Raw genomic sequence first — 55,553 nt, forward strand, 5'->3', positions numbered from 1 at the left:
TTAATCCCTCATTTTGTAGCAGGATATTTAGTGTATTTATTTTTCTCACAAAGCGGGTTATTTTCCTCCCTTTTTTATCAACTAGGAGTGCTTGATCATCGAGCGGAGTTTCCTGTTCTCGTTCAAGAGAAGTTTGGAATAGGAATGATCTTAACTTATGTATGGAAAGAGGTTCCGTTCGTAATTCTTATGCTGTTACCAGTATATTATGAAATCGACCATCGTTATTCTGAAGTTGTAAGAACGCTTGGGGGAAATAAATGGGATGTCTTTAGGAGTGTGGAGCTTCCATGGTTACTCCCTGTTATGGTCGAGACGGGCTTAATTTTAATCGCTTTTATCGCTTCAGCATTTGAAATTCCTTATCTTTTAGGGGTTACGAGACCTGAGATGTTATCAGTTAGAGCTTATGAATGGTTTTACGATGGGGATTGGAGTAAACGCCCTCTCGCTTTTTCAGCTATGATCCTTCCAGGTGTGATGGCCCTTCTCCTAGCTATATTTTGTATTGGTGCTGTACAAAAGCATCGATTGAGAATGATAAAGGGGAGAAACCGATGAGATTCGTTTTTAACCGTTTAGGGAAAAGAGAGTTAGTTACAAGTTTGATGGTGTTGATTTTTATCGGGCTTTTTATTCTTCCATTTGTCGTTGTAACTGTAAAAAGTTTTTCGGTAGGGTGGAGGTTCCCGGAATTATTACCACAAGCTTATAGCTTAAATGGATGGCGAAACATATTTGGTGATCCTTCGTTAAAGGAGTCAATTGTTACAACGTTAAAGGTTGGTTTTTATGTCGTTCTCCTAAATTTATTGCTTTCATTACCAGCAGCTAAAGTGCTTTCAACTTATTCTTTTAAAGGAAAATCAATGATTGAAACATTTTTATTATCGCCGATTTTAATTCCAGGAATCTTACTCGCAATGGGATTGCAATTTACGATGATTCAATTTGGATTAGCAGATCAGGTTTCAGGAGTGGTACTTGTCCATTTAATCCCAACGTTACCTTATGCGATCCGAATTATGCGGGCAGGCTATGAACGTTTAGGAATTGCGTTAGGTGAGCAGGCTTCCGTATTAGGAGCAGGGCCATTTATACGTTTTTTTACGTTATCCCTTCCTTTATTACTTCCAAGTATTAGAAGTCTTATGCTTCTTACTTTTGTTATTTCATTAGGACAATATGCGCTTACAGCCATAATTGGGGGCGGTAATGTTATTACGCTACCCCTTCTATATTATCCTTATTTTTCTAGTTCGAATGAGGCAGTAGTTGCGGGGTTTTCCATACTGTTTGCTCTTCTCCCTCTCCTTTTTATTGGGGGAGTTGAAATACTATTAAGGCTGGTTATTCGAGCTGTAAATCGCGTTTGAAAGGAAGATTGATTTGAACCAGCTATTACAATGCAAGAATATGAGTAAGCATTTTTCAAAAGTACCGATTCTCCAAAACATTTCTTTTCATGTGCGAAGCGGTGAGCATTTTACCATCGTGGGACCTTCGGGGTGTGGGAAAACTACGCTACTAAGGTGTCTTGCTGGTTTAGAAGATATTAGTGGGGGAGAAATTTGGTTGAAACAAAAATCGATCGTAACGTTAAAGCCAGAGGAGCGATCGGTCGTTCTGATGTTTCAGGATTCATTGTTATTCCCGCACTTAACAGTAATTGAAAATGTAACGTATGGATTGAAAAGAAGAAAAATGAAAAAGAAGGAGCGTGTAAGTGAAGCTGAACAAATGCTGATGAAAGTGAAATTACTTCATTTGAGAAACGCCTATCCACATGAGTTATCAGGTGGTCAAAAACAGCGGGTTTCACTGGCAAGAGCGCTTGTTCTAAAGCCAGATCTTCTCCTCCTAGATGAGCCGTTTAGTTCCTTAGATGCATCGCTTAGAGAATCACTACGTGGAGAAGTTAAGGAACTATTAAGAGAAGAAAATATTACTGCATTGTTTATTACTCATGATCGAGATGAAGCAATAGAAATGGGTGATCGACTTGCTGTCATGAATAAAGGCACATTTATTCAAATTGGAGAACCGTTTGATGTTGTAACAAATCCGTCTTCAATTGAAAGTGCAAGAATTATCGGAGAGGGCCTTGCTTTAGAAGCCGGATTTATTCCACTTAATAAAGTAATCGCTATTCCAGCAGAGCAGAAGCCATCTGAGAAGGACTACGTATTTGTGCAAGGAAAAGTGAAGGCAGTAACCGTGAAAAATAATCTACCTTGTTATCGGGTTACTTTTGATCAGGGAAGTATACTAGCCGTGTCAGATCGAAACTTAGTTGTAGGTCAAAACGTGCTTTTATCTGCAAAACGTGAGGATATGAAAAAGTATAAGAATCAAGAAGAGCAATGGAGACGAGTTCAATGACGGGTAAAACAATCGCAAAGGGTTTCGGATTAACCTTACTAATCATTTTAATATACTTACTTAATCAATATGTTTTCGATTTTCGCCCATCTCATATTCGCGAATGGATTGCTTCATTTGGTATTTATGCCCCGTTAATTTTCCTGCTCATTTGTATAGGTAGACCATTCGTACTTTTTCCAACTTCGATCCTTTCAGTTAGTGGAGGCCTCGTATTTGGTCCATTGCTAGGGACTTTCCTGGCGGTTCTTGGTGGTTCGATAGGGGCTTTTCTTTTCTTTTCAATGGCTCGCAGACTTGGATTAAATATTCTACCTGAATCCTGGAAAAAGAGAGGAGAAACACTTGAAAGAAGACTTTCAGAAAAAGGTTTTCTTTATGTTTTATTGTTACGCCTAGTTCCATTTCTCCACTTTGATTTAGTTAGTTATGTTTGTGGCGTTTCTAATGTGAATCGTAGGAAATACTATTTAGCAACGTTGCTTGGAATGCTACCAGGTGCTTTTGCTTTGAATTTCTTAGGTGCAAGCTTTTTATCTAATAATTTCACTACAGTCTTAATTGCTGCTGCCATCTTGCTATTACTATTAGTGATTAGCTTATACATTCGAAGAAAAGCCTTTGGTTCAGCTGTTGAGGAGGATCTTAAATAAGGAGGTGCACATATGTTAGATACCCATGCTAGAAAATATGTCCAGCCCCTAATGGATCGAACGGCTGATTCCTTACTTCGAATAGGTCTTACTGCGAATCAAGTAACAATCCTATCATTTATCATTGGTGTTTCTTCTGGGCTTCTAGTATACTTCAATCAATTTATTTTGGCGGTCATCGTATTATGGGTGTCAGGCTATCTTGATGCAGTTGATGGAACGATGGCTCGCAAAACAAAACCTTCTGCTTTTGGAACTGTTCTAGATGTCAGTTTTGATCGAGTCGTTGAGATAAGCGTTATTCTAGGCCTTGCTTTTCGGTTTCCAGAAGCGATGTGGGCTCTCTTATTACTAAGTACCTCGATTATTTTTGCCATGACCATTTTTCTTACAGTTGGTGCCGTTTCTGAGAAAAAAGGCGTTAAATCATTTTACTATCAGGCTGGAGCAGCAGAGCGAACAGAAGGATTTATCTTATTTACGGCAATGATCTTACTTCACAATATTTTAGTGATTTTAACTCTGGTGTTTTTAGCGATCGAACTTTTTACAGCTTTTCAAAGATTATCTGAAGCAAAAAAGATTCTAGGATAGGGAGATGATACAAATGAAAGAGTATGACTTAATTGTAATTGGTGGAGGATCGGGTGGACTGACAGCAGCTGCTGGAGCAGCAAATATGGGAGCGACAGTTGCTTTGATTGATGATCAGCCTGGACTTGGAGGGGACTGCCTTCATTTTGGCTGCGTTCCGTCAAAAGCTTTTATAACTGCTGCAAAAGAAGTTCATGCTGTCTATAAGGGAGCGTCAGAGTTTGGTCTTACTGTAAGTGGAGATGTTCGGTTTAATCGCGCAATTGAGCGTGTTCAGGAAGCAATCGATGAGATTCAAGAAGTTGATAGTGACGAACGGTTTGAAAAGTTAGGAATCGAGATTTTTAGAGGAAAGGGTTCATTTAAAGATAACCATACAGTACTTATAGATGGAGAGAATCCGATAAAAGGAAAACGGATCGTCATTTCGACGGGATCAAGTCCTAAAATTCCTGCCCTCAACGGTATTGAAAACGTTTCTTTCATGACAAATGAAACAATTTTCAATTTAACCTCGCTTCCCAAAAGCACGGTATTTATAGGTGGAGGGCCAGTTGGACTAGAGCTTGCTCAATCATTATCAAGGTTTGGATCAGAAGTAACGATTCTAGAAACGTCAGAATCGATTTTTAAAAAGGAAGATCATGACATCATTCCTCTGGTTACAAAAGAATTAGAAAAAGAACTTTCATTTATTTTTAAAGCAGAAGCTAAGGAGATAAAGGAAGAAAATGGAAGTAAAGTTATTACGTATCTTCATGATGGGGAAGAAAAATCGATTAAGTCAGAAGCTGTTATGATGTCAGTTGGTAGAAAACCAAATACTGATCACTTAAACTTAGAAACGGCAGGCGTGGCGTGTAATAATGGATATATAACAGTAAATAACTCGCTGCAATCCAGTCAATCTCACATCTACGCGATAGGAGATGTAAATGGAACATTCCCATTCACTCATGGAGCTGGAATGGAAGGAAAACTCATTGTACAGAACGCCGTGTTCGGTTTGAAAAGAAAAGTAAGTTATGACAACGTTCCGTGGGTTACCTACACTGATCCAGAAGTTTTTCACCTCGGGATGACAGAAAAGGAAGCGAAGGAAAAACATGGGGATATACGCGTATTTAAAGTAGGAACTGACGATGTTGATCGGTTTATAGCAGAACGAAAGAAAAATGGACTAGTTAAAGTGATTACGGATATGAAGGGGCATATTTTAGGCGCCCATGCTGTAGGAGAAGACGCGGGAAGTTGGATGCAAGAAATCGTTTTTGCGAAAGAACATGGTCATAAAATCGGTGATATCTCCACAGTGATACACCCTTATCCAACAAAAGGGGCCATCTTAAATCAGGCCGCAGATTTATATTGGAGAGAAAAATTATTTGACGGTTGGCTTCCAAAGATGTCTGAGAAGTATATTAAATGGGTGAGGTAAGGACAAGAGGAGGGGTATTTTGAAAAAATTGTTATTGATCGGAGCGGGTCATGCGCATCTCCATCTCATGAAGAGACTTCAACAAGAGAAGCTTGATGTGGATGTCACGCTTGTTTCTCCTTCTCATTACCAGTATTATTCAGGAATGTTTTCTGGTTATTTAGAAGGCCAATATAGCGAAGAAGAAATTCGCGTACATATTCCAACATTAGCAGAGAAGAGTGGCATTCAGTTTATAACTGGCGCTGCCATTTCCATTGATGCGAAAACAAAAGTGGTCCTTACAGAAAAAGGGGATATCCTTTCTTATGATGTCTTATCTGTTGACATTGGATCGCTTACTGCGGGTATTGAAGTGCCTGGTGCAAGAAAACACGCCCTACGTATTAAGCCAAACTATCGAATAGAAGAAGTAGCGAAAAAAATGTGGGTTGCAAGAAACCCAATCGTTGTAGGTGGAGGAGCGGCCGGAGTAGAAATGGCTTTGGCTCTTACAGCGAAAAGAAAACGCGAAGGTAAGCCTCCTGTTACCTTGATTTCTAAGTCGAATTTATTGGAAAATAGTTCACCTAGGGCTCAAATTAAAATCAAACAAATCCTTAAAGAAAAAGGTTTAACTTTTTATTTGAATGAAAAAGTTTCAAATCTAACATCAAATCAGATGATTACTTCCGGAGGAAAAGAAATTAGTTATGATCAAGTCTTATGGTTAACTGGACCCAAAGCACCGGGATTATTTCAGGCTTCTAAATTACCAGTTGATGATGCTGGTTATTTACTTGTAGATGATACGCTGCAGGTAAAAGAGCACCCGGCGATTTTTGCAGCCGGAGACTGTGCTACCATTCGAAAGTATCCTGAGCTACCAAAAGCGGGAGTGGTCGCTGTTCGACAGGCAGAAATTTTATGGGGAAACATAAAAGGATATATGAAAGAGACGGACGGACATCGTTTTATACCGAAAAGTACCTATTTGTCTATTCTTTCTACAGGACAAAAGGAAGGTTTGTTGTTATATGGGAACATTCAAGTACATCATCATCTTTCCTGGTTATTAAAACACCGTATTGATCAAAAGTTTATTAAGAAATACAACTAAAACACGTCGTTCTCTTTTAAAGGGAACGGAGTGTTTTTGTGTGTTCATTAGCTATTCTAACTTTGAAGCTCAGAAGCACTAGAGACTTTTAACTTGAAGTCTTTCTATCGCTCGATATGAATTCTTCCCCCATACAAATATGGCGTATTACTACTGAAAATGTGCAAAGATCTTGTAAAGACGTTTATAATGGAGAAGAAGCAAATTGCTGAAAAGGAAATGATGTTATGGCTTTACGATATGCTCTTCTTGGATTATTGACGAAGAAACCATCGACAGGATACGAACTAACCCAACAATTTAAAGAGACGATGATCCATTTTTGGTCTGCTCATCACACACAAATTTATCGTGAACTCGGGAAAATGGAAAAAGAAAATTTAGTGAGCTTTGAAATCGTTCCACAAATTGATCTACCCGATAAAAAGATTTATTCTATTGAGGAAAAAGGATATAGAATGCTCATTGAGTGGCTTGCTCATCACACAGTGGATCCACCTAAGATGAAAAATGAACAGCTCATGCGAGTCTCCTTATTTCACCTCATTCCTAAAGATGAGGCGATTCAATTCCTTAAAGAAAGCAAAGACCATCATCAAATGGTCCTTAATCATATGAATCAATGGAAAGAAGAAAATACCGTTGATAAACGAATTGAAAAAGATCGGTTAGGTGAATATTTAACGCTTGAGTATGGAAGGCGACAAATGAAAACCTGGATCGAGTGGTGTGACTGGGCGATTGAATTTATAGACGTTATTATAGAAGAAAAGAGAGGGGAGAACTAACATGAAAATTACTTTCACAGATAAAGCGATTGAGCAACTAGAGCAGGAGCAGGAAGGGTACTTGAAGTTAGAGTATGACATAGAAGATTGTGGATGTGTCGTAAACGGGGTGACTCAATTAGTTAATGATAAGAGACAGGGTAACTACAACATGGAACTGGAATCTAATTTTCGTCCTGTGCGAATTCAAAAGCAATATGCCGTCTTTTTCGACAAAGACATGAAAATCGATTTTCTACCTAAATATCAATGCTTTATGCTTAAAAGTGACAATGAGATTATTAATCCTAGAATGCGGTATATCTCGAAAGGATAAAAAATAGGGGGCTTCACTAGCGTGACATTTTTGATGTATTTTTTTATTTTCTTTGTTGTTTTTATGGTTGTAAAAGGGGTACTCAATTTGTTTAAGGGTCAAAAAATGGACCGTATTACTCTAATTGGTGGACTTGTGCTCGCGTTGATTTATAGTATTATCTTAACGATTGTAAAAGGATAAAAAAGCACACATTGTGTGCTTTTTTATCTTAGTTTACCATAATCATTTTATGTCACTTTATGAATGTTTTATTTTCCTTCTTATACAACGTTCTGTGAGGCGTGGTAATCGGTTTTGAGAGATGGGGTTCTATATGATCAAGTGCTTTCATTATTTTTTCGAGATCAACCCCTGTTTCTATACCCATTCGCTCTAACATATAGACCACACTTTCAGTTGCCACATTTCCTGTAGCTCCATTAGCAAAGGGGCAACCACCAAGTCCACCCGCGGATGTATCAAATCGAGAAATGCCGATCTGTAAGCAAGCATAAATGTTAGCAAGGGCCATTCCACGCGTATCATGAAAGTGAGCAGTTAATAAGGTTGAAGGAAACTCTTTTAGAAGCGAACTAAAAAGAAGGTCCGCTTCTTCAGGGGTTGCCATACCGATTGTATCAGCAACACTTAGTTCATCTACACCAGCATCCACAAATTTTCGACAAACATTGATTGTATCATCCAAATTGATTTTTCCTTCGTATGGGCAATAAAATGCAGTTGAAATACAAGCTCTTACAAAATAACCCTCTGTTTTTAACTCTTGGATGATCGGAACTAATTCATTTAGCAGCTCGTTGGTTTCTTTATTGCTGTTTTTTTTATTGAAGGTGTTACTTACACCAGCGAAAAGCGCGACCGCCGTTACGTCGGTGTTTTTGACTCTTTCAATTCCTTTTCGATTAGGTGCAAGAACAAAATTTCTTTTATCATCGAGGCAATGGTTTGCAATTTCGCTCGCATCCTGCATTTGTGGCACCCATTTAGGAGATACAAATGAAGTGATTTCCATCTCTTGAATTCCAGCTAATTTTAATGCTTGAATGAAGCTTATCTTATCTGAGGTTTTAATCTGATTCGCTTCATTTTGAAGTCCATCTCTTGGTCCAACTTCAATAATCGTAACACGGTCTGGTAGCAAAACGTTCATCACCCTTCTCTTGTAAGCGCTCTCTTTCTAATTAAAACAAAGCTATGGAGTTCTTGCAAGGAAATCGTTTGAATAATGGAAATTCTTAAATGAAGAAGGAGTTTTCAGAATTAATTAAGAATAATGTAGAAGAGAGTCGTACATAAGGAGGAAATCGAAATGAGTCGAGAAGTAGTAATTGTAAGCGCTATCAGAACGCCGGTAGGATCATTCAATGGTTCGCTAAAATCTCTAGCAGCACCAGAGCTTGGTGGCATGGTCATTAAAGCAGCGGTGGAGAAAGCGGGTCTAGCAAGTGATCAAATTGAAGAAGTCATAATGGGGAATGTCCTCCAAGCAGGTCTTGGACAAAACCCGGCACGACAAGCAGCGATGAAAGCGGGTATTCCTGTCTCTACACCTGCTATGACGATAAACAAAGTATGTGGATCGGGACTTAAAACGATTCACCTTGGTGCGCAATCGATTATGCTTGGGGATCAAGATATTGTTGTAGCTGGCGGCATGGAGAATATGAGTCAGGCGCCATACTTATTACAAGGGGCTCGCGATGGCCTTAGGATGGGCGATCAAAAAATGATCGACAGTATGATTCAAGACGGGTTATGGTGTGCATTTAATGATTATCATATGGGCGTAACAGCTGAAAACTTATGTGAGCATTATAATTTAACAAGAGAAGAAATGGATGAGTTTGCTGCCTGGAGTCAGCAAAAAGCACAGGCAGCAATTGAAAAAGGATTGTTTAAAGACGAGATCCTTCCTGTCTCCATCCCTCAAAGAAAAGGCGATCCCGTTATATTCGATACAGATGAGTATGTAAAGCATGGAACGACGGTTGAAAAGCTTTCAAAGCTGCGTCCTGCCTTTAAAAAAGATGGTGGGGTTACAGCAGGAAATGCTTCTGGAATCAATGATGGAGCAGCAGCGGTGGTGTTAATGAGTAAAGAAAAAGCAGATAAGCTCGGAATTGATTATCTTGCCACTATTCGTTCGAATGCGAGCGGAGGAGTAGATCCTAGCGTTATGGGGTTAGGCCCCGTTCCTGCTACGAAAAAAGCACTTGAACGAGCTGGACTTTCAATGAAACAAATGAATCTAGTGGAAGCCAATGAGGCTTTTGCTGCGCAGTCTCTTGCCGTTGGTAGAGACCTTGATTTTAATAAAGACATTTTAAACGTTAATGGTGGGGCTATCGCTCTTGGTCACCCAATTGGCGCAAGTGGTACGCGTATTTTAGTCACACTTCTTCATGAAATGAAAAGAAGGAATGAGCGTTTTGGTTTAGCTACACTATGTATCGGTGGAGGACAGGGAGTAGCAACGATCGTTGAACGACCTTAAAAATGGTAGGAGGTAAAAGTGAATGAAACCTATACTTGAGACGTTTGAAGAAGCGGTACAAGAAGTGCAAGACGGAGCAACCATTCTAGTTGGTGGTTTTGGTTTAGTCGGAATACCAGAAAATTTAATTCTGGCATTAAAAGAGAAAGGAACTAAGGAGTTAACCGTTATTTCAAATAATTGCGGAGTGGATGACTGGGGCCTGGGGCTACTTCTTAAAAATAAACAGATTAAAAAAATGATTGGTTCCTATGTGGGAGAGAACAAAGAGTTTGAAAGACAGGTGCTTTCAGGTGAATTAGAAGTGGAACTTATACCTCAAGGAACATTGGCAGAACGAATTAGAGCAGGTGGAGCAGGGATTCCAGCTTTTTATACGCCTGCTGGTGTCGGAACTCCGATTGCAGAAGGGAAAGAAGTAAGGACATTTAATGGAAAAGAATACTTGTTGGAAGAAGCGATTCAAGCTGATTTCTCATTCGTCCGTGCTCTAAAAGGAGATATTATGGGGAATTTAGTCTACAACAAAACAGCTCGGAACTTTAACCCAATGATTGCTGCGGCAGGAAAAGTAACGGTTGCTGAAGTGGAAGAGTTAGTTGACATTGGTGAGTTAGAACCAGATCGTATCCATACTCCAAGTATTTATGTTCAGAAGGTTATTGTTGGCGAGCAGCAGAAGAAGATCGAGCGATTAACAACGCGATAGGAGGCTAATCATGGTGAAAGTAGATAAAGCAGCAGTTCGTGAAAAGATTGCAAGACGTGCTGAAAAAGAAATACTGGACGGGTCATATGTGAATCTAGGAATTGGAATGCCAACAATGGTAGCTAACTACATTCCAGATGGTAAAAAAATTGTTCTTCAGTCGGAAAATGGCCTTCTCGGTATTGGACCTTACCCGACAGAAGGAGAAGTGGATCCCGACTTAATCAATGCAGGTAAAGAGACGGTAACTGCCATGCAAGGAGCTGCTTATTTTGATAGTGCTGAATCATTTGCTATGATTCGAGGTGGGCATATTGATGTAGCAATACTAGGTGGTATGGAAGTCTCAAAGAATGGCGACCTAGCGAATTGGATGATACCTGGAAAGATGATTAAAGGGATGGGAGGAGCAATGGACCTCGTCCACGGAGCGAAACGCATTGTGGTAATTATGGATCACGTTAATAAGAACGGAGAACCTAAAATTCTAAACTCTTGCAGTCTCCCTCTCACCGGGAAAGGCGTTGTGAATCGCATAATAACAGATCGAGCAGTCTTTGATATTACAAAAGAAGGACTTGTCTTAAAAGAAGTGGCAAATGGCTATAGTATAGAGGATATCCAAGCTTCAACCGAACCAGAATTGATCATTGTGGATCCATTGCTCGAAGCTTTTTAAATTCATAAAAGTAGAAGAGCGCAGTCATATGACTGTGCTCTTCTTTTCATTAACGGTGTTTGTCGTAGACGTTCATTTTGGATACGGCTTTGATATTTTGTATTGCCTCAGATGTTAAGTCTGGAGCATTTTGGGCCGTAAGGTTTGCAAGCAGCTGCTCACTCCGACTAGCCCCCGGAATAACGGTTGCTACCGCAGGATGAGCAAGAGCATATTTTAGCGCTGTTTGAGTTAAATTACGCTGATCTCCCTTTATCTCAGAAAGCTGATTAACTGTTTCAATAACTTCGAATTTCGAATAGTCTAGAAAACCATCTTCTTTTACTTTTTCTTTGTATTGATCTGTTAACATTCCTTTAGCGAGAGGGCCTCTAGCAATAACGCTGATGTTATTGTCGTGTAATAAATCGAGCATTTCTTCTTCGGGACGACGATCAAGAATACTGTATTGCATCATCACTGAAGCAATAGAAGATTTTTTTACGTATTCTCGAATCACATTTGGACGAATGCTTGATATTCCATACTCGATAATCAGACCTTCTTCTTTTAACTCTTCAAATGCCTCGATCGTTTCATCAATTGGGTCTTCAATCGTTCCTCCGTGTAGTTGGAAAAGGTCAATGTGATCTGTTTTTAAACGTCTTAAACTATCTTTTAGGGCTGCTTTAATATGCTTTTTAGAAGGGTCCCAGTACCATCCTTCTTTTCCTACTTCAAAGTGATTGCCTGCTTTTGTTGCAAGTACTACGGCATCTCTTCGATCACGCAATGCTTCTCCTACAATTTCTTCGTTTAAGCCGAAGTCATACAAATCTGCCGTATCGATAAAGGTAACGCCATTATCGATCGCCTCGTGAATGAGTGAAATTGCTTTCGTTCGATCTGTACCTAACGACATGGTACCTAGTCCAATTTCACTTACATGAAGCTTTGAATTTCCAAGTTGATTGCTTTTCATAACGAAACATTCCTCCCCAAATTGAATCTATGTTAAGTGTATCGTGAGAGAAGATTTCGCGCCAATAATATGCTAATTAATAGTGTCTTGTCGCCTATCAAATCACCTGCTATAGTTAAGAGCAATAGGAGGGGTAGCATGATGAAAGAAGCGTTACTAATTATTGATATGAGCAATGATTTTATTCATGATGAGGGTGGACTTACTTCGGGGAAAGTAGGACAGGAGATTGTTCCAAATATTATTACGCTAGCAAATGAATTTCTTGAAGAAGGAAAAGAAGTGATCATATGTATGGACGCCCATGAAGAGAATGATGAGCACTTTGCGATTTGGCCAGTACATAATGTAATCGGAACGTGGGGTCAAGAATTGTACGGAGAATTGAAAACCTGGTTTGAAGAGAATAAAAATCATGCACAAGTAACCTATGTGCCAAAGCCTGAATATGATGCTTTCTACAACACAAACTTAGAAGAGATCTTAACTTCTAAAAATGTAGACACAGTTCATCTTTCGGGGGTATGTACTGATATATGTGATTTTCTAACCGCATATGGCGCCTATGCAAGAGGGTTCCATACCGTTGCTCAAAGTTCTTGTATGGCAACATTTACTGAACATCATGATGTTTTTCTTCAACAAATGAAAAATATTTTTAAAACAGAAATTCGGTAAATGAAAACGCTGCCTTCTACCTGGCAGCGTTTTTGGTTTATTGAATTAATCTAAGGTGAGATTTGGTACGGACTGCAGGTGCGTGAATCCATTCTTCAATCGTTTCATAGTGATTCATATAGTGTCTAATCATTAATTGAATCTGCTTTGGTTTTCCAACCATTGTTACACCATTGGGCTGAATATAAACCTTCATAACCAGAACCTCCTAAATAGTTCGATACTGCCTTTCACTATTATTTGTCTTATGTGATAGACTTTATGTATCGATTCGAATTTTTAGAACCAGGAGATGATGAACGAATGGACCATTTATATGAAAAGACCTTGCACTCAGAAACCATTTATGAAGGTCGAATTATAGACGTAAGAGTAGAGGATGTTCAGTTACCGAATGGAAAACAAAGCAAGCGCGAATTAATTGAACATCCTGGAGCAGTTGCTATTATTGCCCAAACACCTGATGAAAAAATATTAGCTGTTAGGCAATACCGCAAAGCTCTTGGTAAAGCAATAGTAGAAATTCCAGCCGGTAAACTTGAACAGGGTGAAGAGCCTGAAGTAACGGCTGTTCGTGAGTTAGAAGAAGAAACGGGTTATACATGTGAGAAGCTGGAAAAAGTGATCTCATTTTATACGTCCCCGGGATTTGCAAATGAACTTGTTCATTTGTACGTTGCAAAAGGGTTATCGAAAAAGGGAGATCAGTCCGCTGATGAAGATGAGTTTCTTGATTTGCTCCATTTATCACTAGAAGAAATGGAAGAAATGCTAGTCACCCAGGAAATCCATGATGCAAAAACGGCATACGCACTCATGTATTTAAACATGAAGCGATTGAAATGAGTTCATGTTACGCTGACTTCCATATTCATATCGGGAGAACTGCGTCCAATAAATCAGAGAAAATAACAGGGTTTGAGTCTTTAACCCCTTTTTCTAATTTAAAAGAAGTAGGAACAAGAAAAGGTCTGGATATGATTGGCGTGATCGATTGACACGTTCCTGAAGGAATAGCCGAATTAGAAGAGTCCATAGTTAGTGGGTTGGGTTACGAATTGAGAGAGGGTGGAATTCGCTTTAATTCACTTACTCTCATTTTGGGAACCGAAATTGAAATCTATGATGAAAATTGTCATGGTCCTCTTCACGTACTAGTGTATTTGCCGCATTTAGCAAAAATGAAACATTTTTCAGTGTGGCTAAAGCATCGCATGAAAAACGTTACGCTTAGCTCTCAGCGAATTTATGAAAAAGCAGCAGTTATTCAAGAGAAAACAAGAGAACTTGCTTTATACCTGCTCATGTATTTACTCCCTTTAAGAGTATTTATGGTAAGGGGATTCATCGGTCTATAAGCGAAGTGCTTGATCTAAATAAAGTTGACGAGACCGAACTCGGGCTTTCTTCAGACACGAAAATGGCAGACCAAATCCATGAACTTCACCCTTTTCCTATTAACGATATTTGGTACCGAAATGGATATTCTCCATCACGTTTTGGAAAGTGATTTGGCAAAAGTAGTAGGGAAGAAGCTTGCTCAACTCATTGTCCTTTCTAGGAGTGGTGAACTTGAAATAAAGCTAGGCGATGGGGTTCTTACGGAAAGGTGATCTATTAAAAGAGATAATCTATCGATCAGTCATACGCTTCACTCTTATTTCATAGACTTTATCAAAGGTGGTATGAAGGGGGAGACGTATGAATCGGAGTAGACGTTTAAAGCAAATGATATCCGCTCACTTATCAGATCAGTTATCACTCTACACATTTATCGCTGTTTTATTTCTGATGGGAATCGTGTTTGGAGCTGTTATCGTAAATAGTTTAAGCTTTACTCAAAAAGAAGACCTCGCCGTTTATTTAAGTCGATTTTTTGGACAAGTATCCGACGGTCAATTTGCAACATCTTCTGAAATGTTTCAGCAGAGTCTCACTCATTATGCGAAGTATATCGGTTTAATGTGGCTTCTTGGTCTTACCATTATTGGTCTTCCTATTGTACTAGTTATGCTTTTTTTGAAAGGAATCGTGGTGGGATTTACGGTCGGTTTTCTAGTTAACCAAATGAGCTGGAAAGGTTTTTTGTTAGCTTTCGTTTCTGTGTTCCCTCAAAATATCCTAGCAGTGCCGATCATGATTGTTGTAGCGACTGCTTCCTTAACATTCTCACTTAGACTTATGAAGCAATTATTTATGAAAAGACGGGTAGAACCTATTCTTCCTCCATTTATAAGGTTTTCAGGAATTATCCTTTGTGCATTAGGGGTTTTATGTGTAGCCGCCTGGTTTGAAGCTTACCTCTCACCTGGATTAATAAAAGCAGTTGTGGATATGAAATAAAACCAAAATGACTACTATATAATAATAATTCCAATTTCGGGTTGATAATGATTTTAATTTGACACCCTTTTCCCTACTGCTTATAATGAAAATGGCATCGATCGAGGGAGGGAAATGGGACATGGAAAGCAGAATCGATCGAATTAAAAAACATCTTCATTCTCAAAGCTATAAATTAACACCGCAACGGGAAGCAACCGTACGTGTTCTTCTTGAGAACGAAGAAGACCATTTAAGTGCAGAAGATGTGTATTTACTTGTAAAAGAGAAATCTCCTGAAATTGGCTTAGCGACAGTCTATCGGACGCTTGAATTACTAGCTGAATTGAAAATTGTTGATAAAATCAACTTTGGCGATGGTGTGTCAAGGTTTGATCTAAGACAAGAGGGCGCGGCCCATTTTCATCATCACCTTGTTTGCATTGAGTGTGGTGCAGTGGACGAAATTCAGGAAGATTTACTTGGAGATGTAGAAAAAGTAGTTGAAAACGATTGGAACTTTAAGATTAAAGATCATCGACTAACGTTTCATGGAATCTGTTATCGCTGTCAAAAGCAGGAAGATAAAGAGCCTACCGAACAAGCAATAAACCATACTTAATAGTTTTAAACACTTTTATGACCCTATAAATCCTAACGATGTATAAAAATCTCCATCTCTGGCATATCTTTTACTAGAGATGGAGGTGCGTTAGATTGAAACAGGGTCTATTGCTTGTTTTAGATACAATGAAAGTTTTCTTGCTCTTTACTGGATGTACTTTACTATTTTACTTTGGCATTCTCTGGGTAAATCAAGAATACCAGAATTACCATCGATATGATGTGCCACAAGGAAAAGCGGTGAAAGTCGTTCAGATGGAATCGAATACTCAGCACACTTTCCTTGAAAGGCTCAATTTGTTTTACCAGATTGGTGAATAAAGGAGCGTTTGCAATGGAAGATCAGGTAAAGGATTTTTTGCATTATTTAATTGTGGAACGGAGCCTGTCCAAAAATACGCTCGATGCATACAGGCGAGACCTCGCTCAATATTTAAAGCATTTAAAAGAAAATGAGAAGATATCTTCTTTTAATGACGTCAGGCGCATGCATATTGTGAACTATCTTTATGCACTTAGAGATAGTGGGAAAGCATCAACAACAGTTGCTCGAAACATTGCCTCGATACGAGCGTTTCATCAATTTCTACTGAGAGAAAAGGCTGTTGAACAAGATCCTTCTGTACATATAGAAACACCAAAGACAGAGCGGAAATTGCCTAAAATCCTTTCAACTGTAGAAGTAGAACAATTATTGGAGGCGCCAGATTATTCGACCCCATTCGGTAAACGTGATCGTGCCATGCTAGAGGTTTTGTATGCAACTGGTTTACGTGTTAGTGAACTGATTGATCTAAGAATGGAAGATATCCATTTATCAATGGGCTTTATTCGAACGATCGGGAAGGGAAATAAAGAACGAATCGTTCCTTTAGGTAAAATGGCAAGAGATGCACTTACAACATATCTTGAAGAGGGTAGAAGCCAATTAATGAAGAAGAATCGAACAGATATGTTGTTTTTGAATCATCGAGGTGAAAGTTTATCAAGACAAGGTTTCTGGAAAATTCTTAAGAAACTTGCCATAAAAGCAAACATTACAAAGCCTCTTACTCCACATACGTTAAGGCACTCTTTTGCTACTCATTTATTAGAAAATGGTGCTGATTTGAGAGCGGTCCAAGAACTTCTTGGACATGCAGATATTTCTACAACACAGATCTATACACATGTTACAAAAGCAAGGCTGAAGGATATCTATTCCACCTATCATCCTCGCGCTTAATAACGGCACTCCCCAGAAAAAGTCTGGTCTCTGGCCAGGTTTTTCTTTTTTCTGCTTTCGTAAACGCATTCACATATGTGTTTTTTGTTTTTTCGAGGGAATAATAAACTTGAATGGATCATGAACGAGGAGGATAAATATGACAAAACGTTTTAAAAGAGTGTTTTTAGTAGTAATGGATTCAGTGGGAATCGGTGAAGCTCCGGATGCTGATCAATTTGATGATGTAGGAGCAGACACTTTAGGTCATATTGCTGACCATATGAATGGACTAAAAATGCCGAATATGGAAAAGTTAGGCCTTGGTAATATCCGTGAACTTAATGGCATCTCGAAAGCTAATCAGCCTATGGCACACTATACGAAAATGATGGAAGCTTCTAACGGAAAAGATACGATGACTGGTCATTGGGAAATTATGGGGCTCCATATTGAGCAACCGTTTCGAACGTTCCCGGAAGGTTTTCCTGATAAGCTCATTTCCGAACTTGAAAATAGAACTGGAAGAAAGATTATTGGAAATAAACCTGCTTCCGGTACTGAAATTCTAGTCGAGCTTGGTGAAGAACACGTTAAAACAGGCGCACTTATTGTATATACTTCAGCAGATTCTGTTTTGCAAATTGCTGCACACGAAGATGTCGTACCACTTGATGAACTGTATCACATTTGTGAGATTGCAAGAGAAATGACGAAAGCGGAAGAATATATGGTAGGGAGAGTCATTGCAAGGCCGTTCATCGGTGAAGCGGGCAATTTTAAACGAACATCCAATCGTCACGACTATGCACTAAAACCTTTTGGGCATACAGTAATGAATGAACTAAAGGATAATGGGAAAGATGTCATTGCGATTGGGAAAATTTCTGATATTTATGATGAAGAAGGTGTTACGAAGTCGCTTCGTACAAAGTCTAATATGGACGGTATGGATAAGCTTATTGAAACACAACAAATGCAATTTGAAGGAATCAGTTTCCTTAACCTTGTTGACTTTGATGCACTATTTGGCCACAGAAGAGATCCGCAGGGTTATGGCGAAGCTTTAGAAGAGTATGATGAGAGACTATCGGAAGTTCTTGAACGGATGGAAGAAGATGATTTGCTTCTGATTACGGCAGATCATGGAAATGACCCTATCCACCATGGAACAGACCATACGCGTGAATATGTCCCGTTACTTGCCTATCATAAAGGGATTAAAGAAGCAGTAGACCTTGGTATCCGTCAAACGTTCGCTGATGTGGGAGCAACTATCGCGGAAAATTTTGAGGTAACGTTACCAGAAAACGGGACTAGCTTTCTTGAGAAGCTTTGAGAATTAAGAGGAGGAACGGAAATGACGATTAAACAAGAAATTCAAGATGCATCATCCTATATACAAGATCAAGTAGGGGAATTTCGTCCAGAAATCGGTCTTATATTAGGCTCTGGATTAGGTGTTCTTGCTGAAGAAATTGAAAATCCTGTACAAATTCCATATAGCGATATTCCGAATTTCCCCGTGTCAACAGTAGAAGGGCATGCTGGACAATTTGTATTTGGAACATTAAATGGTAAAACAGTGGCAGCCATGCAAGGGCGCTTTCATTTCTATGAAGGGTACTCAATGGACAAAGTAACATTCCCAGTTCGTGTGATGAAAGAACTTGGCATTCATAATGTGATTGTAACGAATGCAGCAGGTGGAATAAATGAAGATTTCCAACCTGGTGATCTAATGGTTATTGCTGATCATATTAACAACTTCGGCACAAATCCCTTAATTGGACCGAATAGCAATGAGTTTGGTCCTCGTTTTCCAGATATGTCTACAGCATACTCTCTAGATCTCCAACATTTAGCACAGGATACTGCGAAAGAGCTTGGAATGAAGCTTCAATCTGGCGTTTATGTCGGAAATACCGGACCAACTTATGAGACGCCAGCAGAAGTTCGTATGCTACGCACATTAGGTGGGGATGCAGTGGGAATGTCAACTGTACCAGAAGTGATTATTGCAAGACATGCCGGCATGGATGTACTCGGAATTTCTTGTATTTCAAATATGGCTGCTGGAATCCTCGATCAGCCACTTCACCATGATGAAGTGATTGAAACAACGGAGAAGGTGAAGGCTAACTTCTTGCTTTTAGTGAAAACAATTGTAAGCAAAATGGGTTAAGTTAGAAGGGAGAGCGATTCAATGAGAATGGTAGACGTCATTCAGAAAAAACGAAATGGTAAAGAATTAACGAAAGAAGAAATCAATTTCTTTATTGATGGGTATACAAAAGGCGACATTCCTGATTACCAGGCATCCGCTTTAATGATGGCGATTTATTTCAACGGAATGAAGTCAAATGAAACAGCGATGCTTACTCAAGCTATGGTGGAGTCGGGTGAAACAATTGATTTGTCTGCTATTGAAGGTCATAAAGTGGACAAGCACTCAACAGGCGGCGTAGGTGATAAAACAACGTTTATTGTTGGTCCACTGGTAGCTTCTGTTGGTGTACCGGTAGCTAAAATGTCAGGAAGAGGTTTGGGTCACACGGGCGGCACATTAGACAAACTTGAATCCATTGAAGGCTTCCATATTGAAATGACGAAGGAAGAGTTTGTTAATAACGTGAATACACATAAATTATCTGTAGCAGGACAAACAGGCAACCTGGCTCCTGCAGACAAGAAACTGTATGCCCTCCGCGATGTTACAGCTACTGTTGATTCGATTCCTCTGATTGCAGGATCAATAATGAGTAAAAAACTTGCTTCAGGAGCAGATGGAATCGTTCTAGATGTGAAAACTGGCTCTGGCGCATTTATGAAGAAACTTGAAGATTCAGAAGCACTTGCTAGGGAAATGGTTAACATCGGAAAGAATCTGGGACGAAACACCGTTGCGGTAATTAGTGACATGAGCCAGCCGCTTGGTTTTGAAGTAGGAAATGCGAATGAAGTACGTGAAGCTTGTCAGGTGCTTCAGGGTGAGAATATAGAGGATCTACGTCTTCTATCGCTCGAACTCGCTTCTCATATGACAGTGATTGCTGGTGCATTTGATGATTTTGATACTGCTTATAGAACCCTAGAAGAAAATCTGCAAAATGGAAAAGCATTTGAATCATTTAGAACGCTCGTTCAAGCTCAAGGTGGCGATGTAAGCGTCATTGACGATCTTTCAAAATTACCGAAAGCTAAGCATGAAATCGAAGTAACTGCACAACAAGATGGATACGTAACGGAAATAGACGCTGAGTCCGTTGGCGTCGCGGCTATGTATCTAGGGGCAGGAAGAGCAACTAAGGACGACCTCATTAACCATGGTGTAGGAATTACGCTTAAGAAAAAAGTTGGTGACAAAGTAGAGAAAGGCGAAGCATTAGTTGTTCTTCACAGCGATAAAGAAGATGCCGAAGACTCTATCAATAAAATTAATGAAGCGTACACGCTTTCTAAAGAAGCTACTGAAAAGCCTCAACTCATCTATAAAGTGATTAACTAAGTGATGGAATATGTGAGAAGTCTCTACTAAGAGGCTTCTTTTTTTTCGTCAATTGTACCGGGGGAGGTGTATTTCCAATTGAAGGTTTGAGAATTCGTATATTTTTCCAACATGTTGGAAATCCTTGTAATATTAAGAATGGAGGGATCACCAATGAAAGTTGTTGCAACAGCGCTCGCCTTCTTGCTGGGAGGAACCCTACTTGTTCCTTCTTTTACTCATGCAGAAGAAACGAAATTAAAAATCGCAGAAAATGCTTCTTCAGCTATATTAATTGAGCGTGATACAGGTGAAGTATTGTTTGAAAAAGATAGTGACAAAAAGCTTCCTCCTGCAAGTATGACAAAAATTATGACGATGATCTTAATTATGGAAGCCATTGAAAGTGGAAAAATTAGCCTTGATCAGAAAGTAAGAGCAAGTGAATATGCTGCATCAATGGGTGGTTCTCAGATTTTTCTCGAAGCAGGAGAGGAAATGACAGTGAATGACATGTTAAAAGGCATAGCAATCGCTTCTGGTAATGATGCATCTGTTGCTATGGCCGAAGCTATTGCTGGTTCAGAAGAAGAGTTTGTTCAGTTGATGAATGAAAAAGCAAAATCAATGGGGCTTAAAAACACGCATTTTGTAAATCCTACAGGATTACCAGCTGCCGATCATTATTCTACTGCTAATGATATGGCCCTGATGGCAAAAGAGCTTCTTAAATATGATCTTATAACCAAGTACACAGGCCTATATGAAGATTATTTAAGGCAGGATACAGATAAAAAATTCTGGCTTGTTAACACGAATAAACTTGTTAAATTTTATCCCGGTGTGGATGGTTTGAAGACAGGGTTTACAAGTGAAGCGAAATACTGTCTTACTGCAACCGCCAAACGGGATGACATGCGAGTCGTTGCTGTTGTAATGGGTGCACCTTCTCCAAAAGTACGAAATAGTGAAATTACAAAACTGTTTGATTATGCATTTTCTCAATATAAAACGCAAAAATTATTTGATCGAAACAATGTTGTGAAAGAAGTGAAAGTTAATAAAGGAAATCAGCCTTCCATGTCTGTTGTCACATCTGAGCGCGTGTCTGTACTCTTGAGAAAAGGTCAAGAAAACGGTGATATCACAACCAGTATCAAAATGAAGGAAAATATTGAAACACCCGTAAATAAGGGTGATCAGGTTGGTGAACTTTCCGTGAAAATTGATGGTCGTGTGACAGCAACATCACCTGTTATATCCGCTGAAGATATTAACAAAGCTTCTTGGTGGCAACTAATGAAAAGGACAGCAGCGCAGTTCGCCAAAGCACCTACCGGGAGTGTCAAGTGATCGCCTCTTTCATCGAATCAACACTAGTTTTGTCACGAAGAAGGAATTAACCCTGTAAAGAGAGAAAAAACTCACAAGCAAACATGAGGAGGAATGTTACGTGAGTCTTTCGATCAATCTTGAAGTGAGACATCCCGTTCTTTTGATTCGACTTGATGGAGAGTTGGATCATCATACTTCAGAAGAACTAAGAGACAGGGTAGATACAATCATTGAAGAACGAAAAATTGAGCATATTGTTCTGAGTCTTGAAGGACTATCTTTCATGGATAGTTCAGGTCTTGGTGTCATTCTTGGCCGGTACAATAAGGTGAAAAGCTTTGGTGGAGAAATGGTTGTCTGTTCGATTTCGCCTCCTGTAAAACGTTTGTTTGAAATGTCTGGACTCTTTAAAATCGTGAGGCTAGAGGCTGATGAACAGCATGCCCTCGCAACTTTGGGGGTGGCGTAATGAGAAATCGAATGGAACTAGAATTTTCTGCGCTTAGTCAAAATGAATCTTTTGCACGGGTAACCGTTGCGGCTTTTATTGCTCAGCTTGATCCGACTGTCGATGAATTAACCGAAATTAAAACCGTTGTTTCAGAGGCTGTGACTAATGCGATTATCCATGGGTATGAGCAAAACGGCGAAGAAAAGGTGTATATATCCGTCGAGTTAAATGATGATACAGTAAATCTTACTATTCGTGATAACGGTGTCGGGATTCTTGACCTCGAGGAAGCAAGGCAACCGTTATATACGTCAAAGCCTGAATTGGAACGTTCCGGTATGGGTTTCACGATTATGGAAAATTTCATGGATGAAGTTAAAGTAGAGTCTGCAAGTGGACAGGGGACAACCATTCACTTAATGAAATACCTATCAAAAAATAAAGCGCTATGTAATTAAGGGGACCTGCATATGGACGTGGAGGTTAGAAAAGGGAAACAGTCGCAACTTAAGCCTGATGAAGTAAAGGAATTGATTAAACAAAGCCAGGATGGAGACCAGGAAGCGAGAGACCTGATTGTTCAAAAGAACATGCGTCTTGTCTGGTCAGTTGTGCAACGATTTCTCAATCGAGGGTATGAAGCGGATGATCTCTTTCAGATTGGGTGTATAGGTCTGCTAAAATCCGTTGATAAATTTGATTTAAGTTACGATGTGAAATTCTCCACCTATGCAGTTCCAATGATTATTGGAGAAATCCAGCGTTTTATTCGAGATGACGGGACCGTGAAAGTAAGCCGTTCCCTTAAAGAAACGGGCAACAAAGTAAGAAAGGCAAAGGATGAGTTATCTAAAACGCTTGGAAGAACGCCAACAGTCAATGAAATTGCAGAAAAAATCGAGGTTACACCTGAAGAGGTGGTTCTCGCCCAAGAAGCTGTTCGAGCTCCTTCTTCCATTCATGAAACCGTTTATGAAAACGATGGGGATCCGATTACCCTTTTAGATCAAATTGCAGACAACACGGATAACGCCTGGTTTGATAAATTAGCCCTAAAGGAAGCGCTTCAGTATCTCGATACGAGAGAAAGGTTAATTGTTTATTTAAGGTATTATAAAGATCAAACTCAGTCGGAAGTGGCAGAGCGTCTCGGTATTTCTCAAGTTCAAGTGTCGAGATTAGAAAAGAAGATTCTAAAACAAATAAAAGAACAGATGAGCAAATAGCTCATCTGTTCTTTTATTTTGGTTTCGGGTGAGGCAAAATAATGCTCACCCTTGATTCGGTTTAGGGAATTAATGGTACTTGAGTAGCGTGAGAATGAGAGTGATTTGGTAGAAACATACTATAACCAACATGCCCCTTGCATAAGGAGGTGAAGGATCATGGAAAGTGAGATGATTTATCTTAGACTTAGGCAGAAAAAGAAAGTTCCTCCAAACCAAGAACTTTTAATAAGAGATATCGCACAGTTGATTGGTGAAGATGCCTATTGTGCCAAAGTAGAAGAGATCCCCATTTACCAGGTGACAAAAGAAGATAAAAACTTAGTTGTGATCGATGTGATGAAAGTGATTACAGCAATACACTGTGTCATGACAAACATAGAAGTACAAGTTGTTGGTCCTACACAAACAATTGTAGAAGTTCAATATCCAAAAAAGAAATTGGCACCTGTTTATTTTGTGTTTATTTGGTTTTTATTATTTATTGGCGCTGCTCTTGCCATCATGAATTTCCATGAAGATGTCAGCATGAGAGAAGTTCACCAGCAAATTTATAAAATTGTGACTGGAATCGATAATCCAAAACCATTGCTTTTGCAAGTCCCGTATTCTTTTGGTCTCGGAATCGGTATGGTTCTTTTCTTTAACCACCTTTTTAAGAAGCGATTTAACGAAGAGCCCAGCCCGTTAGAAGTAGAAATGTTCAATTACCAACAGGATCTCGATCAATATGTCATTGTGCATGAAAATGATGAGAATGGTCATAAAAAACCATGAATGCCCAGTTTTTACTCGTAATGCTCATAGGCTTCGCCGAAGGGATTGCGGTTGGAGCAGGTTTTGTTGCTTTTCTTTCGGTACTTGGTATTATTCCACGCCTAACACAGTTATCAAAAACGTGGCATCTTATTCGTTTTTATGAATGGGGCATTATTATAGGAGCTGTTGTCGCAAGCTGGCTATCCTTACGAAATCCAACTTTAAACCTTCCTAAGTTTGTTGTAGTACCGATTGGTCTAGGGGCAGGAGTTTTTATAGGTATGTTGGCAGCTGCTTTAACGGAAGTGTTAAATGTACTCCCTATATTAACGAAACGAATTGGATTTATCGATAAAATTCTGTTTCTACTAATGGCTATTGTTCTAGGGAAAGTTTTTGGCTCGTTGTTTCATTGGACAATTTTTGTGAATGGAGGTGTAAAGTAATGGCGAATTCATTGAATGATCAGAAACAATATACAAAAAATATCAAATCATATCAGCCAAAACCCCCGTATGTATTTAATGCTGTGAAGGCATTTATTGTTGGAGGATTCATTTGTATGTTTGGTCAGGGAGTACAGAATTTCTATATAAACGTCTTTGATTTTTCAAAAGAAAGTGCAGGAAACCCTACGGTTGCTACCCTGATCCTTATCGCTGCTCTTTTAACTGCTTTCGGGTGGTACGACAAAATTGGTCAGTTTTCAGGCGCAGGGTCCGCAGTGCCGGTTACAGGCTTTGCTAATTCAATTACTAGTGCAGCTCTTGAGCATAAAAGCGAGGGTATCGTACTAGGTATTGCAACCAATATGTTTAAACTTGCCGGTTCGGTCATTGTGTTTGGTACTGTAGCTGCATATATCGTGGGCATGGTAAGGATGCTTTTTAAAGCGTTGATATAAGGAGAGGATCATTATGAAGACAGGAAAACAAACATGGGAATTCTCCTCAGTTTTTTTGCAGTCGGTAGGAACGGCGGTTGGTCCTAAAGAAGCGGAGGGCCCGTTTGGTGATTCGTTTGATGTTACCTATAGCAACCTTCATTGTGACCAGGATAATTGGGAACTGGCGGAAAGAAAGCTACTTGAAGATGCGGTTACAAGCTGTTTATCCAAAAAGGAATTAAATCAGGATGATGTTGACGTTTTTGTTGCAGGAGATTTATTAAATCAAATCGTTAGCGCCACTTATACAGCAAGAACGAATCATATTCCTTTCCTTGGGGTTTTTGGAGCTTGTTCCACTTCAATGGAATCTCTAGCGATCGCCTCTTCACTTGTTGAAGGTGGTTTTGCAAAGAAAGCCATTGCGGGGGTGAGTAGTCATAACGCAACAGCTGAAAGACAGTTTCGATATCCTACAGAATACGGTGGTCAAAAGCCAGGAACGGCGACTTCTACAGTAACAGGTGCAGGTGCAGCGTTGATTAGTCAAGATCGATCTGACATTCGAATTTCTGCAGCAACAATTGGTCGAGTGGTCGATTGGGGGATTAAAGATCCATTTGATATGGGAAGTGCGATGGCCCCAGCTGCGGCGGATACGTTAGCGACTCATTTTAAAGATTTGAATATTGAACCCTCAGAGTATGATCTTATCGTAACAGGTGATTTATCAGCTGTAGGAGCACCGATTGTACGAGATTTATTACTTGAGAAAGGGTTAGATATTACGAACAATCATAACGACTGCGGCCTGATGATTTACCGGCCAGATCAAAAAGAAGTATTTGCTGGTGGTAGTGGGTGTGCATGTTCCGCTGTAGTGACTTATGGCCATCTAATTGATCTCTTGAAAAAGGGGAATTACCAAAAAATCCTCGTTACAGCAACAGGATGTTTGCATAGTCCTGTTATGATACAGCAAAAAGAAAGTATGCCTTCTATAGCTCACGCTGTTGTATTTGAGCGAGTTGGAGGTGAAGGATAGTGGAATATTTTATCGCGTTTGCTGTAGGTGGAGGGATCTGTGTTATCGGTCAGTTATTACTTGATATTTTTAAACTAACACCAGCTCATGTGATGTCTTCTTTTGTTGTAACAGGAGCAATTCTCGATGGATTTGGGATTTATGACCGCCTGATTGAATTCGCAGGAGCTGGTGCAACTGTACCGATTACAAGTTTTGGTCACTCATTGCTTCATGGAGCGATGCAGCAGGGGGAAGAACATGGATTTATAGGCATTGCGATGGGGATTTTTCAATTAACATCAGCAGGTATTTCTTCAGCTATCGTTTTCGGATTCATTATAGCCATTTTATTTAAACCAAAGGGGTGAAAATCATGAAAAAGCGGCGGGTTATCTTTGTCACGGATGGAGACCTTTATGCTCAGAAAGCCATTGAGAAAGTAGCGTCAGATATTGGAGGAAGATGCATTAGTCAATCTGCAGGAAACCCTACCCCGCTTGCTGGATATGAAATCATTTCACTTATTAACGAAGCCCCTCATGATCCGGTTTTTGTTATGTTCGATGATAGTGGATTCCCCGGTGAAGGCTATGGAGAACTTGCCATGCAGTCTGTTGCGGAAGACGAGAATATTGAACTACTTGGAGCTATTGCAGTAGCCTCTAGAACTCATTTTTCAGAATGGACAAGAGTAGATGTCTCAATTGATCGTGACGGTGAACTAACACACTATGGAGTGGACAAAAATGGGTTTGCGGATATGGAGCTCGGAAGAATCGATGGTGATACTGTGTCGATATTAGATAAACTAAACCTTCCCATTATTATAGGTGTTGGTGATATAGGTAAAATGTCTGGTCTTGACGATCCGGAAGTTGGTTCACCTATAACATTAAAAGCCGTTCAAATTCTGCTTGAAAGGAGCGGTTTCTATGACCTCTAAAGTCGATAATAAACAAAAAATATTTAAAAAACTGAAAGAAAACGAAGAATTTTTAAAGAAATCAATCGGAATTGGGAAAAGCTTTGACGTTGGCGTGCGTAAACTTAAAATCCTAAACAAAGAAATTCAGTTTTACTATTGTACAGGACTTTGTGATACATCGATTATTGTAGAAATCATGCGAGAGCTGATGGAGATCGACGATCATCATCGCTTAACGGTGAAATTTGAGCAGGTGATACATAATCATTTGCCACATCAGCAGGTTACAGAGGTCGAAACGTTTGATGAAGTTATCGATCAAGTCTTATCAGGATTAATCGCTGTTTTTATGGAAGGCGAAGAGATTGCCTATATCATCGATGTTCGAAAATATCCTGGAAGAACGCCTCAAGAACCTGATACTGAAAAAGTAATCAGAGGCTCTCGTGATGGTTTTACTGAAAATATTATTGAAAATACAGCGTTAACAAGACGTCGTATTCGAGATGGGCGCTTACGGAATGAGATTTTTCAAATAGGCGAACGCTCTAAAACTGACGTGTGTATTACCTATATTCAAGATGTAGCTAACCCTAATTTAGTGGAAATTGTGAAAAAGAAATTAAAAGAAATTAATATAGACGGTATTCCAATGGCTGATAAAACGGTAGAAGAATTTCTTGTCCATCAAGCTGGTAACCCCTTTCCTCTTGTCAGATATACCGAAAGACCAGACGTGGCAGCATCTCATTTGTTAGAAGGCCACGTGTTGATTATCGTTGATACTTCACCAAGCGTAATGATTACGCCAACAACGTTTTTTCATCACGTACAGCATGCAGAAGAATATCGAGAAGCACCACTCCCTGGAGCTTTTTTACGATGGGTTCGATTTGGTGGAATGCTGGCAGCATTGTTGTTATTACCTCTCTGGTTATTAGCGGTATATGAACCGCAGTTACTACCTAAAACAATTGATTTTATTGGACCGAATGATGAAACGAATGTACCTATTTTTGCCCAAATTATGCTTGCTGAAATTGGGATAGAAACGCTGCGAATGGCGGCCATCCATACCCCTACGCCTCTTTCAACTGCAATGGGTTTGATTGCAGCCGTTTTAATCGGGCAAATTGCGATTGATGTAGGGTTGTTCGTACCTGAAGTTATTCTATATGTCTCGATTGCAGCTATAGGTTCGTACGCAACGCCAAGTTATGAATTATCTATTGCAAATAAATTAGTCAGGCTACTCCTTTTAGTTCTTGTCTTTTTCTTTCGAGTACCGGGTTACATGATTGGGATTACGGCGATCATTTTATTCCTTGTCGCGTTAAAACCATTAAATACACCTTATTTGTGGCCCTTTATCCCATTTAACCCAAAAGCCTTTATTCAAGTCTTGATTCGTGTGTCTGTTCCTCTCACGAAACTCCGGCCAAGCATCACAGAACCACAAAACGAAACGAAGCAACCGGACAAACCACTTGCCGAATCTTAAAAAGTATGATAATTTATTTCTTAATTGAATAGACCTCATTGAATGTAATGGGGATAGAGGCGCAAAACGAATGAGTACGGTATCTGAGCATAGAATGGAATGCGAGGACGATATCGGAAAGGTCAATTTGCCGAAGTGGGAAAAGAGCCATTCTTTTCTTGCTGGGCTGCTGCTGAACAAGTTGCAGACTGTCACTGGAAAATGGATTTTTTTCAGTGGTGAGCTAATCCAACTCGTGAGGATACGGAGAAAACAGCCAATGTATCTATAAAGTTGGCTGTTTTCTTGTTTTTTGTGGAGGGTTGCTCGCATTCATATTAGCGAGAGGGGAGAAATGGTCGTGAATTTATATGGAACGTCAGCGATTTCAGAAGAAGGTCATTTATCAGTTGGAGGAATCGATACGGTTCAACTGAGTGAAAAATATGGAACAGCTTTATATGTTTATGACGTAGCAATGATTAGAGAGAAAGCGAGAGCGTTTCGACATGCCTTTGAACAAGAGAAGGTCAATTACCAGGTTGCCTATGCAAGTAAAGCTTTCTCCTGTATAGCCATGATTCAACTTGCTGAAGAAGAGGGGTTAAGTCTTGATGTCGTGTCAGGTGGGGAGTTGTATACAGCTTTAAAGGCTGGATTTCCAGTTGAACGCATTCATTTTCATGGAAATAACAAAAGCGAAGCTGAAATTCAAATGGCGTTGGATGCTGAGATAGGCTGCTTTGTAGTAGATAATTTCTACGAATTATCACTACTTGAACAATTAGCAGAGGAAAAGAATGTAACTGCAAATGTATTGTTACGCATTACGCCTGGAATCGAAGCACACACTCACGACTATATATTAACTGGTCAGGAAGACTCTAAATTTGGTTTTGATTTACAAAGTGGGCAGGTAGAGCAGGCGATTAGAAGAGCAACAGAAATGAAAGCCATTCATCTTCTTGGTCTCCATTGTCATATCGGATCACAAATTTTTGAAACAAATGGCTTTGTTATGGCAATCGAAAAGATCTATCGTTATCTTGCTACATGGCATAAATCCTACGGTTATGAGCCAGAAGTTCTTAATCTTGGTGGAGGATTTGGTATTCGTTATACAGAAGAAGATGAGCCGATCCCAGTTGGGCAATATGTTGAGGCGATGATAAAAACGGTAAAGACTCAAGTAGGAAATGACATGACGATGCCAGAAATATGGATTGAACCCGGACGTTCGCTCGTTGGAGAAGCAGGAATGACTTTATACACAGTTGGTTCTCATAAGAAAGTTCCCGAGCTTCGTCATTACCTTGCAGTTGATGGAGGGATGACGGATAATTTACGACCTGCTCTTTATCAGGCGAAATATGAAGCGACGATTGCAAACCGAATGAACGAACCTAAAGATCACCTATATTCTGTTGCTGGAAAATGTTGTGAGTCTGGTGACATGTTAATTTGGGACTGTACGTTACAGCGAGCCATTGCTGGCGATACGATGGCTGTATTTTCAACAGGAGCTTATGGTTACTCAATGGCAAATAATTACAACAGACTACCGAGACCAGCGGTTGTTTTTGTAGAAAATGGAGAAGCCAATCTGGTGGTGAAAAGAGAATCGTATGATGATTTAATCCGACACGACCTTCCTTTAAAGCATGCGATTATTTCAAAATAATATTGATAAGTAGAAATGATAGGGAACAGCTTAAGTCTGTGCTATAATGAAAGAGCTTTTAAGAAAATTGTTAGCGCAGGAGGATTTAGTTTATGAAAAAAGGAACAATTGCATTCGAAAATGGAGAAGTAATCGAAATTGAGTTTTATCCAGAAGCAGCACCAAATACCGTTGCTAACTTTGAAAAGCTTGCAAACGAAGGATTTTATAACGGTGTAAACTTTCACCGCGTAATTCCAGGTTTCGTAGCGCAGGGTGGAGACCCAACGGGGACTGGAATGGGTGGACCTGGATACGCAATCGATTGTGAAACTGAAGGAAACCCTCATAAGCACGTAGCTGGTTCATTGTCTATGGCTCATGCAGGTAAAAATACAGGTGGTAGCCAGTTTTTCCTTGTTCATGAACCACAACCTCACCTAGATGGTGTGCATACTGTTTTCGGTCAGGTAACAGAAGGAATGGATACAGTTCTTCGTATTAAACAAGGCGATGTGATGAAAGAAGTTAAAGTCTGGGACGAAGAATAGATCAGATGCATAAAAACTAAATACTTTCCTTCGGGGTCGGGTGAAAGTCCCAACCGGCGGTGATGTCTAGCCATGCTAGCTAAGTCCGTGACCCGGTTGCGTAAGCAAACGGTGGATCTGGTGAAAAACCAGAACCGACAGTATAGTCTGGATGGGAGAAGGAAACTTATGACAAATCCCCTTTTGAATCATGGATTCTAAAGGCTTATTTGTCATATCATTTTCACTCCCATAACATTGTTATGGGAGTTTTTTATTCTCCTTCTAATCCGCTAGGGAGAGTAGAAACGGAGTTAATAAGATGGATCATATCGATTTTATGAACACTGCAATTGAAATAGCAAGAAGCACGATAGGTCAAACACGTCCGAATCCTTCAGTTGGCTGCATAATTGTAAATAATGGGCGGATCGTAGGGATGGGAGCACATTTAAAAGCTGGAGAAGGACATGCTGAAATCCAGGCCTTAAAAATGGCGGGTGTTGAATCAAAAGGTAGCACGGTATATGTCACGCTGGAACCGTGTAGTCATCATGGGCGTACGCCTCCTTGTGCCGATGCTCTCATTCACGCTGGTGTTGATGAAGTATATGTGGCTAGCCAGGATCCCAACCCACTTGTAGCGGGCAAAGGAGTCGCCAGGCTAAAATCAGCTGGGATAAAGGTAACACTTGGACTATTGGAGGAAGAGGCACTAAATCTAAATCGGATGTTCTTTCATTATATCTCCCATAAGCGTCCATTTGTTACGTTAAAAGCGGCAACCACACTTGACGGTAAAATAGCCTCACAAACGGGTGATAGTAAATGGATAACCGGAGAAGCAGCGCGAAAGGATGTCCATGCCTTTCGTCATCAGCATGACGCTATATTGGTGGGAATTGGAACGGTGCTTTCTGATGATCCTTCCCTTACGACTCGATATGGACAAGGCATCTCTCCGATTCGAATTGTACTTGATCGTCAATTAAGGATTCCTGAGGATGCACAGGTGTTAAACGATCAGAAAGCAGAGACGTGGATACTTACTACTAAACAAGCGACACAAATAACGAACCGAACGTTCCCTTCACATGTTCAAGTTATTGAAGTGGCTAATCCAGATCTTCCTATTGAAGATGTCTTATCGATTCTTGGGGATCGAGAAATTACCTCTGTTTTTGTAGAAGGTGGATCTCAAGTGCACGGCAGTTTTTTGGAATCTCATGCTTTTCAGCAGGTGATTACATACATCGCACCTAAGCTCATTGGTGGAAAAAAATCTCCAACAGCATTTGGCGCTGAAGGATTTCAAACGATGAGCGAAGCGGTCGATTTAAATATTGATAGCGTAGAGCGCATTGGAGAAGATATTCGTATCATCTCATCAAGGAGGCTTTCTTAATGTTTACAGGTATCGTAGAAGAGATTGGCAGAGTGGAAAGTGTACAGCAAGCAGGTGAGTCCATCGTGATGCAGATCGCTGCATCGAAAGTGTTAACGGATGTTCATCTCGGAGATAGTATTTCGATAAACGGCGTTTGCTTGACGGTTACTTCGTTTACAGATGCTTCTTTTACTGTCGATATCATGCCTGAAACATTTCGTACTAGTAGCCTTCGTCAGCTAGGGCCGAACTCTTCAGTAAATCTTGAGCGCGCAATGTCCGCAACTGGACGTTTTGGTGGTCACTTTGTTTCTGGGCATGTGGATGGTGTGGGGAAAATTACGCGTGTTGAGCAAATTGATAACGCGATATATTATGACATCTCGATTCCTCGAAACTTGTTAATATACTTTGTAGAAAAAGGTTCTGTTTCAGTTGATGGCACTAGTCTTACTGTTTTTGGTATTGGGGAACATTCTCTTACAATTTCACTAATTCCTCATACTGTCGAAGAGACAGTCCTTGGTAAGAAAAGAGTTGGAGATCCAGTGAACATTGAATGCGACATGCTTGGGAAGTATATTATGAAATACCTTGAACAAAGAAATGATTCGAAGCCAGAACCTACGTCTTCACTAGGGAGTCAGTTCTTTGAAGAACACGGGTTTAAATAAGTGATGCAACAGGAGGATAAGGTATGTTCCATACAATAGAAGAAGCCATTTATGATTTAATGCAGGGGCGGGTCGTGATTGTTTGTGATGATGAAGATCGAGAGAACGAGGGGGACTTTATTGCACTAGCTGATAAGGTAACGCCAGAGACCATTAATTTTATGATCACTAAAGGAAGGGGACTTGTGTGTACACCGATTACTGAACAACGAGCTAAAGAGTTGAAATTAAGTCCGATGGTTGATCATAATACTGATTCTCATGGAACAGCATTTACGGTTAGTGTGGATCATAAAAGGACAACCACCGGAATTTCAGCTGCAGAGAGAGCCGCGACGATTCAATTCCTTATTCACCAAGATGCAAAGCCTGCGGATTTTAACCGACCAGGCCATGTTTTTCCTTTGATTGCTAAAGATGGTGGCGTCCTAAGGCGAGCAGGGCATACAGAAGCAGCAGTTGATTTAGCTCGATTATCAGGTTCCTCACCTGCAGGCGTAATATGCGAAATTATGAAAGAAGACGGAGAGATGGCGCGCGTCCCTGATTTGAAACAAATCGCTGAAGAATACGATTTGAAGATGATTACAATTAAGGATTTAATCCAATACCGGAATCGTAAAGATGTTCTCGTTCAGAAAGAAGTAGAAATCGAACTTCCTACAGAATTTGGTTCTTTTCGAGCGGTAGGGTATTCAAACATCATTGATCAGAAAGAGCATGTTGCCCTCATAAAAGGGGAGATTTTTCCTGACCAACCAACGCTTGTTCGTGTTCACTCAGAATGCTTAACAGGTGATGTGTTTGGATCTTTTCGCTGTGACTGCGGCCCGCAGCTTCATGCTGCTTTAGCACAAATTGAAGAAGAAGGGCATGGCGTGCTCCTCTATATGCGACAAGAGGGCAGAGGCATTGGACTTCTTAACAAGATGAAAGCTTATAAGCTTCAAGAAGAGGGTTATGACACCGTTGAAGCGAACGAAAAGCTAGGATTTAAGCCAGACTTAAGAGACTACGGAATCGGTGCTCAGATTTTACGCGACCTTGGTGTCTCGCAAATGAACTTGCTTACAAACAATCCTAGAAAAATAGCGGGATTAACTGGTTATGGTCTTGAAGTATCTTCTCGTGTACCGCTTCAAATGCCTTCTCGAAAAGAGAATGAACGATATCTTAAGACGAAACACAGTAAGTTAGGACATATGCTTCATTTCTAAAGTGTGAAAAAATTAGGAGGTTAGTTAAGATGGGACAAACATTTGAAGGAAATTTGGTTGGATCTGGATTAAAAGTGGGTATAGTAGTAGGAAGATTTAATGAATTTATTACAAGTAAACTCCTTGGAGGTGCTGAAGACGCGTTGAAACGCCATGGCCTCTCAGAAGATAGCATTGATGTGGCCTGGGTGCCAGGAGCGTTTGAGATTCCTTTTGCTGCAAAAAAAATGGTGGATACAGGAAAATATGACGCGATTATAACGTTAGGAACCGTTATACGTGGAGCAACTCCGCATTTTGATTATGTATGTGGGGAAGTTTCAAAAGGGGTAGCGAACTTAACGATGCAGACTGGTGTTCCTGTTATTTTTGGGGTATTAACGACAAATACAATCGAACAAGCTGTAGAGCGCGCTGGTACAAAGGCTGGTAATAAGGGCTGGGATGCAGCAACTGCTGCAATTGAAATGGCGAATTTATCAAAATCATTTGAAGGTTGATTATCAGTTCATTTTTGGCTATGATGAGTATGGTATGCGTTTAAGGGTAGTGAAATGTGTAGAAAAGCCCGGAAGTCACCAAGAATAATAGTGGATTCGATTGTGTGTGATAGCTCAAGAGATCATGCTCACTGCGCTCTTTCGTTACATGGGGTGAACAATCTCATGTAAGTTCGAATAAGTTAAAAACGAAGAGCCAAGAATTACTTTAATGAGGGATAATCATGCTAATTCGTTATAAAAAAGCTCATGAGAAAATAGCCATGGGATTATTGAGTTTTATGCCAAATGAAAAAGATATAAAAAAACTGCAGCAATCAATCAAAGATTATGAAGAAATGGATTCATTGCAGCTTTTTCTTTGGAAAGAAGAAGATATCATTGGATTGCTTGGTATTGAGTGGGTAAACGAGAATGAAGTGGAGCTAAAAGATATTAGCGTTAATCCTTCTCATCGTCACCAGGGGATTGGAAAACAGATGGTCGAAGCTCTGCGGGAAATGCTTAGTGACGAGATATGTATTAAAGGAAATGAATATACAGGTACTTTCTTTGAAAGGTGTCACCTTGAAGAAAACATCAAGTAAACAATATGATGCAGAAAAGGAACGGCTTAGCCGTTCCTTTTCTGTTGTTTTAATAGTTGTTGTTGCTTTCTTTCTTCAATAACATCTGATCGATCTCTACGCGAATGCCGATCGATCAGTTCAATGTCAGCAAGGTCACTCTTGCTACCATACTTACATCCAAGTTCGATACAAGTCGTTTTGCATTTGTTGAGAAGAGCGTTATTGGTAAGAGGAATTTCAAAACTGTTATATGGCAAACCGTCAATGATTCGTTGAAGTTCGGAAGTGAGGTTTTCTGAAAGTTTATCAACATTGATGGCTAGGTTCTCTAGTTCTTCTCTTTCATTTAGGACGATATGTGTCGCATTCGTTATCATTCTCTTTGCACCAGTAAAATTACCGCGTCGATGGTGATAGAGACCAACAGCAATTTGAATAAGCCCAACCCAATGTAGCTTACGGCTTCCTCGAGGGTCTTCCTTCCAATGTTCTTCAAGAATTTCATGACATTCAAAATAGTCACGAAGGCCGTGGAAATGAGCCAGATACTGAATATAAGCTTCTGGATACATAGTCATTCCTCCATTTCTTTTTGTAGTTTAGCACAACTGCGTGAAGCATCGAAAGTGTATGACTTTATCTATCACTTTAAACGAGATCAGTCATCCGTCGTATCGTGTAAATATGATATAATCGGTATACTCGATGGACATGAATAAAGGAAGATGGAAAATGATGCAATATAATGTGAAAGTTGATGCGTTTGAAGGTCCTCTGGATCTACTACTGCACCTTATAAATAAGTACGAAGTTGATATTTATGATATACCGGTCTCACAAATAACAGATCAATATTTAACATTTGTACACACGATGCAAGAGTTAGAGCTTGATGTAGCGAGTGAATATCTCGTAATGGCAGCAACGTTACTTGCGATTAAAAGCAAAATGCTGCTTCCACAAAAAGAAGAAGAAATACTGGAACAGGATCCGGACTTTGAGGATGACCCTCGTGAAGAACTTGTTCAACGACTTGTTGAGTATCGAAGGTTTAAAGAAGCAGCGAATGATCTTAAGAAAAAAGAATCTAGTAGAAGCTTGCTCTATGCCCGCCCTCCAGCTGACATTAGTGAATTTAGCACCGAAGACGATCAAACTTCAATTGGCGATGTCACTCTATACGACATGCTCGCAGCCTTTCAAAAAATGTCAAGACGAGTAAAAGACAAAAAGCCGAAGCGTACGACCGTTCAAAGTGAAGAAATACCAATTGAAGATCGAATGAAGGCGATACGTCATCAGTTACAAGGCGGTCATAGGAAACGCTTTAGCGATCTCTTTAGCGAAGCGGATCGCGGGCATATGATTGTAACGTTTCTCGCTGTTCTTGAATTAATGAAAACGAGAGATGTTGCATGTGAACAAGATCAAAACTTTGGTGAAATCATGATTTTTGAAAGAGAAGGGAAGACGTCAGTGTGACAAAAGAAGAAATAAAAAGCATCATCGAAAGTCTTCTTTTTGTGGTGGGTGATGAGGGGATTACAGTCAAATCCCTATGTGAAACCATATCATTGCAAGAGGACACCCTTCTAGATGCAATAAAAGAACTCCAACATGAATATGATGAAAAAGATCGTGGGTTTATGATTAGCTATATCGGTGGGGGTTATCAGCTAACAACCAATGCTAAAAACGCATCTTATATCGAGAAATTAGTAGATACACCAGGTAATCATACTCTGTCGCAAGCTGCTTTAGAAACACTTGCGATCATCGCATACAAACAACCGATTACGAGAATTGAAATAGAAGAGATTCGAGGGGTAAAAACAGATAAGCCTCTTCAAACTTTAATGAGTAAATTGCTTATTAAAGAAGCCGGAAGAGCTGAAAAAGCTGGAAGAGCAATTCTTTATGGAACAACACGAGAGTTTCTTTTTCATTTTGGATTAAGCTCAATTAAAGATCTCCCGCCACTTCCAGATGGAAGCGAAGATAAGGAGGACGATGAAGCAGATTTATTCTTTGAGAAGTTTCAAGAACTTCCAGAATAGACGGATGTCACTGGTGAAGGAGGATGATCGATGAAAATTATTGATGTCACCTATGAACACCTGGAAAAAGAGCGATCGAATTCCCCGGAGGACTCATTTGTTCGCTCTACTGTCACCTATATCCATGACGGAAATGAAAAGAAATTTCATGTCTTGTATCCTGCTATCTTTAGTGAGACTGCGGAAGCTAAAGGAATATGGGAGTATGAGGTGCCATTACATGAGGCGATTGCTTTGAATCTCCTCTCGTCTTACCCTGGGAGGAAGCGCCTCTATATCAATAGTGAAGACGACTTTTTCAGCACACTTGAAAAGACAAATATACCAGAACTTTACACGACTATATTGAACATTAAGAAACACAATGACGAATAGGGAAATTAGGAGAGATGCCTCGGAATGGAGGCATCTTTTTTGTTAGGTAGATTTTAATTCGGAAACAAGAGGAATAAGTTTTGATCAACTGGAACTTCCTGTATAAAAAGGAGAAGGATTCCGAAAACTAGTTGAAAAGGTAAAAGGAGTAAGAGTCGATGATCTTATCAATCGGGAAATGTTTACCCCCTTATTGCCTCGAGCAAAAGGAAGCGGCCTCATTTGCAAAAAAACAGTTTGGTCAACACTTTAAAGATATCGAACGCCTTCTTCCTGTTTTTGAAAGTGCAGGAATCGATACAAGATATTTTGCGATGCCGCTAGAATGGTATAGTACCGGACCTACTTTTGAAGAGAAAAACGAGCGATACATTACCCTAGCTGTTGAATACGCTAAAAAAGCAGTTGAGGACTGTCTTCAAAATCCATTTTATCTAAATGAGGCAGTAAGCTGTGAAGACGTGGATGCGATCTTTTTTGTTTCAACGACAGGTATTTCAACGCCAAGCATTGAGGCAAGACTGATGAATGTTCTTCCATTTTCTTCTCATACAAAACGAATTCCGATTTGGGGGCTTGGCTGTGCAGGTGGAGCTTCAGGTATTGCAAGAGCACACGATTATTGCCTTGCTCACCCGGAGGAGGCTGTTCTTGTTATTAATGTGGAATTGTGTAGTTTAACTTTCCAACACGGCGACTTTTCAAAAAGTAATCTCATAGGAACAGCCTTATTTGCAGACGGAACTTCTTCGGTATTAATGATTGGAGATCAGTCACCTATTAAAGAACGGACAAACATGAACAGTCTTCCTAAAGTCATTGCTACCCGATCGACATTAATGAAGGATTCGGAAGGTGTGATGGGTTGGGAAGTAAGCAATGAAGGCTTACACGTTGTTTTTTCTAAGTCGATTCCGTCAATCGTCGCAAATTGGCTTGAACCCAATGTATTACAGTTTCTTTCCTCTTTGAATAAAAGCACGGACGAGATTGATTATTTTATCGCCCATCCTGGAGGAACAAAAGTATTAACTGCTTATGAGGAAGCACTGAATTTCAGTCATGCAATGACATCGGTGTCTCGGGAGGTGTTAAGACAGTACGGTAACATGAGCTCCGTCACGGTAATATACGTACTGGATCAATTTCTGCGCAATGGATGTAATGAAGAAGATATTGGCCTTATGGCTGCTCTTGGACCAGGATTCTGTTCAGAATTGGTGCTTTTAAAATGGGAGAAGGGTGGGACGTAAATGGGTCTTTTGTTTGCTGGGATTTTTAGTATTCTTGTCATTCAGCGTTTAGGTGAACTACATCTTGCAAAGAAAAATGAGAGGTGGATGAAAGCAAGAGGGGCGAAGGAAGTAGGTCAGGATCATTACAAATACATTGTATGGCTACACATCAGTTTTCTTTTAGCCGTAGGCATTGAAACCATGATACGTGGCTTTTCATTATCGATGATTTGGATGATGATGTTAGGGATATTTGTTTTTGCACAAGTTCTTCGGTTTTGGACAATTCGAAGTCTTGGAAGGTTTTGGAATACGAAAATCATTGTGCTACCAGAAGCGAATGTCATACAAAAGGGACCTTATCGGTTTATGAAACACCCTAACTATGTCATTGTGGCACTTGAAATCATGTCTCTCCCACTTATTTTTTCCTCTTACATTACAGCGGCTGTTTTTACACTTTTAAATGCTTTCTTGCTATTAAAAGTACGAATACCTGTAGAAGAAAAGGCGTTAAGAGATGTCACAGATTATCAAATTGTTTTTTCAAATGTGAAAGAGGATTGAGAGACATATCCCACCATTTAGGCTCATAGACTTGTACAAATACAGGGCCTAAGGGACGTGGATGTCATGATGAAATCGTTAAACACAAAAATTGGCGTCTTTATTTTAATTGCCGCTCTGCTGTTTCTCATGATTCCAGGAGAGGTATTTGCAAGCGGGATTGGCGTTTCAGCAAGAAGCGCTATTTTAATTGAACAAGAAACAGGGAGAGTTCTTTATGAGAAGGACGCTTATACCCAACGAAGAATAGCAAGTATCACAAAAATCATGACGGCTATTCTTGCTATTGAATCAGGAAAAATGAATGAAAAAGTGACGGTTAGTCATAACGCTGCCGGAACGGAAGGATCCTCTCTTTACTTAAAAGAAGGAGAAAAGATCACGCTTGAAAATTTAGTGTATGGATTAATGCTACGTTCGGGAAATGATGCTGCGGTCGCTATAGCTGAAGAAGTCGGGGGAAGCTTAGAGGGTTTTGTGACGTTAATGAATCAAAAGGCAGAAGAAATTGGGATGTCGCACACCGTATTTATGAATCCACACGGTTTAGATGATCATGAAAATCATCTTTCAACAGCTTATGATATGGCGATTTTAACGCAGTATGCTATGAATAATGAGACGTACCGGATTATTTCAAGCACAAAGGTACATAAGGCTCCCAATGCATCTGAAGATTGGGATTATGTATGGCGTAACAAAAATAAATTATTGAACTTATATTCTGATTCGACCGGAGGGAAAACCGGTTATACGAAACGGGCAAAAAGAACGCTTGTTTCAACAGCAGAAAGAGACGGAATGACCCTAATTGCTGTCACGTTAGATGCTCCTGATGACTGGAATGATCATATTTCAATGTTTAATTGGGGTTTCTCGAACTATGAGCTTACTCTTCTTGAGCCAAAAGGAACCTTAAAGGCCGTGAAAAAAGAACCTTACAAAGGTAACGTAGTTTTAAGTAGGGATCTTACTTACCCGTTAACCAAAGAAGAAAGGAACCAGGTTAAATCAACGATCCAACTCGTAAAACCACCGGATAGAGATAATTGGGATAAGCTTGGTTCAAATGAGCCGGTCGGCATGTATTTCGTTAAATTAAATAATGAAACAGTCATTAAAGCACCAATCATATATGAGTCAACTAAGAAAGAAGCGAAAGGATTTTGGAAATTATTTAAAGACCTATTTACGATTGACACCGGGCGTGAGTTAAATGGTTAATCTCATCTGGGCTGGTTTATTTCTACTAGGTATCCTCTACGCGCTTATGAATGGAACGATGGAAGAAGTGAATAAAGCAATCTTTACAGGTGCAGAAGAAGCAATAGCGGTCTGTATTGGGTTGTTGAGTGTTCTTGTCTTTTGGCTTGGATTAATGAAAATTGCTCAAAAATCTGGACTGCTTGACTTATTGGGGAAGGGATTTAAACCCATTGCTAAAAAACTTTTTCCTGAAGTACCACCAGAGCACCCAGCAATGGGGTATATTCTCTCAAACATGATGGCAAACATGTTTGGGCTTGGAAATGCAGCTACACCAATGGGGATAAAAGCAATGGAAGAACTTAAGAAGCTTAATCAAATGAAAGATAACGCATCGAGATCCATGATTACGTTGCTAGCTCTTAACACCTCTAGTTTAACACTGATCCCAACTAGCGTAATCGCAATTAGGATGAAGTATGGTTCTGTATCACCGACGGAGATCGTAGGCACCACAATTGCTGCAACAGCGTGTTCGACTATTGGAGCAATTCTCATTGATCGTTTTTTTTATAGAAGAAGCAAAGGGAGGGATTCGATGTGAATGCATCAATATGGATCATTCCTTTGATGATTGGCTTTATTCTAGCGTATGGAACGTGGAAGAGAGTTCCGACCTATGAAACGTTTGTGGAAGGCGGCAAAGAGGGGCTTTCCATTGCAGTTTCAATTGTTCCATATCTTGTTGGAATGATGGTTGCTATTTCTGTATTTAGAGCTTCAGGAGCAATGGCTTTTCTAAGCAGTTTATTAAAAGTGCCGTTAGAGGCGATTGGAGTACCTACTGAAATTGTTCCGTTAGCCCTTATCCGCCCTATTTCTGGGACAGGTGCGCTCGCCATGACGACGGATATCATTAGTACTTATGGGCCAGATTCATTTGTTGGAAGGTTAGCTTCTACAATGCAGGGGAGTACGGATACGACGCTTTATGTGATAACGGTCTACTTTGGAGCGATCGGTATAAAACGGATGGGAAATGCATTGAAAGTAGGACTGCTAGCAGACCTTGTAGGAATGGCAGCAGCGGTTATTTTTGTCACCATCGTTTTTGGATAAGAGCCATCTCATGCGATGGTTCTTTTTTATGTTGACTGAAGGTTTGGAACATTCCAGTTTGAGCATAATAAATGATAGAATGAATCTGTGCTTGAGGTTTGACTGTGACAAGAGTATGATGTTTTAGTGAGGTGAATTTGATGGAACGTTTGCAAAAAGTAATTGCTCAAGCTGGAGTAACGTCTAGACGAAAAGCAGAAACATTGATTGAAGAAGGTCGAGTGAAAGTTAACGGCAAAGTCGTAACGGAGCTTGGCACAAAGGTATCTGAACGCTGTAAAATCGAAGTGAACGGGATTCCGGTAGAACGAGAAGAACCGGTTTATTTTTTGTTTTATAAACCAACAGGTGTCATTTCAACAGTAGAAGATGATAAAGGAAGAAAAGCGGTCACCGATTATTTCCATGAAATCGAAGAGCGCGTTTTTCCTGTTGGAAGACTTGATTACGACACGTCAGGGGCCCTGCTCCTAACAAATGATGGTGATTTTGCGAATAAGCTCATGCACCCAAGTTATCATGTTGATAAGGTGTATGTGGCCAAAGTGAAAGGCTTAATGAACAAAGAAACTATTCAAAAGCTTGAAAGAGGTGTCCAGCTTGAAGATGGCAAAACCTCTAAAGCACGCGCAAGAATCTTGTCCGTTGATAAACAAAAGGAGAAATCGATTGTAGAACTAACGATTCATGAAGGGAAAAACCGTCAAGTCCGTCGTATGTTCGAAACATTAGGTTATCCTGTACAGAAGTTAAAGCGAGAACGATATGGATTTTTAGAACTTACTGGCATGAATCCTGGAGATTATCGTGAGCTAAAACCTTACGAAGTGAAGCAGCTTCGTAACCAAGCTGTCACACAAAATTCAAAAAAACGATAAGGTGACCCCTTAACGACACGTTATAGTGAGAGTAGTATTGCTTTGTTTGATTGGAGTTGGTTCGATGAAAAAGAAAAACCGGCTGATCGTGCGGACTGTTATATTGGCAATTGTCTTTATAGCAGTCGGCTATACGTTCTATACAAACTTCTTCGCAAATGAAAGCGGAATCGTACAGGCCGGAGATCAGGCACCTAACTTTATTTTAACGGATTTAGAAGGAAATGAAGTAGAGCTTGAAGACTACAGAGGAAAAGGTGTCTTTTTGAATTTCTGGGCAACCTATTGCGAGCCTTGTAAAGATGAGATGCCAGCAATGGATAAAAAGTATAAAGAATACAAAGAAAAAGGCGTCGAGATCCTTGCAGTGAACGTTTCAGAACCTAAATTGACTGCAGAAAGTTTTGCTGATCGGTATAATCTTAGTTTTCCTGTGTTGCTTGATAAAAGCAATGATGTAACCAATCACTATGGAGTTGGGCCAATTCCAGTAACCTTTTTAATTGATAAGGATGGAAAGGTCGTTCAAAAAACGGAAGCTAGTCTTTCAGAGAATGTTATTGATAGCTATATGAAGCAAATCCAACCGTAATGGGGTGTTCCAATGAGCGACAAAAACATCACCTGTGAATGCGGACATGTAAACCCTTATGGAACTGAGATATGCGAAGTATGTGGTAAACCGCTTCAAGGAGATATAGAATCTAAGAAACTGCTTAATATGAGATACGAGGGAAGTGCGCGGAGGTCTCAAACATACAAAACGACGATCATTGATAAGATCTGGAACTTTTTTTCGTCCGTTAAGGTTGGAATATGGATCATCATATTATTACTCGTTGCTTCTGCAATAGGCACGATCTTCCCACAAGAAATGTACATACCACCACTGTCAGACCCGACAGTATATTACAAAGAACAATATGGCGTACTTGGCCAACTGTATTATGACCTTGGTTTTCATAATTTATACGGCTCATGGTGGTACATGCTTTTAATTGCTGCACTCGGACTATCTTTAATTGTTGCAAGTCTTGATCGATTTGTTCCATTGTACCGCTCATTAAAAAAACAGCGTGTCATTCGTCATGAGAGCTTTATGAAACGCCAAAAATATTTTGGTGTTACAGAAATTAATGAAGATACGGCAGAATTACAGGATATTAAAAAAGCTTTAGAAAATAAGCGGTATCACGTAAAAGAAGAAGATGGTCACCTTTTCGCTGAGAAAAACCGATTTTCGAGATGGGGACCATATGTGAATCATATTGGACTTATACTTTTTTTGATCGGTGGCATGCTTCGCTTTTTCCCTGGAATGTATGTGGATGAAGTTCTCTGGTTAAGAGAAGGCGAAACAGAAAAAATTAAAGGCACTGAAGAGGCTTATTATTTACAAAGCGATGGGTTTATATTAGAAACCTATGACAATAACGATGAAAAATTCAAAAATGCGATAGAAGAATCAGGACAAGCTGCTGTTGCGAAAAACTACCAAACAGATGCTGTGTTATATAAGCAGGTTGGGGAAAGAATTGCCGGAACTGATCCGAACCTTGAGAAAGTAAAAGAGCATCCTATTCAAGTCAATAAGCCTCTTAAGTTCGATGGTTATGCGATTTACCAAGTAGATTATAAGTTAAATGAACTTCAATCGATGTCCTTTACAATGGACAATAAGGAATCCGGGGAATCTGTCGGAGACCTTACGATTGATTTGTATAATCCAGAAAAATCATATGATCTTGAGAATGGGTATCGTGTAGAAGTAATGGATTATTTTCCTGATTTTGAATTTAATGACGATGGTGAACCGACGACTAAATCGAAAGTTCCCAATAATCCTGCATTTATTCTAAACATGGTTTCACCGGATCACCCGGATGGAGAAGTAGCTTTTGTTGCCATTAAACAGAATTTAGAGCCGCTCGGGGAAAATGATTACAAAATGTCGTTTCAAAATGTAGATACAAAAAATGTGTCTGGACTTGTTGTAAGGAAAGACAACACGTTATGGATTCTCGGAATCGGCGGAGCCATCTTTATGATCGGTGTTATTCAGGGAATGTACTGGAATCATCGTCGAATCTGGATTCGAAGAAAAGAGCATGACATCTGGTTATCTTCTCACACCAATAAAAACTGGTATGGACTAAAACGTGAGCTTGAAAGTATCACGTCCCAAACTGGACTTCAAATGCCAATGGATCAGGCAGAACAAAAGAAATAGATGATTAGCACGAAGGGAGGCAAGATAAGATGGCTCAATTAAGCAGTAACTTGCTTTATGTCGCTTTCTTTATCTACTTTGCAGCGAGTATCATTTTTGCTATTTCTCTATTCGGAAGAAAATGGAGAAAATCAGATGAAGAAACTCACGCAAAAAAATGGGGAATGTGGGGCTTTGCTTTATCCACGATCGGATTTCTTTTTCAATTGAGTTATTTTATTACGAGATGGATTGCAGCTGGGCATGCCCCGGTTAGTAACTTATTTGAATTTACAACATTTTTCGGGATGGCAATGGTTTTTGCATTCTTGATTATCTACTTAATCTATCGAAGTAATGTTATCGGCGTATTCGCCATGCCAGTCGCTATTATTGTCATCGCTTATGCAAGTGTATTTCCATCAGATATTCAACCGCTGATCCCAGCTCTGCAAAGCAATTGGCTTAAAATTCATGTCACTACAGCAGCTCTTGGTGAAGGGATTTTATCCATAAGTTTTGCCGCGGGACTTGTTTACCTTGTTAAAACGGTAAATCAATCGAAAGCAAGCAAGTCGACTTTTTGGCTTGAATTTGTGATGTACTCTTTAATTAGTACGATTGCGTTTGTTGTTCTTTCACTTGGTTTTGAAGCAGCTGGATATTCCTCTACTTATCAATTTGTTGATCAGAATGAGCAACAAGTGACAGTAGATTATACGTTACCAGCGCTCGCTGGTCCAAATGATGGGGAATACGTAAGTGGTAATGAATTTGGACCTCTTTTTGAAGCGCCTGGCTGGATGAAGGGAGAAAAAGCTGCTCATAAACTGAATACGTTAATTTGGTCAATGGTTGGTGGACTCGTCTTTTATGCCTTGATTAGGTTGATTTTACGCAAGCGAATTGGCGCAGCTATTCAACCTGCCCTTAAAAATGTAAACGAAGAACTTGTAGATGAAATACAATATCGAGCTGTTGCGATAGGGTTTCCAGTTTTTACACTTGGCGCCCTCATCTTCGCAATGATTTGGGCACAGGCTGCCTGGACAAGATTTTGGGGATGGGACCCTAAAGAGGTTTGGGCACTGGTGACGTTCCTCTTTTACGCGGCATACCTGCACCTACGTCTATCAAGAGGCTGGCAAGGTGAAAAATCAGCTTGGCTTGCAGTCGTTGGGTTTGTGATTATTATGCTAAATCTAGTGGTCGTTAATCTAGTTATTTCTGGTCTTCACTCTTATGCATAACAAAGAAAACCTTCACGAATAGTGAAGGTTTTCTTATAAGCTGAAGGTGGTAGTCAGTTCAGTTATTACCCATGGTTTACTGGCATATTGTGACTGAGGATAAATAGCATCACTTCCTGGCGCTGGTCTGACAGGCTAAATACATGGTAGAATAGAACACATGAGCTCATGTAGGAGGTAATCTTCTTGGAAAAAGATGCACGAATATTAATTGTAGATGACGAAGAGCGTATTCGTAAGTTACTACGTATGTATCTAGAAAGAGAAAACTATGAAATTGAAGAAGCAGAAAATGGTGAACAGGCACTCGAAATTGCGATTGAGGAGGACTTTGATCTCATTTTGCTTGATCTCATGTTACCAGGAATGGATGGCATTGAAGTTTGTCAGCAAATGCGAGAACAAAAAGCGACCCCTGTCATTATGTTAACAGCGAAAGGGGAAGAAGCTAACCGTGTTCAGGGATTTGAAGTAGGAGCAGATGACTATATTACCAAACCATTTAGCCCGCGGGAAGTCGTACTTCGAGTGAAGGCATTGCTAAGAAGGTCTTCAACGACTAAATTTCTACAAACAGAAACAACCACTAAAAACGTGATTGTGTTTCCGCATCTCACGATTGATCATGATGCCCATCGAGTCCTAGCAGAAGAGCAAATCATTAATTTAACACCGAAAGAATATGAGCTTTTGTATTACCTTGCAAAAGCCCCGGATAAAGTGTTCTCTCGTGAAGACCTATTGAAAGATGTATGGAATTATGAATTTTTTGGAGATCTTCGTACCGTTGACACTCATGTAAAACGACTGAGAGAGAAATTAAACAAAGTCTCTCCAAAAGCAGCTGCGATGATCTCAACAGTTTGGGGTGTTGGGTATAAGTTCGAGGCAGTTAAAGACTAATGATTTGGAGAAGTGTAGTTGGTAAGCTCTGGCTGACTATTATCCTATTGGTTGCGTTTGTATTATCCATTTTAACGATTTTGTTACTTCAATTTTTCGAAGATTTTCATGTTGAAAAAGAAGCTGAACAGATGGAGAGACTAGCTAATAAAGTGGCATCTGTTATAGAGCGATATGATGATCGTGATCAAGCGCTTGAAACCGCCTGGGAAATTACGGACTTTTACCCTACGAGGGTGATGATCATTGATAAAGAAGAAAGCGGAGAATTATGGTATTCACCTAACTCGCATGGACTACCAAAATTACCATTGGAATTATTTAAAGAAGATCCTATTCTAAAAGATGTTTTTACTGAACGAACAACCGTTGTGAAACAGGGAGATTTTGAAACGGATCTCGATCCTGAGTCGCATAATGAGCTCTTGATTGTAGGAGTGCCAATGGAAATTGATGGGGAAGATGATAGTGCTGTGTTTTTATACCAATCCCTTGATGTTATTGCGAAGACAACCAGTCAGGCTCGGAATTTAATCTACATAGCTGCTGGAATTGCTATTGTGTTAACAACTATTTTTGCTTTTTTCTTATCAACCCGTATAACTGCTCCATTACTCAAAATGAGAGAAGCAGCTACTCAGGTAGCTAAAGGGAAGTTCGATACAAAAGTTCCAATGGTGACTCATGATGAGATAGGCGAACTTTCTGTTGCGTTTAATCGTATGGGACGACAGTTAAATAATTATGTTACCGCATTGAATCAGGAGAAAGAGCAGCTTTCGAGTATTTTGAGCAGTATGGCTGATGGGGTTATTACCTTTGATAAAACAGGTGCGATTTTAAGTACGAATCCACCTGCTGAACGATTTCTAAAAGCTTGGTACTACGAACAGGGAATGGAAGAGGATCCTGAAAGGGAAGTGCCGGAGGATATCAATGAATTGTTCAGTTTAGTCGTCATGCTTGAACGTGAGCAGCTGACTGAAGTGGAGTTTCAAGGAAGAAGTTGGGTTGTCGTGATGACGCCTCTCTATAATCAGTCTACAATTCGAGGGGCAGTTGCGGTATTTCGCGATATGACAGAAGAACGTAGGCTTGATAAGTTAAGAAAAGACTTCATTGCGAATGTCTCACATGAGTTACGAACGCCAATTGCGATGCTGCAAGGATATAGCGAAGCGATTGTGGATGATATCGCGAGCAGTGAGGAAGAGAAGAAAGAAGTAGCTCAAATCATTTATGATGAATCCCTCAGAATGGGAAGGTTAGTGAATGAATTGCTCGATCTTGCTAGAATGGAAGCAGGTCACAATGAATTACATTATAGCTCGGTTCATTTACAAGATTTTGGCCAAAGGATATTACGAAAATTTTCTGGTCTTGCGCGTGATCGTGATGTAAATCTAAAGTTCCACGTCTCGAATCAGGATCGAATGTTGATGATTGATCCGGATAGAATCGAACAGGTACTTACGAATTTGTTAGACAATGCTGTAAGGCATACACCAGGTGAAGGTGAAGTGAGCTTACTAATTACATCACTTGAAAAAGGCGTCCAATTTGACGTCACAGACACAGGATCCGGCATTCCTGAGGATGACCTTCCATTTGTATTTGAACGCTTCTATAAAGCTGATAAAGCGCGTACAAGGGGTCGAGCAGGAACTGGTCTAGGATTAGCGATTGCTCGCAATATTGTTGAATCTCATCTAGGTCATATTTCCGTTCACAGTAAAAGCGGAGAAGGGACCACATTCTCGTTCTTTATCCCAGATAAGTCAGAGTGACAGGCGCTGAACGAATAATGAAAGCTTCCGTGAATTGCGGAAGCTTTTTTGGTAAAGAAAATGAGGAGGAAAGATCGAAAACAAAGAGGGAAAGGTATCCTTTCTTCCCGTTAATACGTTACAATAATAATGGAAACTGTCAAACTAGTGCGATAAAAGGAGCTGAAGCTATGTATACGGATTATCATAATCATCTTGAGAAAGGTACATTAACTCTAGACTATTTATCTCAGTTTGTTGAGGAAGCAAAGCGAAAGAATGTGAGTCATTTTGGTATTTCTGAGCATGCTTATCATTTTTTTGAAACGCAAAATATTTTAAGTAATCCATGGGTGAATGAACGAAGATGGTACCACATGGAGGATTATGTTCGTCTCTTTCAACAAGCTGAAGAGAAAGGCATGAACGTTAAAATGTCTATTGAAATGGATTACACACCTGGGAAACATCAAGAGATGAAAGAATTTATTTCTAGTTATAACTTTGATTACGTAATTGGATCAATTCATTGGGTGGATGATTTTGGCATTGATTTAGCAGAATATCGTCATCTTTGGGATGAAAGAGATATTAACACGGTCTACCGTAACTATTTTGATCAAGTTGTTACGCTAGCAGAATCAAATTTATTTGATATCGTTGGCCATCTTGATTTAGTAAAGATTTTTAAATACAAGCCTAAAAGCCGCGACTTTCTCCTAGAACAATATGATCGAGCAACAAATGCGTTATCCCAATCAAAAACATGTGTTGAAATAAGTACAGCAGGGTTAAGGAAGCCTGTAGGAGAGCTCTATCCCGATCCTGTGCTTTTAAAAATGTGCTACGAGAAGGACATTCCGATTGTTCTCTCATCAGACGCTCACGTGCCTACAGACGTAGGGGCAGATTATGATCAAGCCGTAGCTCTGGCGAAGTCGGTAGGGTACTCTAAGTTAATGACGTTTGAAAAAGGGGAGCGAAAATCAATCGCCTTATAGAAAAAAGGAACAAGAGTTAGTCGCTCTTGTTCCTTTTTATTACCATTAAACACCACCAATTTGTTCAACCTTCACGATATCCTGTACGGCTTCTAGCGTTTCCTCAATATTCTTCGGTAATGGTGCATCAAACGATAACATCATAATCGCTTCACCACCGGCGGTTTTTCTCCCTACTTGCATGGTGGCGATGTTGACTTCATGTTCACCAAGCACTTTTCCAACGTTACCAATAACTCCGGGGCGGTCATTGTGTTGAATATAGAGAAGATGACCCTGAGGGTGGAAGTCAATATCAAACCCATTTAATTGCGTGATTCGATCACCATATTCTTTAATATAAGTTCCTTGAAGAGAGAAGGCTTCTTTATCTCCTTTTACTGAAACCGAAATAAGGTTTGAATATCCATGAGTTTCAGAACTGTGCTTTTCGCCATAAGTAATTCCTCTTTCTCTTGCGATTGAAGGCGCATTAACTTCATTTACTGTCGTATCTAATCTTGACTTTAGGAAAGAGGCCATCAAGTTTCTTGTTAAAATAGCGGTATCCAATTCAGTCAGTTTACCGGCATAAGTGACTTCTACTAGATTCACCGCAGATTTCATACATTGAGACAGAATGCTACCCATTTTACGAGTAAGCTCATAATAAGGCTTGATTTTTTCATATTCTTCCTTAGAAAAACCTGGTAAGTTAATGGCGTTTCGAATCGGTTTTTCTTTTAGAAAATGGAGGACCTCATCAGCAACCTGAGCAGCTACGTTAAGCTGAGCTTCTTTTGTAGAAGCGCCTAAATGTGGAGTGGCAATTACTTGATCATAACGAAGAAGTGGATGGTCGGCTTCTGGTGGTTCTGCAACAAAAACATCTAGTGCTACACCACCAATGTGTCCTGAATCCAAATATGGAATAAGGGCTTGTTCATCGATAATACCACCACGAGCGCAGTTGATTAAGAATACCCCTTTTTTCGTTTTGGCAAGGGTTTCTTCATTTAAAAGACCACGGGTTTTATCCGTTAACGGCGTGTGAACAGTAATGATATCTGCTACTGCAAGTAAATGATTAAATTCAACAGACTGAACATCTAACTTTTCAGCTCGATCATTGGTTAAGAATGGATCAAAAACGACAACGTCCATCCCAAAAGCTCTGGCTCGTCTAGAAAGTTCAGTTCCAATGCGTCCCATTCCAACAATTCCAAGTGTTTTTCCACTAAGTTCCGTACCAACGTATTGCTTTCTCATCCATTTCCCGCTTTTTAAAGAAGAGGTTCCTTGCGGGATGTTTCGAGCTAAAGAAGCCATCATTGCAAAAGTATGTTCTGTCGTAGAAATCGTATTTCCATCCGGAGCATTTACAACAATGACGCCTCGCTTTGTTGCTGCATCAATATCAATGTTATCTACTCCAACGCCTGCTCTCGCAACAATTCTTAATGCTGGCATTTGGTCAAGCACTTCTGCGGTTACTTTTGTAGCACTTCTGACAAGCAAAGCTTCATACTGATCAAGACGATCACTGTAATCATTTAAAGATCCAATGTCACATGTGAGTGTACTTTCATTTAACAGCGGCTGTAAACCATCTTCTTTAATACCATCAGTTACTAGAACGTAAGCCAACTTCTCCACTCCCTTTGTCTCTCTCTTCGCATTTTTTAGAAAACTAATACTTTACTTTTTATCATGAAAGCACTAAAGTGTCAATTTCTATAGCGATATTTCCTAAGGAAACTTATAAATAAAAAAATCCCCGATTAAAAAATCAGGGATTTCTAACAAGAATTATTCAAATTTTGTTGCGTCTCCATCAAAAGACTCGTCAGCAATTTTGATGGAATCAGTAGGACAACCTTCAAACGCATCCATCATATCTTCGTGAAGTACTTCAGGAATCTCAACGATTCCCTCGTTATCATCAAGTGTTACAAATGCAATACCTTCGTCGTCATAATCATAAATATCAGGTGCTGCTGCGCCACAAGCTCCACAGGCAATACATGTGTCTTTATCTACAATAGTATACTTAGCCATGATTTTAACCTCCTATTCAATACTTCTATATGCCTTTCATCGTCCTTTTATTCGCAAATGAAAGTTTTTAATAATCTTATTGTAAAGGTCATGCCTTGACTTTTCAATAGTTTAATCCTTTTATTAACACCTATTTGAGTCTTACCCGGTTTTAAAAGAAGTAAACTAATGAAAAAATTTGATACAATAATACGTAAGGAAATAGGTGATGGATTCATGCAATATTTTGACGTTGTGCTATTATATATTTTTGACCGGTTTAAAGGAGAGCGTTCACTATCAGCCGTTTACCATCTTCTAACTGGAAAGAAATCTTCTCAAACGATTCAGGATGGAAAGCTTTTTAATATAGGACAGTTCTTTGGGGTGTTAAAAAAGTTAAACCGGGCAAAACTCGAGCAACATGTGTCCTCACTCCAAGAAGCTGGTTTAATTAAACCAAATCAACATGAGGGTTACGAAATTACTTCAAGTGGGAGAGAAGCATTAACTTCTTTCTTGGCTTCAAACCCTTTACCAGAATATTTAGCAGGTTGGCAGTACCATAAGGTAAGTGATTTATATTGGCAGCGGCTTAGTTTATTCGTTCAAAGCCTTTCTTATTCAATTCGTGGTAACATGAGTTTCTATCCGATTAGTAAAGACGAAACAATTCAAAACTGGGTAAAAAAACATTTCCCAATGACTAAAGAAAAGCGAGTGACCGTCGCAGAAAATCTGTTTCAAGAAATGCAAACGATTCTCAACAAACTACCAGATCGCGACGCCTCTATGTTTGTAATGAGACTTAGCGGCATAGGAAGAACGGGTTTAACCATTAGCCAATTAGCTGATATGCAAAAAATCAGCTATGAAGAAACATCGATACGTCTTCAAAGTGTCATCCACGCTATCCTCAAGTGGGTTCAAAACCATTCAGGGCAATCTCCAATTCTTGCGTCAATGATAGAAGGAGAAGGCGAAGAGCTACCGTTAACGTTATCAACAAAGCAAACCTATAAGCTATTAGAATCTGGTATGACGATAGAGCAAATCGTTCATCTTCGCCGGCTTAAAAGGAGCACGATCGAGGATCATCTTGTGGAAATTGCGATTAATGTTCCCGAATTCTCTATTGATGCATTTGTAGACCCAAAGGCACAAGCGGATATTCGGTTAGCTAGTAAGGAGATCAAGAGTCAGCGATTAAAATTAATAAAGAACTATGTGAAAGATCAATATACCTATTTTGAAATTCGATTAACTCTTTGCAAAGAAGGGATTTAATGCCGTTAACAGATCTATTATATAAACATTTTGGCTATCGTGAGTTTCGTTTTGGTCAGGAACAAATTATTTCTGACGTGCTCAACAAAAGAGATGTTTTCGCTATGCTTCCTACAGGGGCAGGGAAATCGCTATGTTATCAACTACCCTTTTATGCGGGAGTTTCTCCCATTCTTATTGTTTCCCCGCTAGTATCATTAATGGAAGATCAAGTTCAGCAACTGAAAGCACAAGGGGAAAAGCGGGTTATCGCATTAAATGGTTTTTTAGAATTTGAGAAAAGAATGGATATTCTAAAGGATTTATCCTATTATTCGTTTATCTATGTATCACCAGAAATTCTTCAGAATAATTTTGTCTATCAGGCATTAAAGAAAATAAACATTGAATTAATGGTGGTGGATGAAGCCCATTGTATATCACAATGGGGACATGACTTTAGAACAGACTATTTAAAGCTTGGAGAGATACGGGAAGCGTTTGGTTCTCCACCAATCCTTGCTCTTACTGCAACAGCTACTGAAGATGTTCGTCATGATATTCTTCGTCAATTAAATATGAGCAATCCAGCTATTCACGTACATAGTGTAGATCGTCCTAATATTGCGATTAAGCTTGAAAAACATTCTTCGCTTGAAGCAAAGATCCAAGCAGTTAAGGAATATGCACTTGAACTCAAAGGTCCAGGAATTATTTACTTCTCAAGTCGAAGGTGGGCAGATAAGTTAGCAAAAGCATTGAGTGATGAAGGGAGAGAATGTGCAGCGTATCACGCGGGAATGGAACAGGAAGATCGTCTTTTAATTCAACAACAGTTTTTAAATGATGAACTTTCGATTATATGTTCAACCAATGCTTTTGGGATGGGAATTAACAAAAGCAATATCCGATTTGTGATTCATTTTCATCCACCTTCTACCATTGAAAGCTATTTGCAAGAAATTGGTCGAGCAGGAAGAGATCAACTTTCATCCATCGCGATTCACTTGTATACAGAAGAAGATGAGTTTTTGCCACTTTCTTTTATTGATTCAGAACTCCCAAAGGAACAAGAAGTAAAAGAAGTGTTACGAGACTTTTCAGGTAGAGTAGGAACAACATACTCCAGTTTTCAGCTTGAACGCGAAGGAAATCGATTTGACTTTACCGAAACAGCATGGCGTTATTTGCTCCATCAATTAGAAGGGCTAGGTATTGTCCAAAATAAAGAGATTCAAACATTTGAAGTAGAGTCCTGTTTAAGGGAAATTCTAACAGCCACAGAACAACATCGAAAAGCAAAGCTTCTCAAATGGTTTCGATTTAAAAGCTGGCTAGAAGAAAAGCAGTGCAGAAGAAAAGGTTTATTAGAGAGGTTTGGAGAATCAAATCATCAGGTGAATTTCTGCTGTGATTATTGTGGGCTAAACCTTCAACGATATAAAGGAAGTAATACTCAGTTACAGCCTACCGCGCAACATGTAGTGGATTGGGGAGTTGAATTGAAGCGATTACTTACCGTAAGTAAGGAGGATCACGGTGAGAAATCGACAGGCTGAAGCAGTGAAACAATTAACAGATCGAGAACTTTTACTAAATGTTTATTTAACCCAGGGAATTCTGCTTCTTCTAGCAACATTCATCGGTTTCTTTCTATTTGGAGATATCGTTTTTTTTCTGGGATTAATCGAATTTTCCTGGATAGAGATCATCATCCTAGGTGGAGGAACAGCCTTTCTTGTTATTGGAATTGATCTCTTTCTTATGCATATACTCTCTGAAGAAATGTTGGATGATGGAGGAATTAATGAACGAATTTTTTCTCGTCTTTCAATTTCTCATATTTTTATACTGTCAGCTATTATTTCATTTAGTGAAGAGCTATTATTTCGAGGTGTTATTCAAACGAGCTTTGGGTTAATCCTTTCAAGTTTGTTATTTGCGCTTATACATGTTCGTTATCTTTCTAAACCTGTCTTATTTATCTCTGTGGTTGGGATTAGTTTTTTAATTGGTATTTTATTCGAAGTAACTGGGAATTTACTGTCAACGATCACAGCACATTTTTTAATTGATTTTATTATGGGCTGTTTCATAAAAAAGAAAGCACGAATGTAATTACATCATGAAAGGTGAGTTGAATGAAAAGCGAAAAACCTCTGCCTTCTAGAAAGGAATACCACCGTAATAAAAGCACAAAAAAAAAGCAGTCGCGACGTAAGGAAAGTGTAGAAAGAGAACTCCCGTCTTTCACGCTAATTCGGATACTCGCTCTCCTTTTTATTGGGATGGTCTCTCTTTTCCTGCTGTATTCCTACTTTCTTTGAAAATTGATGAGTCCCCCCAGTCGTAACCAGGCTAGTTCATGCATAAACTAGTCTCAACTAAGGGGGGGGAGAAAGTGGACGCGCTAAAAGAATGGAAACTACCACAACAGTCCAAAGTAACCATTGTGCTATTACAAGAATTAGTGGAAAGAAAGAACTCTGAAAAGCAGTATAAAGCAAAGTCACAAACCTACGGATATCTTCTTGCATTTATATTAGTTACAATGGGCGGGTTAGTTTGGTACGAGTTAGAAAATAGCACATCTTTTTTTATAAGTGAGCTTTCTATTCGATCATTGCCGATAATGTTGGTGATTAGCA

Annotated in this window: 67 protein-coding genes and 2 riboswitches (2 of these 69 cut by a window edge); of the genes, 61 read left to right on the forward strand and 6 right to left on the reverse strand. The window is 39.6% G+C overall.

Annotation, left to right across the window (positions count from 1 at the left end):
• The 10 genes from LC090_RS08835 to LC090_RS08880 form a co-directional block, all read left to right on the forward strand.
• A protein-coding gene (locus LC090_RS08835; protein WP_226657239.1) for an ABC transporter permease crosses the window boundary here: on the forward strand, positions 1-561 show its 3' portion. Its footprint begins 324 nt before the window's first position; the window shows 561 of its 885 coding nt (coding positions 325-885); its start codon lies off the left edge, out of view; it ends in the stop codon at positions 559-561.
• Positions 558-1,376, forward strand: a complete 819-nt coding sequence (locus LC090_RS08840) for an ABC transporter permease (protein WP_226657241.1) — start codon at positions 558-560, stop codon at positions 1,374-1,376. Before LC090_RS08835 ends, LC090_RS08840 begins: the two co-directional genes overlap by 4 nt.
• 13 nt (positions 1,377-1,389) lie before the next feature.
• Positions 1,390-2,382 carry an ABC transporter ATP-binding protein gene (locus LC090_RS08845; RefSeq protein WP_226657243.1) on the forward strand — a complete coding sequence of 331 codons (993 nt, stop codon included), beginning with the start codon at positions 1,390-1,392 and terminating at the stop codon, positions 2,380-2,382.
• On the forward strand, positions 2,379-3,035 hold the full coding sequence (locus LC090_RS08850) for a TVP38/TMEM64 family protein (RefSeq protein WP_226657245.1): 657 nt from the start codon (positions 2,379-2,381) through the stop codon (positions 3,033-3,035). The genes LC090_RS08845 and LC090_RS08850 overlap by 4 nt, the downstream gene beginning before the upstream one ends.
• A 12-nt stretch (positions 3,036-3,047) precedes the next feature.
• Positions 3,048-3,629, forward strand: a complete 582-nt coding sequence (locus LC090_RS08855) for a CDP-alcohol phosphatidyltransferase family protein (protein WP_226657247.1) — start codon at positions 3,048-3,050, stop codon at positions 3,627-3,629.
• A 13-nt stretch (positions 3,630-3,642) separates the two neighbouring features.
• Entirely contained in the window at positions 3,643-5,067 is a 1,425-nt protein-coding gene (locus tag LC090_RS08860; protein ID WP_226657249.1) for a dihydrolipoyl dehydrogenase family protein, read from the forward strand.
• A 19-nt stretch (positions 5,068-5,086) separates the two neighbouring features.
• On the forward strand, positions 5,087-6,166 hold the full coding sequence (locus tag LC090_RS08865; RefSeq protein ID WP_226657251.1) for an FAD-dependent oxidoreductase: 1,080 nt from the start codon (positions 5,087-5,089) through the stop codon (positions 6,164-6,166).
• Positions 6,167-6,393: 227 nt separating this feature from the next.
• Complete coding sequence (locus LC090_RS08870) at positions 6,394-6,954, forward strand: PadR family transcriptional regulator (protein WP_226657253.1); 561 nt, start codon at positions 6,394-6,396, stop codon at positions 6,952-6,954.
• Between the two features lies 1 nt (position 6,955).
• Positions 6,956-7,270, forward strand: coding sequence for an iron-sulfur cluster biosynthesis family protein (locus tag LC090_RS08875; RefSeq protein WP_226657255.1), 315 nt, complete (start codon positions 6,956-6,958; stop codon positions 7,268-7,270).
• A 21-nt stretch (positions 7,271-7,291) separates the two neighbouring features.
• On the forward strand, positions 7,292-7,453 hold the full coding sequence (locus LC090_RS08880) for a hypothetical protein (protein WP_226657257.1): 162 nt from the start codon (positions 7,292-7,294) through the stop codon (positions 7,451-7,453).
• 52 nt (positions 7,454-7,505) lie between these two features.
• Here the strand turns inward: LC090_RS08880 and LC090_RS08885 are convergent, their stop codons facing one another.
• Entirely contained in the window at positions 7,506-8,423 is a 918-nt protein-coding gene (locus tag LC090_RS08885) for a hydroxymethylglutaryl-CoA lyase (RefSeq protein WP_226657259.1), read from the reverse strand.
• A gap of 159 nt (positions 8,424-8,582) precedes the next feature.
• On the opposite strand from LC090_RS08885, the gene LC090_RS08890 reads away from it, so the two are divergent.
• From LC090_RS08890 to LC090_RS08900, 3 genes are read left to right on the forward strand one after another with little or no spacing between them, the layout of a single operon-like run.
• Positions 8,583-9,767: an acetyl-CoA C-acetyltransferase gene (locus LC090_RS08890; RefSeq protein WP_226657261.1), complete on the forward strand. Its 1,185-nt coding sequence runs from the start codon at positions 8,583-8,585 to the stop codon at positions 9,765-9,767.
• Between the two features lie 22 nt (positions 9,768-9,789).
• Positions 9,790-10,476 carry a CoA transferase subunit A gene (locus LC090_RS08895; RefSeq protein WP_226657264.1) on the forward strand — a complete coding sequence of 229 codons (687 nt, stop codon included), beginning with the start codon at positions 9,790-9,792 and terminating at the stop codon, positions 10,474-10,476.
• 10 nt (positions 10,477-10,486) lie between these two features.
• Positions 10,487-11,155 (forward strand): CoA transferase subunit B, encoded by a 669-nt coding sequence (locus LC090_RS08900; RefSeq protein ID WP_226657266.1) that lies wholly within the window; start codon positions 10,487-10,489, stop codon positions 11,153-11,155.
• Positions 11,156-11,204: 49 nt separating this feature from the next.
• Here the strand turns inward: LC090_RS08900 and LC090_RS08905 are convergent, their stop codons facing one another.
• Entirely contained in the window at positions 11,205-12,116 is a 912-nt protein-coding gene (locus tag LC090_RS08905) for an aldo/keto reductase (RefSeq protein ID WP_226657268.1), read from the reverse strand.
• A 138-nt stretch (positions 12,117-12,254) separates the two neighbouring features.
• Between LC090_RS08905 and LC090_RS08910 the strand changes: the two genes are divergently transcribed.
• On the forward strand, positions 12,255-12,794 hold the full coding sequence (locus tag LC090_RS08910; RefSeq protein WP_226657270.1) for a cysteine hydrolase family protein: 540 nt from the start codon (positions 12,255-12,257) through the stop codon (positions 12,792-12,794).
• A gap of 37 nt (positions 12,795-12,831) precedes the next feature.
• Here LC090_RS08910 and mciZ read toward each other — a convergent pair whose 3' ends face one another.
• Positions 12,832-12,990, reverse strand: coding sequence for a Z-ring formation inhibitor MciZ (gene mciZ / locus LC090_RS08915; protein WP_226657272.1), 159 nt, complete (start codon positions 12,988-12,990; stop codon positions 12,832-12,834).
• Positions 12,991-13,097: 107 nt separating this feature from the next.
• Between mciZ and LC090_RS08920 the strand changes: the two genes are divergently transcribed.
• The 28 genes from LC090_RS08920 (at position 13,098) to LC090_RS09055 (ending at position 35,075) form a co-directional block, all read left to right on the forward strand.
• Complete coding sequence (locus LC090_RS08920; RefSeq protein WP_226657275.1) at positions 13,098-13,640, forward strand: NUDIX hydrolase; 543 nt, start codon at positions 13,098-13,100, stop codon at positions 13,638-13,640.
• Positions 13,637-13,792, forward strand: a complete 156-nt coding sequence (locus LC090_RS08925) for an endonuclease Q family protein (RefSeq protein ID WP_226657277.1) — start codon at positions 13,637-13,639, stop codon at positions 13,790-13,792. Before LC090_RS08920 ends, LC090_RS08925 begins: the two co-directional genes overlap by 4 nt.
• 438 nt (positions 13,793-14,230) lie before the next feature.
• Positions 14,231-14,407 (forward strand): endonuclease Q family protein, encoded by a 177-nt coding sequence (locus LC090_RS08930; protein ID WP_226657279.1) that lies wholly within the window; start codon positions 14,231-14,233, stop codon positions 14,405-14,407.
• An 88-nt stretch (positions 14,408-14,495) separates the two neighbouring features.
• Entirely contained in the window at positions 14,496-15,137 is a 642-nt protein-coding gene (gene spoIIM, locus LC090_RS08935; RefSeq protein WP_226657281.1) for a stage II sporulation protein M, read from the forward strand.
• A 121-nt stretch (positions 15,138-15,258) separates the two neighbouring features.
• Positions 15,259-15,738, forward strand: a complete 480-nt coding sequence (locus tag LC090_RS08940; RefSeq protein WP_224591699.1) for a Fur family transcriptional regulator — start codon at positions 15,259-15,261, stop codon at positions 15,736-15,738.
• A 95-nt stretch (positions 15,739-15,833) separates the two neighbouring features.
• The gene (locus tag LC090_RS08945) at positions 15,834-16,061 is read left to right on the forward strand and encodes a YqzK family protein (protein ID WP_224591702.1); all 228 of its coding nucleotides are present in this window, start codon (positions 15,834-15,836) and stop codon (positions 16,059-16,061) included.
• A 13-nt stretch (positions 16,062-16,074) separates the two neighbouring features.
• Complete coding sequence (gene xerD / locus LC090_RS08950) at positions 16,075-16,965, forward strand: site-specific tyrosine recombinase XerD (protein WP_226657283.1); 891 nt, start codon at positions 16,075-16,077, stop codon at positions 16,963-16,965.
• Between the two features lie 139 nt (positions 16,966-17,104).
• Positions 17,105-18,283: a phosphopentomutase gene (gene deoB, locus LC090_RS08955; RefSeq protein ID WP_226657286.1), complete on the forward strand. Its 1,179-nt coding sequence runs from the start codon at positions 17,105-17,107 to the stop codon at positions 18,281-18,283.
• Between the two features lie 21 nt (positions 18,284-18,304).
• Positions 18,305-19,129, forward strand: coding sequence for a purine-nucleoside phosphorylase (locus LC090_RS08960; RefSeq protein ID WP_226657288.1), 825 nt, complete (start codon positions 18,305-18,307; stop codon positions 19,127-19,129).
• Between the two features lie 21 nt (positions 19,130-19,150).
• On the forward strand, positions 19,151-20,452 hold the full coding sequence (locus LC090_RS08965; protein WP_226657290.1) for a pyrimidine-nucleoside phosphorylase: 1,302 nt from the start codon (positions 19,151-19,153) through the stop codon (positions 20,450-20,452).
• A 153-nt stretch (positions 20,453-20,605) separates the two neighbouring features.
• A complete protein-coding gene (locus tag LC090_RS08970) occupies positions 20,606-21,784 on the forward strand; it encodes a D-alanyl-D-alanine carboxypeptidase family protein (RefSeq protein WP_226657292.1) in 1,179 nt (392 codons plus the stop codon).
• Positions 21,785-21,884: 100 nt separating this feature from the next.
• Positions 21,885-22,235 (forward strand): anti-sigma F factor antagonist, encoded by a 351-nt coding sequence (spoIIAA, locus tag LC090_RS08975; protein ID WP_224591718.1) that lies wholly within the window; start codon positions 21,885-21,887, stop codon positions 22,233-22,235.
• Positions 22,235-22,675, forward strand: a complete 441-nt coding sequence (gene spoIIAB, locus LC090_RS08980) for an anti-sigma F factor (protein WP_226657294.1) — start codon at positions 22,235-22,237, stop codon at positions 22,673-22,675. Before spoIIAA ends, spoIIAB begins: the two co-directional genes overlap by 1 nt.
• Positions 22,676-22,687: 12 nt before the next feature.
• Positions 22,688-23,443, forward strand: a complete 756-nt coding sequence (sigF, locus tag LC090_RS08985) for an RNA polymerase sporulation sigma factor SigF (protein ID WP_226657296.1) — start codon at positions 22,688-22,690, stop codon at positions 23,441-23,443.
• A 159-nt stretch (positions 23,444-23,602) separates the two neighbouring features.
• Complete coding sequence (locus tag LC090_RS08990; protein ID WP_226657298.1) at positions 23,603-24,220, forward strand: stage V sporulation protein AA; 618 nt, start codon at positions 23,603-23,605, stop codon at positions 24,218-24,220.
• Positions 24,217-24,648 carry a stage V sporulation protein AB gene (locus LC090_RS08995; protein WP_226657300.1) on the forward strand — a complete coding sequence of 144 codons (432 nt, stop codon included), beginning with the start codon at positions 24,217-24,219 and terminating at the stop codon, positions 24,646-24,648. Before LC090_RS08990 ends, LC090_RS08995 begins: the two co-directional genes overlap by 4 nt.
• Positions 24,648-25,106, forward strand: coding sequence for a stage V sporulation protein AC (gene spoVAC, locus LC090_RS09000; RefSeq protein WP_226657302.1), 459 nt, complete (start codon positions 24,648-24,650; stop codon positions 25,104-25,106). The genes LC090_RS08995 and spoVAC overlap by 1 nt, the downstream gene beginning before the upstream one ends.
• A 13-nt stretch (positions 25,107-25,119) precedes the next feature.
• Positions 25,120-26,133: a stage V sporulation protein AD gene (spoVAD, locus tag LC090_RS09005; protein ID WP_226657304.1), complete on the forward strand. Its 1,014-nt coding sequence runs from the start codon at positions 25,120-25,122 to the stop codon at positions 26,131-26,133.
• Complete coding sequence (spoVAE, locus tag LC090_RS09010; RefSeq protein ID WP_226657306.1) at positions 26,133-26,483, forward strand: stage V sporulation protein AE; 351 nt, start codon at positions 26,133-26,135, stop codon at positions 26,481-26,483. Before spoVAD ends, spoVAE begins: the two co-directional genes overlap by 1 nt.
• Before the next feature lie 5 nt (positions 26,484-26,488).
• Positions 26,489-27,058, forward strand: coding sequence for a stage V sporulation protein AE (locus LC090_RS09015; protein ID WP_255648071.1), 570 nt, complete (start codon positions 26,489-26,491; stop codon positions 27,056-27,058).
• A complete protein-coding gene (locus LC090_RS09020; protein ID WP_226657308.1) occupies positions 27,048-28,541 on the forward strand; it encodes a spore germination protein in 1,494 nt (497 codons plus the stop codon). The genes LC090_RS09015 and LC090_RS09020 overlap by 11 nt, the downstream gene beginning before the upstream one ends.
• 46 nt (positions 28,542-28,587) lie before the next feature.
• A riboswitch (Lysine riboswitch) is annotated at positions 28,588-28,775 on the forward strand.
• Positions 28,776-28,881: 106 nt separating this feature from the next.
• Positions 28,882-30,201 carry a diaminopimelate decarboxylase gene (lysA, locus tag LC090_RS09025; RefSeq protein WP_226657310.1) on the forward strand — a complete coding sequence of 440 codons (1,320 nt, stop codon included), beginning with the start codon at positions 28,882-28,884 and terminating at the stop codon, positions 30,199-30,201.
• Between the two features lie 92 nt (positions 30,202-30,293).
• Complete coding sequence (locus tag LC090_RS09030; RefSeq protein ID WP_226657312.1) at positions 30,294-30,731, forward strand: peptidylprolyl isomerase; 438 nt, start codon at positions 30,294-30,296, stop codon at positions 30,729-30,731.
• A gap of 22 nt (positions 30,732-30,753) precedes the next feature.
• Positions 30,754-30,898, forward strand: a riboswitch (FMN riboswitch).
• Positions 30,899-31,032: 134 nt separating this feature from the next.
• Positions 31,033-32,115: a bifunctional diaminohydroxyphosphoribosylaminopyrimidine deaminase/5-amino-6-(5-phosphoribosylamino)uracil reductase RibD gene (gene ribD, locus LC090_RS09035; RefSeq protein ID WP_226657315.1), complete on the forward strand. Its 1,083-nt coding sequence runs from the start codon at positions 31,033-31,035 to the stop codon at positions 32,113-32,115.
• A complete protein-coding gene (gene ribE / locus LC090_RS09040) occupies positions 32,115-32,771 on the forward strand; it encodes a riboflavin synthase (protein WP_226657317.1) in 657 nt (218 codons plus the stop codon). The genes ribD and ribE overlap by 1 nt, the downstream gene beginning before the upstream one ends.
• Before the next feature lie 23 nt (positions 32,772-32,794).
• Positions 32,795-33,988: a bifunctional 3,4-dihydroxy-2-butanone-4-phosphate synthase/GTP cyclohydrolase II gene (locus LC090_RS09045; protein ID WP_226657319.1), complete on the forward strand. Its 1,194-nt coding sequence runs from the start codon at positions 32,795-32,797 to the stop codon at positions 33,986-33,988.
• Positions 33,989-34,017: 29 nt separating this feature from the next.
• Entirely contained in the window at positions 34,018-34,488 is a 471-nt protein-coding gene (gene ribH / locus LC090_RS09050; protein ID WP_226657321.1) for a 6,7-dimethyl-8-ribityllumazine synthase, read from the forward strand.
• A gap of 224 nt (positions 34,489-34,712) precedes the next feature.
• The gene (locus tag LC090_RS09055) at positions 34,713-35,075 is read left to right on the forward strand and encodes a GNAT family N-acetyltransferase (RefSeq protein ID WP_226657323.1); all 363 of its coding nucleotides are present in this window, start codon (positions 34,713-34,715) and stop codon (positions 35,073-35,075) included.
• 26 nt (positions 35,076-35,101) lie between these two features.
• On the opposite strand, the gene LC090_RS09060 is transcribed toward LC090_RS09055, so the two are convergent.
• Positions 35,102-35,629 (reverse strand): DUF309 domain-containing protein, encoded by a 528-nt coding sequence (locus LC090_RS09060; RefSeq protein ID WP_226657325.1) that lies wholly within the window; start codon positions 35,627-35,629, stop codon positions 35,102-35,104.
• A gap of 163 nt (positions 35,630-35,792) precedes the next feature.
• Here LC090_RS09060 and LC090_RS09065 point away from each other — a divergent pair, with 163 nt between their 5' ends.
• From LC090_RS09065 to LC090_RS09135, 15 genes are all read left to right on the forward strand, one after another.
• Positions 35,793-36,539 (forward strand): segregation/condensation protein A, encoded by a 747-nt coding sequence (locus LC090_RS09065; RefSeq protein ID WP_226658431.1) that lies wholly within the window; start codon positions 35,793-35,795, stop codon positions 36,537-36,539.
• Positions 36,536-37,114, forward strand: a complete 579-nt coding sequence (gene scpB / locus LC090_RS09070; protein ID WP_226657327.1) for an SMC-Scp complex subunit ScpB — start codon at positions 36,536-36,538, stop codon at positions 37,112-37,114. Before LC090_RS09065 ends, scpB begins: the two co-directional genes overlap by 4 nt.
• A 30-nt stretch (positions 37,115-37,144) precedes the next feature.
• Entirely contained in the window at positions 37,145-37,489 is a 345-nt protein-coding gene (locus LC090_RS09075) for a hypothetical protein (protein WP_226657329.1), read from the forward strand.
• A gap of 158 nt (positions 37,490-37,647) precedes the next feature.
• A complete protein-coding gene (locus tag LC090_RS09080) occupies positions 37,648-38,742 on the forward strand; it encodes a type III polyketide synthase (protein WP_226657331.1) in 1,095 nt (364 codons plus the stop codon).
• Positions 38,743-39,291, forward strand: coding sequence for an isoprenylcysteine carboxyl methyltransferase family protein (locus tag LC090_RS09085; RefSeq protein WP_226657333.1), 549 nt, complete (start codon positions 38,743-38,745; stop codon positions 39,289-39,291).
• Between the two features lie 66 nt (positions 39,292-39,357).
• Positions 39,358-40,515: a D-alanyl-D-alanine carboxypeptidase family protein gene (locus tag LC090_RS09090; protein WP_425590643.1), complete on the forward strand. Its 1,158-nt coding sequence runs from the start codon at positions 39,358-39,360 to the stop codon at positions 40,513-40,515.
• A complete protein-coding gene (locus tag LC090_RS09095) occupies positions 40,508-41,101 on the forward strand; it encodes a nucleoside recognition domain-containing protein (protein WP_226657335.1) in 594 nt (197 codons plus the stop codon). Before LC090_RS09090 ends, LC090_RS09095 begins: the two co-directional genes overlap by 8 nt.
• Positions 41,102-41,127: 26 nt before the next feature.
• The gene (locus tag LC090_RS09100) at positions 41,128-41,616 is read left to right on the forward strand and encodes a spore maturation protein (protein WP_226658433.1); all 489 of its coding nucleotides are present in this window, start codon (positions 41,128-41,130) and stop codon (positions 41,614-41,616) included.
• 140 nt (positions 41,617-41,756) lie between these two features.
• A complete protein-coding gene (locus LC090_RS09105; RefSeq protein WP_226657337.1) occupies positions 41,757-42,494 on the forward strand; it encodes a pseudouridine synthase in 738 nt (245 codons plus the stop codon).
• Positions 42,495-42,558: 64 nt separating this feature from the next.
• Positions 42,559-43,086 (forward strand): thiol-disulfide oxidoreductase ResA, encoded by a 528-nt coding sequence (gene resA, locus LC090_RS09110; RefSeq protein ID WP_226657340.1) that lies wholly within the window; start codon positions 42,559-42,561, stop codon positions 43,084-43,086.
• A gap of 12 nt (positions 43,087-43,098) precedes the next feature.
• A complete protein-coding gene (gene resB, locus LC090_RS09115) occupies positions 43,099-44,724 on the forward strand; it encodes a cytochrome c biogenesis protein ResB (protein WP_226657343.1) in 1,626 nt (541 codons plus the stop codon).
• Between the two features lie 29 nt (positions 44,725-44,753).
• Positions 44,754-45,953, forward strand: coding sequence for a c-type cytochrome biogenesis protein CcsB (ccsB, locus tag LC090_RS09120; RefSeq protein WP_226657347.1), 1,200 nt, complete (start codon positions 44,754-44,756; stop codon positions 45,951-45,953).
• A gap of 186 nt (positions 45,954-46,139) precedes the next feature.
• A complete protein-coding gene (locus tag LC090_RS09125; protein ID WP_224591781.1) occupies positions 46,140-46,856 on the forward strand; it encodes a response regulator transcription factor in 717 nt (238 codons plus the stop codon).
• A complete protein-coding gene (locus tag LC090_RS09130) occupies positions 46,856-48,643 on the forward strand; it encodes an ATP-binding protein (protein ID WP_226657349.1) in 1,788 nt (595 codons plus the stop codon). The genes LC090_RS09125 and LC090_RS09130 overlap by 1 nt, the downstream gene beginning before the upstream one ends.
• A gap of 170 nt (positions 48,644-48,813) precedes the next feature.
• Positions 48,814-49,623, forward strand: a complete 810-nt coding sequence (locus LC090_RS09135) for a histidinol-phosphatase (protein WP_226657351.1) — start codon at positions 48,814-48,816, stop codon at positions 49,621-49,623.
• Between the two features lie 45 nt (positions 49,624-49,668).
• On the opposite strand, the gene serA is transcribed toward LC090_RS09135, so the two are convergent.
• Both serA and LC090_RS09145 read right to left on the reverse strand, forming a co-directional pair.
• Positions 49,669-51,249, reverse strand: coding sequence for a phosphoglycerate dehydrogenase (gene serA, locus LC090_RS09140; RefSeq protein ID WP_226657353.1), 1,581 nt, complete (start codon positions 51,247-51,249; stop codon positions 49,669-49,671).
• Between the two features lie 162 nt (positions 51,250-51,411).
• Positions 51,412-51,660: a ferredoxin gene (locus tag LC090_RS09145; RefSeq protein WP_098444014.1), complete on the reverse strand. Its 249-nt coding sequence runs from the start codon at positions 51,658-51,660 to the stop codon at positions 51,412-51,414.
• 168 nt (positions 51,661-51,828) lie between these two features.
• Here LC090_RS09145 and LC090_RS09150 point away from each other — a divergent pair, with 168 nt between their 5' ends.
• From LC090_RS09150 to LC090_RS09165, 4 genes are all read left to right on the forward strand, one after another.
• Positions 51,829-52,926, forward strand: a complete 1,098-nt coding sequence (locus tag LC090_RS09150) for a helix-turn-helix domain-containing protein (protein ID WP_226657355.1) — start codon at positions 51,829-51,831, stop codon at positions 52,924-52,926.
• Positions 52,926-54,464, forward strand: a complete 1,539-nt coding sequence (locus LC090_RS09155) for a RecQ family ATP-dependent DNA helicase (protein ID WP_226657357.1) — start codon at positions 52,926-52,928, stop codon at positions 54,462-54,464. The genes LC090_RS09150 and LC090_RS09155 overlap by 1 nt, the downstream gene beginning before the upstream one ends.
• Positions 54,445-55,023 (forward strand): CPBP family intramembrane glutamic endopeptidase, encoded by a 579-nt coding sequence (locus LC090_RS09160; protein ID WP_226657359.1) that lies wholly within the window; start codon positions 54,445-54,447, stop codon positions 55,021-55,023. The genes LC090_RS09155 and LC090_RS09160 overlap by 20 nt, the downstream gene beginning before the upstream one ends.
• 283 nt (positions 55,024-55,306) lie before the next feature.
• Positions 55,307-55,553: the 5' portion of a DUF2663 family protein gene (locus tag LC090_RS09165; RefSeq protein WP_226657361.1), read on the forward strand. Its footprint extends 194 nt past the window's final position; 247 of the gene's 441 nt are visible here — the first part of the coding sequence; its start codon is at positions 55,307-55,309; its stop codon lies beyond the right edge, outside the window.

The sequence above is a fragment of the Guptibacillus hwajinpoensis genome, from assembly GCF_020524165.1.
GTDB classification, from domain to species: domain Bacteria; phylum Bacillota; class Bacilli; order Bacillales; family Guptibacillaceae; genus Guptibacillus; species Guptibacillus hwajinpoensis_D.

What these genes read in the sequence shown, in the direction of transcription:
- spoVAC (WP_226657302.1), top strand. Translation starts at nt 24,648, where the DNA reads ATGGCGAATTCATTGAATGATCAGAAACAATATACAAAAAATATCAAA.
- LC090_RS09080 (WP_226657331.1), top strand. Translation starts at nt 37,648, where the DNA reads ATGATCTTATCAATCGGGAAATGTTTACCCCCTTATTGCCTCGAGCAA.
- LC090_RS09155 (WP_226657357.1), top strand. Translation starts at nt 52,926, where the DNA reads ATGCCGTTAACAGATCTATTATATAAACATTTTGGCTATCGTGAGTTT.
- LC090_RS09020 (WP_226657308.1), top strand. Translation starts at nt 27,048, where the DNA reads ATGACCTCTAAAGTCGATAATAAACAAAAAATATTTAAAAAACTGAAA.
- LC090_RS08870 (WP_226657253.1), top strand. Translation starts at nt 6,394, where the DNA reads ATGGCTTTACGATATGCTCTTCTTGGATTATTGACGAAGAAACCATCG.
- LC090_RS09075 (WP_226657329.1), top strand. Translation starts at nt 37,145, where the DNA reads ATGAAAATTATTGATGTCACCTATGAACACCTGGAAAAAGAGCGATCG.
- ccsB (WP_226657347.1), top strand. Translation starts at nt 44,754, where the DNA reads ATGGCTCAATTAAGCAGTAACTTGCTTTATGTCGCTTTCTTTATCTAC.
- LC090_RS08885 (WP_226657259.1), bottom strand. Translation starts at nt 8,423, where the DNA reads ATGAACGTTTTGCTACCAGACCGTGTTACGATTATTGAAGTTGGACCA.
- LC090_RS08850 (WP_226657245.1), top strand. Translation starts at nt 2,379, where the DNA reads ATGACGGGTAAAACAATCGCAAAGGGTTTCGGATTAACCTTACTAATC.
- ribE (WP_226657317.1), top strand. Translation starts at nt 32,115, where the DNA reads ATGTTTACAGGTATCGTAGAAGAGATTGGCAGAGTGGAAAGTGTACAG.
- LC090_RS09145 (WP_098444014.1), bottom strand. Translation starts at nt 51,660, where the DNA reads ATGGCTAAGTATACTATTGTAGATAAAGACACATGTATTGCCTGTGGA.
- spoIIM (WP_226657281.1), top strand. Translation starts at nt 14,496, where the DNA reads ATGAATCGGAGTAGACGTTTAAAGCAAATGATATCCGCTCACTTATCA.
- LC090_RS09105 (WP_226657337.1), top strand. Translation starts at nt 41,757, where the DNA reads ATGGAACGTTTGCAAAAAGTAATTGCTCAAGCTGGAGTAACGTCTAGA.
- sigF (WP_226657296.1), top strand. Translation starts at nt 22,688, where the DNA reads ATGGACGTGGAGGTTAGAAAAGGGAAACAGTCGCAACTTAAGCCTGAT.
- LC090_RS08875 (WP_226657255.1), top strand. Translation starts at nt 6,956, where the DNA reads ATGAAAATTACTTTCACAGATAAAGCGATTGAGCAACTAGAGCAGGAG.
- LC090_RS08995 (WP_226657300.1), top strand. Translation starts at nt 24,217, where the DNA reads ATGAATGCCCAGTTTTTACTCGTAATGCTCATAGGCTTCGCCGAAGGG.
- LC090_RS08965 (WP_226657290.1), top strand. Translation starts at nt 19,151, where the DNA reads ATGAGAATGGTAGACGTCATTCAGAAAAAACGAAATGGTAAAGAATTA.
- LC090_RS09130 (WP_226657349.1), top strand. Translation starts at nt 46,856, where the DNA reads ATGATTTGGAGAAGTGTAGTTGGTAAGCTCTGGCTGACTATTATCCTA.
- ribH (WP_226657321.1), top strand. Translation starts at nt 34,018, where the DNA reads ATGGGACAAACATTTGAAGGAAATTTGGTTGGATCTGGATTAAAAGTG.
- LC090_RS08905 (WP_226657268.1), bottom strand. Translation starts at nt 12,116, where the DNA reads ATGAAAAGCAATCAACTTGGAAATTCAAAGCTTCATGTAAGTGAAATT.
- LC090_RS09060 (WP_226657325.1), bottom strand. Translation starts at nt 35,629, where the DNA reads ATGTATCCAGAAGCTTATATTCAGTATCTGGCTCATTTCCACGGCCTT.
- deoB (WP_226657286.1), top strand. Translation starts at nt 17,105, where the DNA reads ATGACAAAACGTTTTAAAAGAGTGTTTTTAGTAGTAATGGATTCAGTG.
- LC090_RS08910 (WP_226657270.1), top strand. Translation starts at nt 12,255, where the DNA reads ATGATGAAAGAAGCGTTACTAATTATTGATATGAGCAATGATTTTATT.
- LC090_RS08990 (WP_226657298.1), top strand. Translation starts at nt 23,603, where the DNA reads ATGGAAAGTGAGATGATTTATCTTAGACTTAGGCAGAAAAAGAAAGTT.
- LC090_RS08970 (WP_226657292.1), top strand. Translation starts at nt 20,606, where the DNA reads ATGAAAGTTGTTGCAACAGCGCTCGCCTTCTTGCTGGGAGGAACCCTA.
- LC090_RS08855 (WP_226657247.1), top strand. Translation starts at nt 3,048, where the DNA reads ATGTTAGATACCCATGCTAGAAAATATGTCCAGCCCCTAATGGATCGA.
- mciZ (WP_226657272.1), bottom strand. Translation starts at nt 12,990, where the DNA reads ATGAAGGTTTATATTCAGCCCAATGGTGTAACAATGGTTGGAAAACCA.
- LC090_RS09030 (WP_226657312.1), top strand. Translation starts at nt 30,294, where the DNA reads ATGAAAAAAGGAACAATTGCATTCGAAAATGGAGAAGTAATCGAAATT.
- LC090_RS08920 (WP_226657275.1), top strand. Translation starts at nt 13,098, where the DNA reads ATGGACCATTTATATGAAAAGACCTTGCACTCAGAAACCATTTATGAA.
- LC090_RS09090 (WP_425590643.1), top strand. Translation starts at nt 39,358, where the DNA reads ATGATGAAATCGTTAAACACAAAAATTGGCGTCTTTATTTTAATTGCC.
- LC090_RS08925 (WP_226657277.1), top strand. Translation starts at nt 13,637, where the DNA reads ATGAGTTCATGTTACGCTGACTTCCATATTCATATCGGGAGAACTGCG.
- resB (WP_226657343.1), top strand. Translation starts at nt 43,099, where the DNA reads ATGAGCGACAAAAACATCACCTGTGAATGCGGACATGTAAACCCTTAT.
- spoIIAB (WP_226657294.1), top strand. Translation starts at nt 22,235, where the DNA reads ATGAGAAATCGAATGGAACTAGAATTTTCTGCGCTTAGTCAAAATGAA.
- LC090_RS08900 (WP_226657266.1), top strand. Translation starts at nt 10,487, where the DNA reads ATGGTGAAAGTAGATAAAGCAGCAGTTCGTGAAAAGATTGCAAGACGT.
- LC090_RS09045 (WP_226657319.1), top strand. Translation starts at nt 32,795, where the DNA reads ATGTTCCATACAATAGAAGAAGCCATTTATGATTTAATGCAGGGGCGG.
- LC090_RS08940 (WP_224591699.1), top strand. Translation starts at nt 15,259, where the DNA reads ATGGAAAGCAGAATCGATCGAATTAAAAAACATCTTCATTCTCAAAGC.
- LC090_RS09065 (WP_226658431.1), top strand. Translation starts at nt 35,793, where the DNA reads ATGCAATATAATGTGAAAGTTGATGCGTTTGAAGGTCCTCTGGATCTA.
- LC090_RS09150 (WP_226657355.1), top strand. Translation starts at nt 51,829, where the DNA reads ATGAAAAAATTTGATACAATAATACGTAAGGAAATAGGTGATGGATTC.
- xerD (WP_226657283.1), top strand. Translation starts at nt 16,075, where the DNA reads ATGGAAGATCAGGTAAAGGATTTTTTGCATTATTTAATTGTGGAACGG.
- resA (WP_226657340.1), top strand. Translation starts at nt 42,559, where the DNA reads ATGAAAAAGAAAAACCGGCTGATCGTGCGGACTGTTATATTGGCAATT.
- LC090_RS09055 (WP_226657323.1), top strand. Translation starts at nt 34,713, where the DNA reads ATGCTAATTCGTTATAAAAAAGCTCATGAGAAAATAGCCATGGGATTA.
- LC090_RS08890 (WP_226657261.1), top strand. Translation starts at nt 8,583, where the DNA reads ATGAGTCGAGAAGTAGTAATTGTAAGCGCTATCAGAACGCCGGTAGGA.
- LC090_RS09095 (WP_226657335.1), top strand. Translation starts at nt 40,508, where the DNA reads ATGGTTAATCTCATCTGGGCTGGTTTATTTCTACTAGGTATCCTCTAC.
- LC090_RS08930 (WP_226657279.1), top strand. Translation starts at nt 14,231, where the DNA reads ATGAACTTCACCCTTTTCCTATTAACGATATTTGGTACCGAAATGGAT.
- LC090_RS09015 (WP_255648071.1), top strand. Translation starts at nt 26,489, where the DNA reads ATGAAAAAGCGGCGGGTTATCTTTGTCACGGATGGAGACCTTTATGCT.
- LC090_RS08895 (WP_226657264.1), top strand. Translation starts at nt 9,790, where the DNA reads ATGAAACCTATACTTGAGACGTTTGAAGAAGCGGTACAAGAAGTGCAA.
- LC090_RS08840 (WP_226657241.1), top strand. Translation starts at nt 558, where the DNA reads ATGAGATTCGTTTTTAACCGTTTAGGGAAAAGAGAGTTAGTTACAAGT.
- LC090_RS09100 (WP_226658433.1), top strand. Translation starts at nt 41,128, where the DNA reads ATGATTGGCTTTATTCTAGCGTATGGAACGTGGAAGAGAGTTCCGACC.
- LC090_RS09085 (WP_226657333.1), top strand. Translation starts at nt 38,743, where the DNA reads ATGGGTCTTTTGTTTGCTGGGATTTTTAGTATTCTTGTCATTCAGCGT.
- spoVAD (WP_226657304.1), top strand. Translation starts at nt 25,120, where the DNA reads ATGAAGACAGGAAAACAAACATGGGAATTCTCCTCAGTTTTTTTGCAG.
- ribD (WP_226657315.1), top strand. Translation starts at nt 31,033, where the DNA reads ATGGATCATATCGATTTTATGAACACTGCAATTGAAATAGCAAGAAGC.
- LC090_RS08860 (WP_226657249.1), top strand. Translation starts at nt 3,643, where the DNA reads ATGAAAGAGTATGACTTAATTGTAATTGGTGGAGGATCGGGTGGACTG.
- LC090_RS08960 (WP_226657288.1), top strand. Translation starts at nt 18,305, where the DNA reads ATGACGATTAAACAAGAAATTCAAGATGCATCATCCTATATACAAGAT.
- LC090_RS09135 (WP_226657351.1), top strand. Translation starts at nt 48,814, where the DNA reads ATGTATACGGATTATCATAATCATCTTGAGAAAGGTACATTAACTCTA.